Origin of the sequence: Marinobacter sp. Arc7-DN-1 (assembly GCF_003441595.1) — a bacterium.
GTDB classification, from domain to species: Bacteria; Pseudomonadota; Gammaproteobacteria; order Pseudomonadales; family Oleiphilaceae; genus Marinobacter; species Marinobacter metalliresistant.
The window spans coordinates 401,614-459,284 of the sequence record NZ_CP031848.1; the positions used below are offsets into that span (position 1 = coordinate 401,614).

Genomic DNA, 57,671 nt, shown 5'->3' on the forward strand with positions numbered 1-57,671 from the left:
GAACTTTTACGCCCGGCACCAAGCTCCCCTAAAACGGCCTTAATAGCCTGCACCACTTCGTAGAAACCATCCTCTACATGACTAAATTTGGCGACTGGGTGGCCATCTCTAGGAGTTGCCATCAGCTTCCCAAATGGCAAGTCGTGCCAGTCACAGGTTCTCAGGATGACGGGAACTACACGCGCCTCTCCTTTCGCATGCCGCTCGAGGGCATGCTTCACTTCAATGTCGTAGCAATAATTCGAATTGATGAAGTCAGGACTGATCAATAAAAGAATGACATCGGCGTCGTCAAAATGCTGATTTATCTCACCATGCAGCTCAGTTCCAGCAATGATCCGTCGATCATGCCACGTATTAATCAGCCCTAGCCTCTTTAGAGGCATTAGGTGTTTTTCCAACTCATTCCTTAGCTCTTCGTCTACGTGGGAATAGGAAAAAACCAGCTTTGCCATGGGACACCCTTTGAGAAATATTTAAATTAGCGCTCGCAGTCGCTGAAGAAATGCCACTAATTTTCCGCTGTTCACCTCTCCCTCCACCAAGCCAAAGTGCTTCCACAGTGTCAGCACCTCATGCTCCTTTTCGGTAAGCTGCCGGGAACTGGCCCGACCGGACGGGCATGCTCCTGACGAGACTCCAGCGTTTATTTCGGAAGTTTGCACTGATACGTGGACGCACACCTTTTCGCCGGCCTGTTGTCGCCGCCTGATTTGCTCGTGAAGCCAGCTCTCAGAAAGCCCCTCCAGAGACTGCTCTATCCCTGCCACGGTCACGTTAATCACAATTGTGTCTCCTCATATCCGTGAGAACCAATATACGATCATTTTTCGATCACATCAATAAATTTATGTGGTCATAGTTTTTACGCTATCATAAAATATAGGGCATCTGGTAACCTGCGGCGCACCTTGAGAGGAAAACGTTATGAGTAAACAGCGAGAAATTCAGCGCGAAAGACTGTTTTATATAGAGTTTTTGGCTGTATTTTCCGGGCAGGTAACCCGTAAAGACTTAGTTGGAAGGTTTGGCATAAGCGAGCCCGCCGCGACTAAGGATCTAGCGCTATATGTGGATTTGGCTCCAGGCATGCTCGACTATGATTTGCGTAAGAAGTGCTACGTTTATCGCGGAGAGTACAGTCGAGCCCTTTTCGAACACGACGTTTACCAGTCACTGTTTTCGCTCCTCGGAGAACGAGCAATCGCGCTTGATTACGGCCATGCGAAAAGAATAGAGGGGTGGATTAGCTCCAGCATCAAGCGAAAATTGACCGTTCCTTTGGTTTCAACGATCACGCGGTGTATTTTTCAACGAAAAACGCTGAGCGCGAAGTATATGTCCCTGAGCAGCGGCAACAGCATACGTGAGCTGTCTCCTCTCGCGATTGTCCATGACGGGCTACGATGGCATGTTCGGTGTTTTGATCACAATAAAGAGGACTTCCGAGATTTTAATCTGACTCGATTTTTCGAAGCCCAGCAAGGGAGTGAAGGGTCAAATGCTTCACTGAACGATGATAGTCAATGGTGCAAAAAGGTGACGCTGCATCTGGTGCCCCACCCTAAAGCTCTACATCCGGAAACAATTCGCTTGGACTATGACATTGACGATCTAGCTAAATGTGTTGAGCTTCGGGCGTGCTTCGTCGGCTATTTTCTTCGCCAGTGGAATATAGACTTCTCTGACGATGCCAGTGGTAACCCAAAAGCTCAGCATCTGTTTCTTGAGAACAAGACAGAGCTTTACGAACTTGGTGTTCCAGAGTGGGCGCTTTCGGTTTAAAGGATGCTTTATCCCCAAAACCCAGGATGAAATCATGAAGGCTACGCCGGAGCCGCTCGAAATGGATAACAGGGCGGAATCTTTTTTTGTAGACGATAACGTCAATTTCTTTCGCCCCTTAGTTGGACGGTACCGAGAGGTTGTCGTGTCATGCCTACGGGAGCTTTATTACCGGCTCTATAGCTGGGATGCCGATTACAACGTGCACCTTAATCGGGAGGATGTGCTTACCATTTTTCAGGGCGCAATTAGCCGTACTGCATTGCTCGACCGTGACCCCGACGTAGATGCATCCGAGGAAGCCGATGACAACCTGTCGGTTCAGGATCGTGCAGCTCGGGTGCTGAAGAAGCTGATGGAGTGTGGTTGGATTATTGACTACATGGACTCAGTAACGATGCGCAAATCCTACCAGTTGACCCCAACTGGTAGGCGGTTTTGCGCACCCTTCGTCCGAGACTTTGACGAACTGCTACCCCAGACAAAGAACACCCGGACAACTCTCTCTCTGCTCAACAATTTCTATAACTCGGTCCTTGCAGACACCCCCAACCCTCAAGATCTACTATTTGCCGTCCAAAGCTCTAGCAAGGTGGTAGTCGATCTAAACAGCCTGATTGAAGAGCTGGATGACAAAAAGCGATACCTCATTAAGGTTGTGAATAAAGACCTTGAAGAAGCAAAGCAGGCGGGCGATGACATCATGGGATACGTCCGTAATCGTCTTCTTCCTGAGCTTAGAACCCGCATTAAGACCGATTCCATCGAGCGCTACAAGAACGAAATACTGGGCATTATTGACAGGTTACATGCCTTGCCAAAAGAAAAGAAAACCATCATCGAGCGCGCCCTTCGCAATGAGACCTACAGAGAGAGAATTCCTGGGAAGCCTCCATCGATCCTTTTGTGGGCTCTGGACACTATCGACCTGTGTCTGAATAGGGCCTGTGAGTTTAAGGTGCCAGAACTCCGACATCAGGCCGACTCTTTTATGCGACGAATGCAGCTGCTCATCGATCACCTGACGACGATTTCTTTCGGTGAACATGAGCACGAGTCCATCTTCAAGGTCGTCAGTGAACTCAAGACCATGGCTGAAGAAGACTTCAACACTGTCCTTGATGGCAGTCTTAATGACATGGGCCACATTGAGCTTGGATTGATTAATCCTCTTAAGGTCAGCCTGCCCGTGCAACGCGAGAAGCAGGTGATCGACGACACCGTTGCTGAAGAGGTGGAGGAAACTGCCGAGCAGAAACGGAATCGCTATATTGTTAACGCCCTCGAGACCCTGTTCGCGGTGAATACCACCAGAATCCGATCCAGTGCCATCAAGGAACTGGCAAACGGTCGGAGACTTCAGGCCAGTGATGTGTTGATTGGTGACGTTGATTCGTTGCTGTTTGTGCTCAATGGGCCGGTGGTTGGAAGTATCGCCAACGAGAAAAATGACTTTATCGTTCACCCGATTGGTCGAACGTATGAGAACCCCTATCTGATTGCCGATGATTATGAAATTGAATACGTCGGACCTGAGCTGAAAAACTTCGAGGAAAAACATGATTGACTACATCGAGAGAGGATTGAAGCAGGCCAATGCCGACCTGACTGACTTTCGGCGTATCGTCAATCGACTTCTGAACCAACAGGCTCTGTATCGACGCCAGAGCCAGGCGGAGGGCGAAGACTACGATATGTATCTCCGCCTTGAGGGGCTCGTTCAAGACTACCTCGGGGTTCTGGGCTTCACACTGGTTCATCATGAAAGTCAGCGCTACCTGGTTTGTTACCCGCCAGGGGCGGAAATTCCCGGTGTCTACAACGACGACACCGAGCAACAGCATTACCAGCAGACGCTCAAGCGCAACGAAAAGATCATGCTTATTACGGTGCGCTACCTGTTTGAGGAATTGCTCAGGGAGGGCAAAGTGAGTGAGGAAGGGGTGGCTTTTGTTGACCTGGAAAAACTGAGCCACACGTTTGCCATGATCGCCAAGCAGTCCCTGGACAAGGAAAGCGAGCGCGAAGAACTACTGAAATTTCTCAAACGGTTGAGAATTGTCGAGTACAAGGATACTTCGGCACCCGATGCCTATATCGGTATTCGCAGCACAATCCTCTGCTTTACGCTGAACTCGGTACTGGATGAAGTCAATGCAGTATTGGGCCTTGAGGCGGGTGACGAGGAAACCTACAGCACCCCAGGTGATTTTTCCCTTGAGATGAGCGACGAAGAGGATGGCACAGTATGAAACTCGATAAAATCGGACTCATTAACTGGGCCAATCTTCCAAACCGTGAGTATGAATTTGATGCCCGCCTTAACTTGATTACGGGGCATTCTGCGGCGGGAAAAACCACCATCTTGGATGCCGTTCAAACGGTCATGACGGCAGCAAAACGCGGTCTATTCCAATACAACCCAGGTCAGGACGAAACGAAGCAGCACAGCCAGAAAAAGGAAACTCGGTCACTGGCTTCCTATGTGCTCGGTTGTGACGACGGTCGTTATTCCCGACCGGATGGCGCTTACTGCCATTTGATTGCTGTCTTTCGCCCGGATGCGCCTGGTGAACGAACCGAAACCCTGACGGCCATTGTCAGTGTTAGCGCCCGGCTGGAAAAATCCGGCACCAAGATGACCGCAAAAGAAGACGTCCAGCACTTCGCCCTAGTAAAGGGAGACGCTCTCACCTGCGACCACTTCATGGTTGACGAAGGTAGCAGGAAAACGATTGTCCCCCCTGAGCGCGTAAAGGAGCATTTCAAGAAGTATTATCCGGAGATCGGTGTCCAGGTCTGTTCGGGCAAAGAGGACTATCTGGTTCATTTGTACGGCGCGCTCCAAGGCAAGGAAGTATGCAACCGAACGGAGGCCAAGAATTCGGCGAAGCAGATTTCTAAGTTCATGGCCTACAAACCCATGGACACAGGCCTTGATGAGTTCGTGAGAGAGGAGGTTCTGGAAGAGAACGACATGAGCAAGGACGTTCAGCGGGTAGCGGGCATGATGAAGTCGATCTTTGACATGGAGCAGGATGCTCAGTCGATTAATGGCGCTATTACGGATCTAGAGGCCATGCATTCCTCTTCAACTTCGCTGATTAAGCACCGTATCCGGGAGAGCTTGCACCGCTATGAGAGCAAAAAACGCGAAGAGGCTCGGTTACAACGTGAATACCTTGGCCACAACGAGACACGAACAACCAAGCGCCAACAAATGTCCGACGCAAAGAATAAGGCTGATGAATTACGCCGGGCGTCTGAACGACTGACCAACAGACTGATTACTCTTAAAGCTCAGGCCAAAGGCATTGATGTTCTACAAGAAAAAGACCGCCTGGAGCGTCAGATTAATGAGCTACAGTCTCGTATCGCCATACTTGGTGCGGCAGTTATTCAAGCGGATCAGGTTCGGCATCAACAACGGAAAATCGCTGACTCCGGCCTTCAGGCGCTGAGTCTTCCTGAAGCCAAACCACCGTCAGGTAGTCTTGAGCAATGGCAGTCTGTGTTCGCCCATGCCATCGAACAAGATGGATGGGACAGCAATTCGATTCAGCAATGGTTGCAGAATAGCAGCACGGATGACATCTCGCAGGCACGAATAGATGCTCGCCAGACTGATGCCGCCTATGCCGACATGGCTTATCTCTTTCACTCAGCCAAGGATGAAATTGATAAGACGTTCTACGCCATACAGGGGCGAAAAGATAATCTTGATGAGCAAGCACTGGCACTTGGCAAAGAAATCGACAAGCTGGAAAACGCTGGTCAGATTACCCTGCCCCGCCATGTCGAAAGCATGGTTCACCTTATCAATCAGCAATTGCCTCAGGCCAATGCTAGCGTTCTTTGCGACCATATTGAGATCAAAGATCCGGCCTGGCAATTAGCTATCGAAGGCTTTATGGGTGGCAACCGGTTTGTGATCTTGGTCGACGAGGATTATGAGCGGGACGCTCTGGCACTGCTAAAACGAGAGGCTGATGCTCTGGCTCGCCGGAAAATCAGCTCTTCAAACGCTGTTATTCAGGGGCGCAAAGCCCGTCGGGACAGCGAGGGCCGCACTCCTCCCTCGGATTCTGTGTTTCATCTTCTGGAGTTCACTCACCCCACAGCGGAGGCGTACGTTAAAGGCAGTATTGGCAACGTCGTCACAGTCTACGATGACAATGTTCTGACGCAGACGCCCAGAGGTATCACACAAGACGGTAAAGCCTCCGGGGGATACAAGATGTATTCCGTGAAGATGAGTGAAGAGGAACTGGTGTTTGGACAGAACGCACGAGAACTGGCGCTTCTGGCCAAAAAGAACCGGCTGGCCTCCCTGGAAGAGGAACAGACGGAAGTTGATCGTCAGTTCCGCAACGCCGCATTCTGGCGGAAATCCGTAGATGGATGTCGTTCACCGCAGATCGAGGCTGGCCTAAAGGACGTGGAAACCGCGCTGAAAGAAGAAATGCGTTTCAAAGAAGAACTCGACTCACTAGATTTGTCAGATGCCGAAGACCTGGAGCGAAATATCGAGCAAACCAAAACATCAAGCCAAGAGGTCAATCGCCAGTTTGAAGAAGAGTCGAATCGCGTGGCTGTTCTGAAAAGCGAGTGCGAGCAGCTTTCCGGAGTCATCGATCGCCTTAGCAACCAAAAAGACCAGGCTGGTGCTGACGTCGAAGACGAAGAAGTCGGGCTTAGGCGTATGATGAAATACTGGCCTGCTATCGATGTGGACGAGGAGCTGCAAGCCATCGATGCGGCTTCGGATGAAAACACGGCTTCTCTGTTTTATTTCGAGACGCCCTATCTTAAGCGCACCATGACCTCGACACGCACCCTTCAGGAAGCATCCCGCGAATTCAACCTGAAAAAAGTTCGACAGCGTGCGGTTGACGTATCCGGCTATTTCTCGGTCAACACAAATGAGGACGACATTGAGAGCGTCATACACGAATTCACCCTGCTAACCGATTTGTTTCGCCAGGTGGACAACCTGCTCTACCAGTTTCGAAACGACATCCTAGCAAAACACGAGCACGACCTTGCCAACATGTCGAAGGAATTTCAGGACATTTTCGTCAACGAAATTTGCTACAAGATGGTCAACGCCATTCGAGATGGCAAGGATCGACTAGAAATGCTGAATCGCAGGCTACAGCACATCAAGTTTGGTGATGACCGTTACAAGTTCACCTCTGAAATGGTGCCCAAGTATGACGACTACCTGAGGTTTTTTAAGGAAGTGACTGACTCGGATTTCAATGACGTACTTCTGGTGGACAGCGAACTGTCACCAGAGGGCAAACAGATCTTTGAGAGGATTCGGAACCTGCTGATCAGTGAAGATCCGGATCGATCCCTGGTCGAGTTAAACCGGATTACTGATTACCGGAATTATCGTTCCTACGACATTCTTAAGATCGTCGACGACAAGGAAATTTCACTCAAGAGCTACGGTACCGGTTCCGGGGCCCAGATGGAGACGCCTAGCTATGTCATCAAGGCAGCGGCACTCAGCTCTGCGCTGAAGTTCGACCAGCAGGCACAAAGTCTTCGTATGGTCCTGATTGATGAGTCTTTTGCCAAGCTCGATGACTCTCGCTCTAAGAAAGTTCTGGACTACCTGTGCACCAACCTGGGATTACAGGTCATTTTCGTTGCGCCCAACAAGAGTTCATCCATCTACTACGATCAGGTCAACTTGAAATATGACGTGTCCAAGTCTTACGTTCCCGAAAAGGTGGGCGAGCTAAGCACGCGAGTTTACGTTCACACCGCCTGGCTCAAAAAGGACGCCATTAATGGTCTCTATGACCGCGAGAAACAGTTTGTTAGCAACCGGGCCGAAAACGGTGAACTCGACTTTCTGGAGGGACTTGATGCATCGGTATAAGGTCGCAAGCTGTCCGAATCACTTTCAATCGATGAATGCGCATGTCTGACCGACCGCCGTTTCTCAATAATGCATGCGTCCGTCGCACGTTGAACCGGTTTCTCGACAAGCTGGATAATCAAACGTTTGAGGAGCGGTCCAATCGACTGGTGGAAACCATCGACACAAAGCACTTCCCTGAACTTTATTCACCCAAAGAGCCGGGCGAGGATGATGTTACATGGCATCATCTCAGAGAACTGGAAGCCCATGGTGTCATTTCTTTCGAGAGGACCCGTAAGCGTGGTCTGAGCGCTGTTGCTTCCTGGGAGCACACTCGCATCGTGGCGCTTCCGGCGGGAGAAGCCCTAATTCGTGAGTGGCTTGGAAGGCCTGTCGTTGACGAAGAGATGGCTCGCTGGCAGAAGGCTCTGATACCTCACTTAACAGCCTTCAGGGAGCCAGGACTCATTCGCCCAGGAAATCTTGGCAGGCTGGCACAATACGATCCGGGTGCGGTGATTGAGCGGCTTGCCAGCATCCCCAAAGTGTTATCAGAACGCTCTCTCACACTGTACCAGTTAAGCGCTCAATTATTCTGGGGGGATTCAAAGGCCCTGCGAGGCAAAGAAAAACTTATTGATCAGCTGTTCGACATTCAGGTCGCACAATGGCTCGCACGTCCGGTACTGATTGAGGGAACCTACAGACACGGCTGTGATGGAGTGTTAATAGTGGAGAATATGGATACCTTCGTAGCTGCATCGACGGGCCAAATCAAAAGCGCTGAGAATTTAACCATCCTGTATGCACAAGGTTTCAAGGGCACCACCTCACGAATCCGAACTCAAAGCATGGCCCGGTTCTATTGGTCCGATTCGCCCTTCCCTGACCCACAATGGCTATTCCAGTTCCAACAGGCCTGGTTCAGTCGGTCTGAGTTTCCAGTACCAATCTACTATTTTGGTGATCTCGATCCGGCAGGACTCACCATCTACCGTCACATGCGTCAAATATTCCCCGAGATTCAACCTTGGAAAACTGGCTACAACGGACTTGTCGAGGCTCTGAAGCGAGGTGACGGGCATCCGATGAATTTTGCAGATAAAGGCGAGCAGGGCTTACTCCCTGACACAGGATGTTCTTGGATGGATTCGTGTGTAACGCCAGTGATGAAACAGACAAACCTTTGCGTTGATCAGGAGTACTTTCAAGATTAGTTCATAAATGCAACTTAATCCGGAGCCTAATTCGATACCAACTTCAGTTTCGCCCGTTGCGGCTGAGAAAAAACCTAAAATACTGTCCGCGATCATTGAACCACTACAATCCCGTTTTAATCGGGGTTATACGTCGCTGAAAATTTTAACGTATAACTCGCGTCTTAGACGGGCGTGCTAAATGACCTGAGTAATCACGGGGTGGTCCAGGGTATGGGTTTACAATAACGTCAGTAGCTTACGAATAGTGTCTGCACCTATGCTATTGATGGTTGTGTGCACCAGGCTCTTGAGCAACAGATCAAGGGGGACCACCTAAAAAGGGGCCGCAAAGTTGCGACTTCAAAGCGTGGGCTGAAAACCTGCATCCGACGCGTTTCTGCACAGCCAACAAGTCTTAAGAAAGCGACTTAATGTAAGATGCGCGTACGGAATGGCAAGCTAACATAGATCATTGATCTTAAATAACTTTCGGTCCAACCATCTCTCTCGCTCCCCAATATGCTGTCGTTAATTTCAGCCTTCTCGCATTCCGTGTCATGATTTGTAGTAGCAAAACCATATCCCTCAAAATGACATTAGCACATCCGGTGTTTCCAAAAGAAGCATAGCCGTCACAGGGATCGACTCCCTTCGATCCTTGAAAGCCGTAGAGCTGTTCTTGAAAATTGGCCAAGGCTTCCAGTTCCTCCGGGAAATGGCCGCCTGGAGCGCGTTAATCGCCTCCAGCACCTTTGTGCCCCTTTCTCCAGAGCCCTCTGCTCGATAGATACTGCTTTTGTCTGGAAAACCTGGTCCTTCAGTTCATAGAAAACGAATTAGGGGACATTACCAAGCAGTGAGCGGTTCAGCGGTTGGTCAATCCACACACACTGCCTGGGCTATTACGTTCGGCTCAGAAATTGACCTAGATTTGTAGCGCTTTGAGGGATCTTGACGCCAAGAGGACTTCGGAGGCGATCTGATGCGAGGATACAGGCAGAGTTGGCACGACTCCGGACTCTTCCGGCGTTAATGTGCCACCCGCTTTAGCGAATGAAACGTCGTAAGCTGCTAAAACTAATAAACTCTTGGACCAACCATCCCGCACTCTCCCCTGCTCAACGATCCCTTGAGGATACACAAAGAATATCAGGTTTGGGAAGCGTCAGCTCATAGCCCTTGGCATGGCGTCTGTTTGAGTCTGGCGTGGGACACACATTTCTGAGAAAAACCAAGCACCTGTCCTAAAGAGAGATTGCAGCCTATCATCAAGGATCAGTTATGCCTCGAAAGCCAACGCGAATCGGGGCTACCAAGTACTCAAAAGATCAAAATGGAGTGATTATTTGATGGCCAGCCAGTTTTCTTCACTACTCCGCCCCGTCCAACAGACGGTAACGGTTAGCGAGTTTCGTCAAGGCCCCTCTCGATGCTTTCAACAAGGGCCTGTAGCCGTTACAAGGAAGGGGCGCACCGTTGGCTACCTTCTCAGCCCAGAGCTGTTTGAAAACGCTCTAGCGTTACTCGCCGAAACTAAAGATCCGCGTGTGTTAAAGGACGAACTGGGACTCTCCGACTCTTGGCTGCAAAGTTTGGTCTCAAAAGACTAGAGGTTATAAACCAACCAAGGCGATAGTCGGTTAAGCTGCGTTTCATGAAAAATTTGAACGAATCTGAAATTTTCGACCACTCGGACAGTCTTGCCGAAGAGCTGCACGAATTAATCAGCTTGCCACTCTGCGACGATTCTCCAATGGTGACAATCAGCGAAGTTGCCTGCTCACTTTCACTTGAGCATTGGCACTCCGCAAGATTATTGCTCAGGGGAGGCCTTCTTCCATCAGCAACTGTGATTCATCGTGCGCAGTTTGAAGCGCTTACCCGCTCGGTTTGGGTCACGTTTGCCGCTTCTGATGAGCAAATTTCAAAACTTACGGCCGATCTTTCCATAGAATCAGAACAGGCGGCGAAGAACATGCCGCAAATTGCGCAAATGATGCAGGCGCTGGAAAAAAAGGGGCCTGCACATTTACACGATGCCCTAGTCCGCTTTAAAGACAATTCCTGGAAAGCGCTCAATTCCTATGCCCATGCAGGCATACATCCAATCAGGATGCATCACGATGGGTACCCCATCAGATTGCTGCATGACGTATTGCGCAACTCAAATGGTTTGGCCGCTATGTCGTGCATGCAAGCTGTAGTGCTTTCGGGAGAACAGCCGCTACAGCGAGCTGTTCTTGATGTTGCTGGGAAATATCCGTCTTGTATGCCGCCAACACTCTAAAGCCCTGGTCCTACCCACCTTCGGGCCGAATTCAAAGGAAGGAAGCTCCCCTTGATCAATCATTCCATCTTCTGATCGGTGGGGCCTAACGTGATCCCAGGTCAGTTAGAGTCTGCGAATTATTTCTTCAGCTCTGTCAGCGAATATCATTCGTCGGGCGAATAGCCTGAGCTTAAGGACCCAACTGCCTAGACAGGTAAAGAAATTCGCTGTGGGTCCTCTTATGAACGATACACGCTATTTTTTGTTTGGAAGAACTGAGTCTCCAATCGCGCAAAATCCGCTTATCCATCGGCTCGCCAAGGTGGGTGAAGTCCACCAAAAACCATTCTTTGGCGATCGTGTCGAGTTGAATTCCAGATTTCATGACAATTTTCTTTGTTAATTCTTGGAATTTTTCGCTATCTGGTGCAATGCGCTTAGATCAAAAGGTGATATCCAATAATTTTAATATAAATAATGATTGTTAGTGATTTCATAGTTCTACATGAAAAATTTATCAATTGAATTATTATTATAAAATTTAAATATCTGGTTTATAACGTTTTTTATACAAAACCTAGTATGGATGATCATTTTTTTTGGCACTAGTCTTTTCCCAAATTGAGGATTAAGACATGCCCATTAAACACAAAGATAAGTATTCCCGGATTAAACCTGCCATCGAGTTCTACTCAAAGAAAAACCGAGGACAGATGTTCTGTGAAAGCAGGACCGAAGTCGGCGCTTTGTACGAATTAGAATTTGATACAACGATCCGTCGATACCAAACCCAACCGGACACATTCTCTTACCGAAGAAACGGCTGTAAGCGACGGTATACCCCTGACGTCCTTTGTGAAGGCACGGACGGAAAATTCTGGTTTGAGGAAATTAAGAGCTGGAGGGGCGCGAATGCGCCAAGTTTCCAGAACAAACATCATTTTCTGACCGAACTCTTTAATGACGTCCTTGGCGTTCCCTTGAAACTGCGCCTATCAACAGCTCCTTACAACTGCAAATGGCGAGGGAATCTGGCTTTTCTGTACCGATACCTGGGATACCCATTCTGTGACACGGCCTATTCCGCGCTCGGATCGGTTCGCGAACCCATTACAGTTCAAAGTGTTCTAGACCGTTCACCTGGAGTAAAACTCAGTCTAAACACCGTCTACGCTGGCCTTGCTCAAGGGCTGCTCGGTTTCGACGATCGCCAAAAGATTGGTCCATGGACCACCGTATGGGGGGCTGACCATGCATAAGCCAATGTTTGCATCAGGTAGCCGTATTGTCTTGGACGGTAAGAACGCCATTATCGCTAACGAAAATGAAGACTTTTTCATCCTATTTACGGAGGACGGCGGGCAGAAAGAAGTTTCGAAAAAGGTACTTCAGATCGCTTACCAAGAGGGGCGAATGCGTTTTAACCTCGACAGCCCAGACTCAGAAATCGCGCGAAAGCCTTTTTTGACGACGACAGAAGCGAAAGAAGCCGCGCGCTTGCTCGCCTATCTTGAGCCCATGACCCACTACGACAACACCGGCAGCACAAATACCGCCGCAACGGTCATTAAAGACGTAGTGAAAAAGCACGGAGATGCCGTACTGCCTGCGCCTCGTCCGATCACTTTGTATAAGTGGTTTAGAAAGTGGACACAAGCTGGCAAAGATATATTGGTCTTTTTCCCCGCTGGCAGGACTTCGCGGAGAAAGTCTTCGATCGCCCCCGAATACTTGGAGTTGATGACCAACACTATTGATGAGCTGGTACTAACTCGCAACCACTGCACAGTTGCTCGAGCCTACCGCGAATTTCGGTGCCGAGCGGCAGCTCTTGAGTCCAAGAACCGCATTCCATGTCAGCAGGCTTTTTACGACCATTTCCATCGAACCGACCCGCGAATCAAGATCAAAAAGCAGCAGGGTAACTCTGCGCTTGTCGAAGCAACTCGAATTGCTCTGCGCACCTACGAGGTACGACACCCTCTAGAAAGGGTAGAAATTGATGCTGTCCATGTGACGATGGCCTTGGTGGACGAACATCTGAATTTTATTGCCAACCAGTTGGTTATTTATCTTGCGATAGACGTTTACTCCAAAGCCATCGTTGGTTTTGCGATGCAATACGGGTTCAATAAATCGGAGAATGCCGAGGGAGTGACTGAATGCCTAAAGTCGATATTGCGCGATAAGCATCACGACTTTCCGTATCTCACCAAACCCTGGCCAGGCGGAAAGCCAACAACCATCGTCGGTGATCCTGGCACCGCGATTATCTCTGAGTCGTTTACGAATCTCGCTGGGCATTACCAGATTCACCGAGAGGTAACCGAAGCTCGTCAAGGCTGGAAAAAACCCCACATCGAAAGCTACTTCAAAGTTCTAAGGGCAGATTTTCTACAACGACTGCGGGGCTATGTTCCTAAACGATCTCCCGGCTTCAAACTAGATCATAAACTCAAGGACATACGGGGCTTCATGGCCCATGAAGTCGAAAAAATGATGATTACTTATTTGGTCGAGGGTTATAACCACGCGGCTCAACATAAGCTCAATGGTATGACACCTCATGAAAAATGGCTGGAAGGCGTTGAGAAATATGGCGAACCTGAGATGGTAGATGACTTGAGCTTTGCCAACTCATTTGGTGGCAACCTGACTAAACGTGTACTTGACCCGAACAAGGGTATCTTCCAAAACAAACTTCGCTACCACTCTGTTGCACTACAGAATCTCTATTTTGAGTCGGTCAAAAAACACGGTGAAAAATGTAAGGTTGAGGTGCGGTGGTCTTCGCAAGATCTGACGCAAATTATGGTCCTTGATCCTAAATCGAAGACGTACTTGTCCGTCCCCTGCACAAGAGATCTCCCTGAGGGTATGACCTTGGCGAAATTCAAGGCGCAGTCAAAAGTGGTCCAGCAATGGGCACACAACGATACCCTCAAGGATTCCCCTGAATTCGAGAACTCTCAAACTCGTGCGCGGCAGATCGAGCGCGCTAAGCCAAGCCGCAAACAGCCCGAAGCAACTGAAGCACAGTTAATGACCAACCAGCAGCTGGAGGGTTACTTTGCTCAGGGAGAGAAGAACTCAAATTCGACGAATTCTGCTTCAGTGGCTATTCCGGACAATTTCATTGATGCAACCGAATCAGACCTGGAGCGAGCAAATCTGCCGGAAGCGCCCAACGACCGCAAAATGACGGTCAGGAGGCGCAAATCATGAGCCGCATTAACGAAAAACGAGAAGTTTTTCTGGATACGATCATTGAACACCCGGCCTTTGGCCAGGCCCTGGATGCCATTAAGCGAATCCACGCAAATCGGGGGCCGAGGGCGAAAGGAACGATCGTTTACGGTGATTCCGGTGTGGGGAAAACCACGCTAATCGATGAGTACCTCTTGGAAAACCCAAGGGTTGAGGAAAGGGATCGCACGCGCATTCCAGTTGTGAAAATCGAGACTCACAGCGGCCAGACCGACAAGATGATTGTTCAAGAGGTCTTACATGCCCTGAATTGGCCCTACCCCTCAACCGCAACGATGCCCAAGCTGTTTGCTCTTATGAAGAGGGCATTCATAGAACTTGGTGTGGAACTGGTGTTTTTTGATGAATTCCAGGAGGTGTTGCCTCAGAAAACAAAGGAATTCCCGCAAATTGTGCGCTTCATAAAAAGGGCTATGAATGAGACAGGCGTGCCGTGGATACTTGTGGGCACCGATCAAGTTCAGTCTACGCTCGAATTGGGCGGTAACCAGATGCGCCGTCGCTTTAAAGGGGCCTATCACCTCCGGGCGTTTTCAATTCGGTCTCCTGAAGATTACTCGGTTTTTCGAGATTACATTGATCTATTGCAGCAGGCGCTCCCCTTTCACTGCAAGCATTTGACCGAGGAAAACAATCTCCTGCGGCTGTACTGCGCAACCCTCGGGGTACCGGGATTTATCGCCAATCTACTAGATGAGTTGATCGACCTTCATGAGAATGACGAGGTAGTTACTCTTGATCACCTGGCTCAAGCGCACCAAAGAGCATTTGTCGGTTCAGGCGACACTACGGCAGGGGCTTTTCTTTCCCAAAATCCATTTCTTTTGCCGATTGCAAAAGTGAAAGAAATTGCGGGGAGGTTGTGATGCAGCTTCCATATCGCCCGCTACCCCGTCCGGATGAGAGTCTACCGGGATTCAGTGTCAGATTAGCCACAATCTATGGCTTCAGAAGCGCGGACGCGTTCTCTCGCCAAGTCTTCGGTTATTCACTACCCCGTTTCTTGCCGGATAAGTCCGTTTCAATGGATAAATGGCTGGATTCACTTGAGGCCATTTATGGCTGTGATCCTTCGTCCCTTAGCGAGCATTTTGTTCATCTAAGGCAGAAATATCAGTGTGAGGATTCGCGACGGATCATAGCCGACATCACTATTGGTTCACCGAGAATCTGCGAGCATTGTCTTTCAGAAAGCCACTACCATCGCTTTGAATGGCAGGTCGCACACCGGATTGTTTGCGACCTGCACGTAAGTCCAATCCTGGATTCTTGTCCTGAGTGCCAGTGCTCGTTCAAGTGGGACGAAAATATCCTCAGCGGCTGTAAAAACTGTGGTTACATCTGGGGATCAAGGGGCTCGAGCCGTCAGCAATGGCAAGGCTACCTCAAGGCGCAGCAGTCGGTCGCTGATCTAGACAGGCTGTATCGGGGCTACCTCCATTCTGCGTTCAGTAAAGGGCACAGTGTCTGGCCTAAAGCCCAGGTTCCTTACGATCCAAAGTTGCATTCTCAACTGATGCAAAGCGCTTACCGTTTGGTTTGTGATCCAGAGTGGAACGAAGCGTTATCTGGGAAGTATCACTCCCTTCGACCAGAGGATCATTTTGATAACGGTTTAGCTAAGACGCATGCCTTACGAATAAAGAAATTGGCCAGCCCAATTGCAGCGGCACAGGTGTCCTTCGGCGATGATAAACCGTTCTTACCCGACGCTCCTGAATTGGTGATACCGAAGAAACATCAAAAGCATTTGAGATGGGTGCAAGCTGAGGATATCTGTGAGGCCGATACTGTAGCAGCAGTATTAGGACTGTCTATTTCTCAGGTTAACCAACTGGTCTCGAGGGACGTCATTCGGTGCCTATCAACATCACAGATTCTTCGGGACCGCGTATTCAACTTAAGAGAGGTATCCAATGATATTTCGCATCTCTTTGAGAATGCATCTCCCAAACCGGCAAAAAAAATAAGCGTGCTTACTCTCGATGAAGCGGATGGCCTAGTGCAGAGGTTCGGATTCGACCTGGTGGACTGCATCGAATGGCTCCATTCGGGAAGCTTATCTTTCTCACTGACCGATGCTCCAGGGTGTTTAGCAGGGATTAGGATCGAAAGGGAAACACTCATCGACCACTGCGAGTCGTCGTTCATGAGACGAGCCGCTGATGAAGAGTTAGACCGCTTGACCGTAATGAAAATGCTTGGGGTGCCGGAAAACGTACTCGATTTTCTTGGCAAAGAGGGAGTTCTTCAAAGTGAGCGGTGGTACGGTCCTGGTGTTCGCTACGAATTCGGAACCATCAAAGAATTCTTGAGTCGTTACCGCATTGCCAGACGGGAATCATTTATCCAAGGAATCCCAACCTCAGAAATATGGAAGCGACTCAGTCCTTCCAAAGCCGATGTGCTTTTGACAGAACTGCCAGGTGGGCATTTTGTGGGTATTGTTAAACGGGACAAACTGCCAGTGAGCGAGGCGGCGTAAATGACGGACGATGACAGGCAGAAAAGTGGTGTTTCCTCAATGTCAGCTTTTAAGGCCAGAAGAGGTCTTCAACGGTTGCTTGATGAATATTCCTCATCTCTACCTCCGCCATCGTCACGATTTCCCTATCTCATTTTTCTCTATCCAGAAAACCTGGCTGTCGATTCGCGACACCTTCTTTTCGAACAGCTTAATCGGCGTGCCCACAAATTCGGTCAAACCTTGGTCATCACTGACGTCGGTTTTGACCGGGGTGGGTTCTACGTAAACTTTGACGAGATCGGCTCCTCTGAGAAAGATCCGGACTACGACGATCTAATCGATAATTGGAACGCTGCTCTTAAGTGACATCTGCCAACCCCTGCGGCCTATAGGAGCCCTCTCCCTCGCAACCATTCCGAATTGACACTTCCCTAACAGCGATCCTCGCAAAACCAACGTCTTTCAGAGCTATTTGCCATTCGCTTCAGTAATGCTATATTACTTTAAGTGAACGGCATATATTCATGTTTTTAATTATTTTATAGGAAAAGAAATTTACGTTTTAGCTTTATTTTTTCGAAGAACTTACGACTTAGCTTTAAGCGAAAATATACGCTATCTGTACTTTTGTTTTAAGTCGCTGATTTCACGAACGACAGAATTTACGTCAAGTCTCTAATCACCATTTTTTAGTGGACGATTGCACAAAGTGCTGAACAAACGTTGCACAAGTGAGAGGAGCCGCGAATGGAGTTGATAACACCTACTCTTTCGAGGCTAGCAAGGAGACCGAGCCAAAGAATGTTTTCTTCGAGCTCACCAAATCCAGTGGGTTCTTGCGGCGGCCGTGATTCTGATGAAAGCCTTCAAACATCGGCGTAAGGCCGCGTGTTATTCAGTATCGTGAGGGCTCCACCGCTTGGCTAGTGGGCATACCGAACATACCGCCGCATCAGATTGGGCCGGTGCGGCGTGGACAGGCTCAGTACCCTGGCCATCATGTCGTCTTCCTTCTGCTTCCAGGTCTCATCGTCCATGTCTCGCACCCACGACAACATCCGCTCTGCCAACCCTCAACGTGGTGAGTTGGGCTCTACATGGTTTTGATGCATGGTGACTGGGAAATCCGAGCGAAGCGCCCTCACCTCCCAAGGGAAGCCAAGGTTGGAACTATAAACCAGCGCCAGGCGCTCAAAGCGGCGTATTCCGACCCGATTCTTGGCATCAAAAGTCCCATCGCCAACATCGACAATAAGTGCATGTGAATTCGGCGAAATCCGCCGGAATTCAACAACGTCAAAAGCGGAGTGCTCGTTGCACGCTTCGGCCACGTCACGCAATGGTGCCGGCAAATTCGACGTTACCGACTTTCCCAGCGGCTCTCCGTAGTCAATATACTCAGTCGTCACTGCCTGCCCTCGGTGGAGCAGCGGATGCGACTGACGCTGTTGCAGCAGCGGTAACGGCAAGCCTGAAGCCAGACCTGGCGGCATGCAATACGATGGGCTCCGGCTTCTTGCGTGTGGGCTCTTCTCCGGTGCACTTGAAGATGGCAAGCTTTGCGGCACAATGGTGCCCGAAGGGTCCGTCAAATTTACGCGGACGGACGAGGAACTGAGCGCGACGAGAGAGGACTATAATAGGCGCAATAGGTAGTCACCAAATTCAGAACAAACTGAGCCGGGCTAGAACCCGGTTCGGCGAGGTTTTAGTCTGGCTATTCGTCTGGGTCCGTTATGGTCTCGAAGCGGGCTAGCGCCTCTGCAACGACTTGGGGTGGGGCCGATTCTGCAAACTTGGCGTTACGGGCTTTCAGATCCAAAGTTCGCACTTGGCTGACAACGGCTACGCCTTGGATTTTGGTCTCGGAGAGGTGTACCGCAAATCCTTTATCTCTTTCGTAGCCACCGCCTTGCGTAATTGGGGCGACGAGAGCTCTTCCGAGTTGGTTGAATTCTTTGCGAGACAGGACAAGGCAGGGACGGGGATTGCCTTTAATTTCTGATCCTTCGGTTGGGTCCAGGGTTACCCAAATAATGTCACCCTGATCGAACGTGCGTTTCGGTGGCATAAATTCATCCTTCTGTTGTGTTTAGGTCATAGCAGTTCCTCCCCAGCTGTGGGTGCGTTGTCCCAGGCTTGAAGGTCGTCTGCAACTGGTGCGTTCGGGTTGCACTGTGCGACCAAGTCCTGAAGTTTGTACTTCCGGCGAGTCTTTGCAGGCTCGATGACTATGCGCATTCCATCCTCCTTGATGGAGACGTCATCGCCCAACCGGAGATGCAGTTTCTTCAGAAGCTGTGCAGGCAGTATCGCGCCGGCGCTGTTTCCGATTTTTCTGATGCTCGTTTTCATGATTTTGGTGCTCATTCAATAAACAATAATTTTCACTTGAGCGGCGTGTACTATACAGGCAGTGTGGTTGTGTGTCAACAATGTTATAACCTGAGTGCTAACATTGTTCTAACTTTTCTTGGTCATTATTGCGCGCCCTTTGGGCCGGGCTTCTCCGGGTTCGCTATTCGCTCATTCCGCGTTGCAGGACTGACGCCCTCCATATCTCGGACGCTTTCGACCTCAAGTTTTATTGCGATGAAAACCTAAACCGACTCTGGAAATCAATCATTGAGGCTAGCCTGTCAACTGCAAGTTCACATGCCCTTGCAGCTATTCCATTTCCCAAAACTCTGATCTTATGAAATAGCCGAAATCCGCAACGCCACCTAACTCTTTAACACCGCAGAACCCGATGAACTCATCAGCTTCAGCCTCGGCAACATCGAAGCGGGATGGGTTGGCCAGCGTGTCCTCGAACCACGAATCTGCTTCGTCTTCTGTCAGGGCGCGACGAGGTCCCACAAATCTCATAACTTGAGGATCTCGAAGCATACACCGTGTCACCGTTCTCCGATTTTGTCGAGGAAAGACCATTTTTGACGGGAAAAGGACCGCTTTTATCAATTAGCGGCGATCTAAATTCGTCCGGCGTCTGAAGCGCTTTCATGATGTGATTCCGCAGCCCCGTAGTAGGTTCATGAGTTTTCGTAAAACGTCACGTAATGAACCATTTCATGAAACTCAAGGCCTTTCAAGCATTCAAAAACAACGTCTTACACCAAAGTCTAAGATCCATGAACTACTGCACCGCGCATAAGTTAAATTATCAGTGCTATTCGGCTAGTCCAGGGGCATCGTGGCGAGTGCCCGTCGCTAATCGCTGGCCTGCTGATCTGTACCCGGTCAATCTGGTCGGGGTGACGACATTGCGATGCGCAAACAACGTTTCAGGAATCAGAGCGCAGTCGATCATCAAATTGGAAGGTTACCTCAACGGCCTCTTCGATAACCGCTTCTGCGTCGGGGTGTTCCGGATTAAGGATGAGGTTATATTCTTGTGGCACAACACACGAACGGACCGCCAATGCGAGCGCTTCGCCGTCGATGAGGAAGTCGGTTCCGAGCTCTTGAGTGCCTGCTGACACTCTTGTTCCGTTCCAGTCTCTTGGGTAAGCGTCGTCGGCCAGGATCATAACCTGACTGTCGGGCACCTCGATTTGGAAAAGCAGATAATTCTGTAGACTGTCTTCCTCACCCAGATTCACCAGAATTTCTAACTGAGCAAGGGCAATACTCTCGGATAGATACACTGCCGGGTGATTAGGCAGATTCCAGCGACCCCCATATTGGCGCGCACCAAACCCAGAAAACGCAGTGTCCCTGTGTTTTCGTTTTGTGATTCGGTACGCCTTCATGCGTACACGCCGTGCTCAAGCTGCCCGATCAGGTCCCGTACCATGCGAATGCCAGCCTCGGTATCCAGCAGATCAATAGGGCACTGGTGCTCCAAGGCTCGCGCCGGACGCTTAAGCCACCGCCGTGCCTTTTCTCGGTCACCTTCAAACAATTCCACGGCGTCACGCATCACCAGGTGCAAAGTGGCTACCCGATCCAGCTCTGCCTTGTTCACGGTGCCGTCTTCACGTCGGCGTACCAGGGTGCGCGGGGAAATGTCCAACAGTGTGCACAAAATAGCGTCGTCGATGTCGTATAGGGCCTTCAGGGCATCCAGTTCCCTGGCCTTTCCGCCGCGGCGGATCTTTTTCACGCCCTGGACACCGGCAAACACGTACTTTCCTGTGGTGGTTCTGCGATGAGCTTTCACAGCACCACGCCCCTCGTACACGGCTCTAACGTTTGCCTTACCAGGTCCAAAATGCGCTTTAGGGCTTTGCTTTTTCTCGGTGATCGCTGACATAAAACCTCCCGCCATTTGGCAAAAATAGTTTACCACAATGGCGCCGGAATTTCTTGCAGGCTTATTCGACTCTCTGTGACCCCATCGCGACGAATAAGCAGCTTCCCTTTCGTTGCTCCAACAAAAACCGTCCGGGAATAAATTACTCCCCGAAGACGCCCTAAGCGGTAGAGATAGTTTCCGACGGATCTGTCGTTGCCGCGCCGTTGCCGGCACAGGTGTCCAGTCGGGATTCATTCATCGTTTGGGGCTTTTAACATGCAACAAAAAATAAGGCGTTTCATGAAATCGTTCGGCGCAGTCGCCGGAATCGCGCTCAGTGTCAGTTTGCCAGCGACAGCAACTGAAACATCTCGCTCAGCCCCCGGGCTTAGTCTGGAAAAGGCGATCAGCGATCCCCTGTATATCGCGGTCCAGAACAGCGGCATGGTGAAGGTATTACCGTCGAAACAGGCCTGGCCTGGCGTGGCAGGCGCTCACTACGATGCTCTCAACACGGACGCAACCCGGCTCATGGTGTCGGGCTTTAAAACCGGTAAGGTTTACGTATTGAATACCGCCAACGGGAAGGTGTTGGCCAGCATACCGATTGGTGAGGTGGCCCAGGGCGTTAAAATTTCACCAGATGGTCGTTATGGTCTCGCCGTCGCCCCCTCCCAGGGCGATGTCGCTGTTATTGACCTTAACACTCTCGAGTTGGTTAAAAAAATTCCGGTTGGGAAAGTACCTCACAATCTCATTTTCAGTGCCGACGGAAAACGTGCTTACGTCACGCTTCAGGGGGCAGGCGCCATTGCCGTGGTTGATATGCAGACCCTGGAAAAGCAGCACGAGATCCCGACGCCAGGGCTGGAAACGCCCCACAATATCGACATCAGTGCCGATGGACAGCGGTTGTGGTTGCGTGATTTCACGGGCAATGTTGGCGTTCTGGACCTGGCGAGCGAGAAAATCATCAAGACCTTGAAAGTGGCCAGTGGACATGGCGGTATCGACGTGGTGCCTGGCGGGCGCTACGTAGCAACCGGTGCTATCTCTGCATCCGTCGTTACCGTGATCGACCCCGATAGCCTCACCATTGTGAAAACCGTTGAGGTCGGAACCGGTCCTCACGGAGTGCGGGCAAGCCGCGACGGAAGGTTTATTTATGCGTCGGTCACCGCGGACAATCACATTGCCGTCATTGATGCCCAATCCCTGCAGGTAGTCCGCCGGGAGCCTGTCGAGGGCAAATTTCCCTTCTGGATCGCGGTACCCGGTAATCCATGACAAAAATCAACGGGATGGGGAGTAACAAGTGATGATCTCAAATTCAGTGAACATCAACTCGTAACGGGCAGCCAATGCGCAGCGCTGGAAGCAGGCAGCAATTCGATACCCTGGTACGCCCCTGGCGTTACCGGCTGTACGGTATTGCGCTGCGGCAGGCCCCGTCGCCTGAGATGGCGGAGGACTGGACTCAGGAGACCCTGCTAAGGGCCTGGCGGGATTTTGACCAACTGGGCGATCATGTGGCTGTTTATGCCTGGCTGCTTAAAATTCTCAATCGTGTGGTAGCCGATTGCTATCGCCGAGACGGACGTCGCCACCAACTGGCTCCGGTGCTCACAACCGAGGATCCTGTGTTAAATGAGCATCCCTGCGCCGCACCGGGCCCGTTCGATCAGGCCCTGAAAAGTCAGACTGATGCGCACGTGATGGCGGCCATTCAGGCCTTACCGGATACCTTCCGGCAGGTCATTCTGTTGAGGGACTTTGAGGATTTCAGCTATCAGGACATTGGACAGATTCTGGACCTGGCACCAGGAACGGTGATGAGCCGTTTATCAAGGGGGCGCCGCCTGCTCGCCGAACGACTGATCAAGGCGGCACCCGAAGCCCCTGTTGCCAGTAATGCAAAGCACGCATCGGTGAAGCCACATGAGTGACAGCAACAAAACAGAAACCCATGGATTTTCTGACCTGCATGTCCGAATACAGGACTGGTTGGCCGGCTACGCCGATGGTCAGTTGGATGAGCATCATACCGACCTTGTCGAAGCCCATCTCGCTGGGTGTGAGGCCTGCCGTAACGATGTCGTTCGCCAACAGGCCCTGTCCGCCCGGCTACAGCTCATACCCACTCCCCGATTTGCTGCAAGTTTTGATAAACGGCTTGATGACGCGCTAGCAGAAGCCCCGGTGACTGGCAGGCACAAATCAGGTCATCAGCGGGTAGTGAACATAAAGCACTGGCTGAGCCGTCTACACCCGTTGGTTCTTGTTGGCGGTGGGGGTTGGGCTGTTGCCCTGGTACTTGCGGCGGTGCTCCTGATGCCTAACCTGACGCCGGGCAACATTAACCAGATTCCCATGGTCAGTGATGTGCTGATTGATTATCAGCGTGTCGCTCGGGAAGACCTGCCCTCGCAGTCCGGTGGCTCAGGCGTGCCTCCGCCGATGCAGTGGGCAAACAGTCGGGTCCTGGCAACCTGGATGACCAGTGTGGGAGGTGACCCCGCCCAGGCCTACGCCATGCGCCGGGGCAACAGTCTGATCATTCAATACCGCATCTCGGAGCGCGTGTTCTTCCGGAATCCGGACGTCCGGCAAGCAGTCGCTCGTGCTGGAGACTTTCGTACCCGTGACGATCAACTGGAAGTGCTCGGGATACCGATGGAGGAGTCCGGGTTATTGGTTGTCGCGCCCGCAGGGAATCTACCGGCGATTGGCGAGTTCACAACGGAGGCTTCCTGATCCGGGGTTGGTGGTGATTATTTGACCACCGTCTACACTAGACCGACACCGGGTTTGCCTCAAACCAAGGGGTGCGCGGATGCAGCCCAACAAGCAAATGATTCCGGGGCTTTCGTTTCTATTTGTAACCAGACCGACTATGTTGATAGGTGGGATGCACGTGACCCGCTATATCCCGCCGGGTGAAAAATTCACGAACTTAAGTGTCTCACCTCGCCCCGGAGTCACTCAATCCCCTATAAACGACACTGCCTGAAGGCTCCGTTTACCTGGTGCGCTCCAATATCTGCGCAGTTTGTCTGGGTTAACCAGCAAGGAGAACATCGAATGTCGATAACATCAGAAAAGCAATTACCCGAAGCGATAGAAGCCTGGCTCGATCCGGGCATGGATTCGGTTAAAGGAACTGAAACCCCCAAGGATCCGAACAAAGGCTACATCGCCCTGCTTGGCTGGAGCGTCAATGCGATCAAGGCGGCGCAAAAGTTTGACCGTCGCTACATAGTCGTTGCTCCGGAGTGGGCTGCGGATTTCTGTACCGCAAACAAGATACCTTTCATCCCGTGGGATTTTATCCGGTTGAATGATCGGTCCCTGGAGATTGCCGAAAAGCTGAAGGCGGAAGGCGTCGATGTCGCCATACCGTTATTCGAGGAAACCGTCGAGTGGTCAGGGGCGATTAACTCTGTCCTCCTTAACAACCCTCGCATGTACGGGCAGTCCATTCTGTTTCGTGACAAGGCTCTGATGAAGCGCCGTGCCCAGCTTGGCGGTATTCGCGTCGGGATTTTCGAAGAGGCGCACGAGAAAGAAGACATCGTCCGCTTCATGAAGCGTGTCAACCAGACCCTGCTCAAACTTGATGGTGACCCGGATGACCCGATTCACGTCAAGGCCTTCGACAAGGCCGGTTGTCTCGGTCATAGAATGATCCGCAAGATAGAGGAAATTGACACCATTCCGGCGGAAGAATATCCCCTGCTGATGGAAAGTCACCTGGATGGCTGGGAATTTGCCGTTGAGGCCTGGATCCACGGTGGCAAGATCAAGTTTCTCAACATTTCGGAGTACGTAACGCTGGGCTACTCGGTATTTGTACCCGCTACCGAGCAACTCGAGAGCTGGCGTAACGCGATCACCAAACAGATCGAGTTACTGATCAAAACGTTCGACATACAGTTTGGCCTGATTCATCCGGAGTACTTCGTCACTGCCGACGGCGAAATGTACTTTGGGGAAGTTGCCTATCGTCCGCCCGGGTTCAAGGCTTTCGAGCTTATCGAGCGGGCGTACGGGTTCAATGCCTACCAGGCTTCAATGCTGGTATTCGATCCAAAAAGCACCAAAGAGGAAGTGGATAACTTCTTCCCCCGCGAAGTGGTCGATGCGAAGGGCTACGCAGGTTGCTTCGGTGTGTATCCAAGGCGCCGAGTGGTCAGCAAGCTGGAAATGCCCAAAGAAACGATTGAGCATCCCTACTTCGAGTCACACGAATTGCATGAACCGACAGAAGAGACCGTTCCCGACCGGTCGGCCTTCGGTACTCATTGGGGTCTCATCTTCTTCTTTGGTGATGACCCCATCAGGATGCGGGATCTGCTGAAAGCTCAGGAGGATCTGGACTTCTACGTCTAGAGGCCCGCTGAAGAGTCCAGTTCACTATGGGCGCATCTGTCAGGATCAGAAATACCCAAACTCCAGATCCTGATAGACGTGCCCCGCATTCTGTAAGGGATGAGGTCGGGCTGGCAAAGGTCATGGCGGCATACAAATTTCGGGGGCCACTTCAGTCTCTGTTGGCGCCGTAGTCTAAACTTAAGCTTAATCACAGCTTGAGGCACTGCCGATTATGAGGCGCGGATGGTTCTTCGTATTTCTGATTGTGCTTTTTTCCACGGTGCTGCACATTCCGATAACCCGAAGCACGGAAACTGTTCGTATTACGACCGGACACTGGCCCCCATACCTGGATAAAGATCTTCCGGGCGGCGGATTTCTTGCGCGGATCATTCGGGAGTCTTTTGCGCTTGAAGGAATTGAAGTCAGGTTTTCTTACTTCCCCTGGTCCAGAGCGCTGGCCTTGGTTCACTCACCAGATTATGAAGCATCTGCTGTGTGGTCTTGCACTGAAGATAGAAGCCGGGAGTTCGTGTTCTCCGCTGCCCTGATTCCTTACGGATGGTATTTTTATTACCGGGCCGGGCAGCCTTTCGACTGGGAAACCTTGACGGACCTTCAAGGTATGACCGTCGGACTTACTCAGGATTACAGCTATGGGGAGACATTGGCCGACGTCATCAAAAGCGGGCTCGTTTACGGTGATGTGACAACCTCCGACCTTGCCAATTTAAAGAAACTACTCCTGGGAAGAATCGATCTGTTCCCGATGGACCCTGTGGTAGGCGAAGTCATGATAGTTCAGCAGTTGGGGCCTGTTGCGGCATCCCGGCTCACTTTTCACCCGAAGCCCGTCAGAACGTCGTTCTTTCGCTTGCCATTCTCAAGGAACGACGAAAAATCCGCCCGTCTGATTCAGGCGTTCAACAAGGGCTTGGCGTCACTACGAGAGAGTGGCCGATACAAAGCCATCATTGATGAGGCTCTGGAGGCATACCGTTCGCCCAAGGCAGAAGCTATCCTTCGGGAAAGGCTCGCGAACTGGGAAGAGGAACCCGGTCCCTGCTCTTGATAACACAGAATTATTTCTCAAGCACTTTTGCCTGATGCTTTTCGGCCAGTTCTTTCAGCGTCATGTACTCGCACTCCCGTTTGGCAAGAAATGCGTCGGCGGAGTCCACCAGAATGTTGTCATCGCGCATGAAGCGCCGGCCCAGGAGTACCGGGTAGGAGAACTTGCCCCGGTCCGTCAGTGAAAACTGTGTTTCATGGGTGGTGCCTGCGATGCAGAATTCCATACGTACCACGTATCGCCTCTGTGAAGGCGCGCCTTTGCGTTTGATGAGGACCGTTCGCTCTACCGGCCGTTCAAGCTCCAGAGTGACATTCTCATGGTCCAGTTCGCCTTCGGTTGGCTGGTCTTCGTGATCGCCCAGTGGAATCTGAAAACTCACCCATTCCTTGCCGTCTTTATCGAACGGTTCGACGTTAACAGCATGGAGAGACGAGGTTTTGGCACCGGTATCCAGGCGGGCTTTAAGGCGAAGGCTGGTATCCTGCATCACCACCCATTCCACAAAGCCAAGGGTTTCCGGTGAGCGTTTTTCACTGTTTGAATCTGACTCAGCTGAAACAACAATCGTCGAGAGGAAAAACAGTGCGGCAGCCGCTCCCGCCTTACTCACAAACTTCATTCAATATCTCCTGCAAATTCCTGTAAATCGGGAAAAAATGAAAGGAACTTCTGCTCCAGTTCAGCTTCGTTTTCCCGGATCTCTATGATGATGCCAGTGAAGTTGTTCGGGAACCGGATTCGTCCCGCAACCCGGTCCAGGGCATAGCCCACATTCTGCAGATCTCTATAGGCCCCAAACCAGTCATGCCAGACCATTCTGCGAGTTACCCGGGCCATGGGTGAAGGCATCAGATGCTCGTATTCCTGCAACTCCTGGTATATCCGGTGAATAAAGAACTCACGTTCAACATCGCTGAATCGGTTCCAGTGTTTAAGTAGGAAATGATCATAAAGGATATCAAGGGCAACACCGGCGAAGCGCCTGCGCTGCCGGGAGAAAACCCGTTTGCTGGCAAGTACGTCCGGATGCTGATCGGTAAAACGGTCGACAGCCCGGTGGTGGCGAACGCCCTGCCTCACCGCGTCCGGGAGTGCCGAGAGATCGACACCCCGGGAAAAATCGCCGAGGATGCTGCCCACCCGGGCTTCGGGTGAATCAGGCGCAAGAAATACGTGAGCCAGATGGTTCAAGCGGTCTCCCCGGTGGTCTGGTCTCAGAAGTTGAACTGAATGCCGACGCCCAGGCCATCGATTTCGGTATCGTTGTCTTCATAGTAACGCATATATTCGAGGTTTCCGGACAGATTCGGTGCGAACTCCATATTCATCCCGATGCCGTAGGAAACGTCGGTTTCATCCTCGGTTGCAGTGCCAAGGAAAGAATCCGCTTCGATTTCGACCCGGGTGAAGCCGAGAACGGCATAAGGCGTAATCGGAGACTCGTTGACCAGGTTGAACGTGGCATAGCCGCCGAAGAAGTTGTCCAGCGAAAAATCTGCTCCGCCAATCCGGTCATCATCCACACCGAAACCACCCCGGGCTTCGATACCCAGAAATGGCGTGGCCATCACGCCGACCTTGGCTGAAAGCGTGCCCACATCGGCATCGGCGCTACCGCTTTCAAGGTTGATAAAGGTGTAATTCAGGCCGGTATAGAGGCCGCCAACGCCGGATTTGTACATATCCTGGGCGCTTACAGTGCCGGCAGCCGCCAGACCAGTCGCAAAAAATACGGCGAGTGAACGTGTGTGTTTCATTATGGTTTCTCCTTAACCGAAAAATTCGGTGTAGCAACACTGAACTTGCATCAGACTCACGACATTTGCCATCAGAAAGATCCGCATTTACCCGATATTTACAGTGATTTAATTCGCCGGTAATTCCGGGTTCGGCCCTTTGTTACCTTGCGGAAGGCTGTACCCACAGGTATTCTGACGCCGTCTCCCGGTATCAGCTGGCTCGAGCATCCATTGAGAAATCTTTACCCCGTTATTTTTATAGTCAGCGTCATGTTTGTGCTTCTCAGCATTTTCATGACATTGCCTGTCATTTTGCTTGCGGGCTCCGAAACGCCAAACGCCATGGCGTTTGCGGAATCGGCGGCTATTGCCTGTGGCGTGGGGATTCTGGGTATGGGCCTCACCTACCGGAAACCACGGGAGCTGAAGCCGAGGTACATGTTCGTGCTTACGGTTTCGTCCTGGTTCATTATTGCGCTGCTTTCCTCTCTGCCTTTTTACCTGAGTGACCTGAAAATTTCCGCCGCCGATGCATTTTTTGAGGGCACGTCAGGTATTACCACTACGGGTGCAACCGTGCTCAGTGATCTGGATACAATGGATAAGGATCTGCTGATCTGGCGTTCGATCCTGCAGTGGATAGGCGGAATCGGGATCATCGGCATGTTCGTTGCGGTCCTGCCGTTTCTCCGTGTAGGCGGTATGCGTCTGTTTGCCACGGAGTCTTCGGAGTGGACGGATAAGGCCTTGCCTAGAATGAAGACACTGAGCCGGGGCCTTCTTTTCGTGTATGTGGCGTTCTCGATTATTGCTGTGGTGACTTACCGGTTTTCCGGCATGACACTGTTCGATGCCTTCAACCATGGGCTTACCAGCATTGCAACGGGCGGTTTCTCTACCTCCGACATGTCCATGGGCAAGTTCAGTGATCTGATCCTGATGGAGGCCACCTTTTTCATGATCATTGGCAGTCTGCCTTTCTTCCTGTTTGTGCGGGAGATGCACGGGCAGCACGGTGTGCTTTTCCGGGATCAGCAGGTTCGTCTGTTTCTGACGATTCTCTTCGTCGTTCCTTTACTGCTGACCCTGTACCGCTGGATGGTCTCTCCTGTGCCGTTCCATCCGGTCCACAACTATGCAGCCACTCTGTTTAACGTAACTTCGGTCGTAACAACCACCGGCTACGCCTCTGAGGATTATTCGGCCTGGGGTCCACTGACGTTTGTGCTGTTTTTCTTCCTGATGTTCGTGGGCGGCTGCTCCGGTTCCACGGCCGGTGGCATGAAGATCTTCCGGTTCCAGCTGTCGCTGATCATTCTCCGTGAGCAGCTGATGCGCCTGCTGCACCCCCGCGCGGTGCTTACCCGGAAGTACAATGGCCGCTCGGTGAGTGATGAAATCATCTCTTCGATGATCGCTTACACCTTTATTTTCCTGCTTTGCCTGCTGCTGATAACGGTTGCCCTGGCAGCCATGCAACTGGACTTCGTCACAGCCCTGTCTGGCGCCCTCACAGCATTGACCAATGTGGGGCCAGGTCTCGGAGATATTATTGGTCCGGCAGGGAATTTCGGGCCGCTGCCAGATGCCGCAAAATGGGTGCTATCGGCCGGTATGCTGATGGGCCGCCTGGAAATCCTGAGTGTTGTGATTATGCTTGCGCCGGCGTTCTGGCGCACCTGAGGGTTATTTCAGCCAGAGTATTGCCGGGTTCTCAAGGGGCAGGTTCAGGCGTTCGTCATGCACCCGCAAACGCGGGGTGTAGTGCCCCTCGGGGCGTGACGGCACCATACATTCGTACCGGTAGCTATGAGCGGATCCGCTCAACGGGTGCTGCATCGCCATCGCGGTAACCGTTCTTGGCCCGTATTCAGAGGCCTCTGCCACCAGCTCAACAGCAATTCTCTGTTCATCGATACCATCAAGGTATACTTCTACCGTGTAAGTCTGGCTGGCACCCGATTCGGCAACATTGAATGCGCTGAAGCGCAGCCGTGGCCAGTGCTTCCTGATTTGCCGTTGCTCATCCAGAATTTCGGCCGCCGTCTCCGGGCTCCGCAGCTTCCCTTGTTCCGTCATTGGCAAATAGAATCGTTCCACGTATTCGCGAACCATACGGTTGGCCGAATAAGCGGCAGTGAGCTGGTCCATGCTGGCCCGAATCTGTTGCAGCCATTTTCTGGGCAGGCCCTGCTCGTCCACATCGTAGAAACCGGGAATCACCTCGTGTTCCAGCAAATCGAAGAGTTCCCGGGCGTCCGAAAGGTCATGCTCGCTCGTACTGCGCAGCTCCTCGAAGGTGGCACCGGGGCGGATAGCCCAGCCCACATCGGCGTTCCAGGCTTCTGCCCACCAGCCATCATACTGGGACAGGTTCAGGCCACCATTGACCAGTACCTTCATGCCGCTGGTGCCGCAGGCTTCCCAGGGATGCCGGGGGCAGTTAAGCCATACATCCACGCCCTGGATCAACTGGTTGGCAACGCCCAGATCGTAGTCTTCGATGAAAACCACTTTGCCTTCCACATCTGGTCGTCTTGAAAAGGCCTTCCATCGCCGGATGATCTCCTTACCCCGGTGGTCATAGGGGTGGGCTTTACCTGCAAGCACAATCTGTAACGGCCGGTCCCGGCTTGCCAGTAGCCTGAGCAAACGTTCCTGGTCCTTCAGAAGCAGATCGGGCCGTTTGTATTCGGTGAAGCGTCGGGCGAAGCCAAGCGTAAGGGTTTCATGATCCAGCAACAGCCCGCACGCGGCAGCGTGGTTGTTGGCCGGGTTCTGCTCGCAATGCTGGCTTGAAAGCCGTCGACGGAGGTAACCAATCAGCCGGTTGCGCTGAAGCCGCCTCATCTCCCATAACTCTTCATCCGTGATTGCTGTCATCGGGCAGGACATCGGCAGCGGGCGGCACCATCGGTCCTGGCCACAGGCCCGTGTCCAGATGGCATCGGATTCCGGTGAATCCCAGCTGGGCGTGTGTACGCCATTGGTCACAAAGTCTGCCGGAATATCCTCAATCGGCCAGCGTCGGAAAAACGGCTGGAAGAGAGTCTGCGAAACCTTCTGATGGATGCGGCTGACCCCGTTTATCCGGCCGCTCATATTTAACGCAAGCAAAGCCATATTCAGGCGCTGGTCGGCGGAGTCCGCCCCGGTCATGGCACGCTCGCTGCCCAGTTCCAGAAGTTGATCCGCGTTCAGATCCCGGCCTTCCAGCCAGGGAGCCAGGTAAAGCCGGAGCAGAGATCCGGAAAAGTGGTCAAAGCCGGCGGCCACCGAGGTGTGGGTAGTGAACAGGTTGGTTGCCCTGGTGGCTGTGCGGGCTGTCTGAAAGTCGCTCTGGTGATCCTCCTGCCAGCCGAAGGCTCGCTCAATCAGGGCCAGGGCACAGTGCCCCTCGTTAAGGTGACATAAGCCGGGCTGTCGGCCCAGTTGTCTTAACAAGCGCCAGCCGCCGATCCCCAAAACCATTTCCTGTTGTAAGCGCTTTTCCGGGTCACCGGTATAAAGCTCACTGGTAATCCCCCGGTCGCCGGGCTCATTGCGGGGGTCATTGCTGTCAAGCAGCAATAATTCGCAGCGGCCCACCTGAGCTTTCCAGGCTCGCAAACGCACATTCCGGCCGGGAAAGGGTACAACCACCCTCACCCACTGATCGTCTTCATCCCTGAGTGGCGAGACAGGAAGCATGGTAGGGTCGTTGTAGGGATAGAACTCCATCTGCTCGCCATCGGTGCTGATGGCCTGGCGGAAGTAACCCTGCTGGAAAAGTAATCCCACCGCGGTTACGGGCAGGCCCAGATCGCTGGCTGCCTTGAGATAATCGCCAGCAAGAACCCCCAACCCGCCGCTATAAAGTGGCAGGGATTCACTGATCCCGTATTCCATGCAGAAATAGGCAATGCCTGGCCCCAGATCGCCTGCACAGTCTTCCGAATACTAGGTGTTGGCGTTAACGAATTTGTGGTGGGCCGCCAGCTGTTCGAGATAGCGTTGCTGGAATAAAGGATCCTGCTCGAGTTCTTCGAGCCTTTCACCAGACACACTGTTCAGAACCAGCCAGGCATTGTGGGTGGAATCCCAGGTTTCTTCATCAAGGGCGCGCCACAACTCGTCACTGCCGTGGTGCCAGGTCCACCGCAGGTCCAGTGCCAGACGAAACAAACCGTTCAGGAATTCCGGTAAGGACCGCGGTGTATAGGCTAGGGTCAAGGCTGACGTCCTGTCAGATCAGAGATAACATCAATGAGTGGTGTAACCGCCATCAATAATCACCAGTTCATTACCTTCGAGTCGTGCCATGAAAATCCTCCTTGATGATTTCAGTAGGCTTGCCGGCGAACCGGAAAATAGTTCATCGGCATAGGATGTTTTTTCAGCCAGCAGATTAACGAGGAGACGGTAAAGCTGTCGTTCTCAACGCCTTCGAAATCCACGCCAAGCCCTTTGTCTGATTTGCGGACAACATGGGCTTTCAGCCTTCGGCACTGCTTTTCCTGTTTGCCGGGAAAACGAAATTCGAGTTCGACGGTCTGGTTTAACTGCACATCGGTGTAATCTGTCGCAATGAAGAGGCCCCGCTTTGAGGCGTCCCGGATCTGACCGGTTGCTACGGGCATTCCGCGTTTATACACCAGCAGGCGAAGCTTTCCGTGAACGCGTTTACTGAGTCTGTGTTCCATGTACCCTCCCCCGGTGACTCATCAAGAACGCCAATTGTTGAAGCTGTCTGTGTCTTATATCGGACTCTTGAGGACGCTTCTTTGATGCTGATCAAAAACCAGTCAGCACCACGACAGGCGACCATGTTGTCGCACTGATTCGGTGATTCTGTCTGACAGCTCTTTCTGGCAAAGATTCCAGTCCAGTTGCCATATCCAGTTATTCTCCACGGTTCCCGGTGTGTTGAACCGGGCCTCTGTTCCAAGCCCAAAAAAGTCCTGCATGGGAACGATGGCCAGCGAGCACACCGACCGGAAAGCCGCCTCAATAAGGGGCCACGGCATGCCCTCCCCTGTGGTTCCCAGGTACTCGTTAACGTACCGCCGTGTGTGGTCGTCAAGGTTTTGGTACCACCCAAGGGTGGTGTCGTTATCGTGGGTCCCCGTGTACACAAGATCCCGTGCATGATGGTTGTGTAGCAGGTGCGGATTATCCGGGCTGCCGTCAAAGCCGAATTGCATCACCGTCATCCCTGGTAATCGGAACCGTTTGCGCAGCTCTTCCACATCGTCGCTGATAATGCCCAGGTTTTCGGCCACAAGGGGCAAGTCGGGGAACCGGGTGAAGCAGGCTTCGAGAAAATGGTCGCCGGGGCCGGATACCCAGTAGCCATACCTGGGTTCTGGTGTCGCTGCCGGAATCTCCCAATAGGCGTGCAGGCCACGGAAGTGATCAATTCGGATCAGGTCAAACAGGTGGCGTTGGCTTTCCAGCCGCTTCAGCCACCATTGGTACCCATCGGCCGCCATGGCCTCCCAGTTGTAGAGCGGGTTGCCCCAGTGCTGACCTTCAGACGAAAAATAATCCGGCGGTACGCCGGCAACCACCGTGGATTCACCCCGTTCATCAAGCTTGAACAGATGTCGGTTGGCCCAGACATCGGCACTGTCATGGGCAACGAAGATGGGGATGTCACCAAACAGTAAAACCCCCTTGCTCCGGGCATAGTCGCGCAACGCCTGCCATTGGTGATGGAACAGAAACTGCTCGAACCGGATCCGTGCGAGCCGGGAGCGGTTCTGGTCAATAAAGTCACGCAAGGCTCCGCTATCCCGGTCTCTCAGAGAGTCCGGCCATTGCAGCCAGTCCGATGAATCCTGAACCTCCCGAATCGCCCAGAACAGGCAGAAATCATCCAGCCAGTAGTCGTTGGTTGCCCGGAAGCGTTGATAGGCTGCCCTGTCGAGTCCGTTCAGGCCGCCACCATCGCTGATGAAAAAGCGTTTCGCAGCCAGGGTCAGCAGTTGGTGGCGCACTTCGGGCGCGGGCTGCGACAGTTCCCGGTCTGACAGAAGACCCGCCTCGACAAGTTCATGCAAGTCTATGAAGTCCGGATTGCCGGCATGGGAACTCAATGACTGGTAGGGCGAGAGGTCCCGATGAGTTGGCCCGATGGGCAGTGTTTGCCAGATGCTCAGGCTGCAGTCCGCCAGGAAATCGGCAAAGGTGCGGGCGCTCGCGCCAAGAACACCCCAGGATCCTGGCAGGCAGGTTGGGTGGAGCAAAACACCGGCCCGCCGGGTACTGAACAGATCATCGGGGTTGCTTGAAGTCATACCGGCTTATCCGCTTCGTGCCCTGGCCGCATGGTGCCTCCCCGTGCCGGTTCCCCACTGCCCTGGCTTAACTGCTGGAATACGGAGGGTGGGGCCGGATAACCGATCATCTCGTACAGGTTCACCAGGTGCCGGCGGTACAGGTGTTCAAAGTCACTGACGATCTGGGCCGGGTTATAATCTCCGAACCACCAGAACCAGTCGGAGCCCTCGCAGATCGCCAACTGTTCTTTCGCGGATTCTTTTTGCTCTGCATTGAGGCTGCCGTTATCCATCACCCGGTCGTAATGGATTTTCGCCTCACAGAGCAGATCCCAGGCGCGGTTTTTGTCCGGGTCGCCTATCCAGGTGGAAAAGGTGCCGTAAATCCAGCTTCCGGCCACAAGGTGCGGCAGGCGAATGGGTTCAGCGACCGGGTGCGCGACCAGTTCGCTGTAGGTGGTCAGTTTCAGTTTTGGGTGATGCGCAAGTACCCGGTAGAGCTCATCCAGAAAATGAAAGCCATTCTCAGGGTAGTATTCCCATGCATTCTCTCCATCCATGATGACGGAAATAACCGGCCGGGACTTGCCCCGGGCTTGCCCGGCGATGTTTTCCATGTGATAGACCAGGTCTCCAACGGCATCCTTGGCGTGCCAGTCGGCGTAGGTGAAGCCGATCAGATCGGACAGGCCATCGTCCCGGAAGAAAACGGTTACCGGGGAGTCCCCGAAGGTGTACGGCTGGTGAATGCCGGAGTCCGGCAGCTCCGGATTCTCTTCCCGTGCCCGGTTGAGGCTGTTGTGAGCCACCGAATCGCCGCTGGCGGTCCAGTGGAATCCCGCGTCATCCAGCAGGCCCAGTGTGGTCTGGCTGAGGCCGCCTTCGGACGCCCAGCAGCCTGCGGGCTCAATGCCAAAAAAGCGCTGGAAAACGGTTTTCGCCTTCTCCAGTTGCCAGCCGGCCCGCTCTTCACCACCCGGATAGTGGCTGTGGTTGGGTAAAGTGATCTCCGGCATGGCCTCCCTGGCGGATTCCAGTTCCAGCAGCAACGGCAGCATGGCGTGGGTATAAGGGCTGACAGACAGTTCAACCTGCCCTTTCTGGGCCAGGTGCCGGTATCTCGGCCCGATACCAGATAACACATCGAATATCACATTCAGCAGGGCCCGGCGGTCATCCATTGAGAAATGTTGGCCCTTTTCCTGAAGGCTCCGAATGCAATGGTTTTCACGGCGTATGGTTTCACCCATCCAGCCCAGGTGATACCAGACCAGAAGATCCGACAGGAACCGGCCTGAGATATATCGCTGCAGTTCCGGCTTCTTGCGATAGACATCGGCCAGCTCAGCCAGCCGCGCATACGCTGGGTAGCGTCTGATAATACGATCCGGATTGGCCCGCAGGGATTTCTCCATCAGGCCCAGAAACGCCGGTGTGCCGGTTTCGGGCAGTTCCTCCGCTACCAGCGCCGCGAGCAGTGGGTCGCCGATCTCCCCGGCGCCATGGTGCCATCGCTCAATCTGAATGAGGTAGGTTTCAATCTGCTCAAGCAGAACCGGGGCGAAGTTGACCACGGCTTTTGCCTCAGGCTCGCGCTCCAGGTGGGCTGCCATGTCACTGTAATCCTTGATGGTGTGCAGATACACCCAGGGAAACAGGAACTGGCCTGTGCGCATGTCCTGATAGGAAGGCTGGTGCATGTGCCAGCAAAGCACCACCGGAGTTTTGGTGTCAGAGGCCATGGGGGTAATCCTGCCCAAGCATTTCGGGCGTGATCAGCACAATACCTTTGGAAGAAACATGAAACCGCTTGCGGTCCTCTACTTCATCAAAACCGATGCGTGAGCCTTCCGGAATGCGGCAGCCACGGTCAATCAGGGCATTGCGGATGTGGCAGTGGCGGCCAATCTCTACGTCCGGATAGATGACCGAGTCTGAGATATCACTGTAAGAATGCACCCTAACCTGCGAAAATAGCAGCGAATGTCTCACCATCGCGCCTGAGACAATACAGCCCCCCGCAACCATGGAATCCACCGCCGCCCCCCGGCGGTCCTCATCATCGAAGATGAACTTCGCCGGCGGCAATTGCTCCTGGTACGTCCATATCGGCCAGTGGGAATCGTAGAGGTTCAGTTCAGGACTGATGCCAATCAGTTCCAGGTTGGCCTGCCAGAGGGCATCAATGGTGCCGACATCCCGCCAGTAAGCGGGCTTGTTGTTTACCGGATCCCGGAACGGAAAAGCCACCACCCGCAGGCGCTTGATCACAGACGGAATAATATCCTTGCCGAAATCGTGGGATGACTCACCGTTCATCTTGTGATCGCGCATCAGCTCATCGAACAGTACCTGGGTTCTGAACACATAGATGCCCATGGACGCCAGTGCCTTACCAGGCTGGCCGGGCATGGATTTGGGTTGTTCCGGCTTCTCTACGAATTCAGTGACTCTGAGCCCATCGTCTACCGACATCACGCCGAATGCCGAGGCTTCATCAATAGGCACCTCGATACAACCCACGGTGATATCGGCGTCATTCTCAACATGGGCGGCCAGCATGGTGCCATAGTCCATCTTGTAGACATGGTCGCCAGCCAGGATCAGCACGTATTCCGGGGTGTGGCTGCGAATGATGTCGAGGTTTTGCAGAACGGCATCCGCTGTGCCTTCATACCAGGAAGTCTCGATGCGCTGCTGGGCAGGCAGCAGCTCAACGAATTCGTCCAGTTCACCTCGAAGGAACCCCCAGCCCCGCTGGATATGCCGGATCAGGGAGTGAGATTTGTACTGCGTGATGACACCAACCTGGCCGATGCCTGAGTTGATGCAGTTCGACAGTGGGAAATCGATGATGCGGAACTTTCCACCAAAGGGAACCGCTGGTTTGGCCCGCCAGTTGGTGAGGTCATGGAGGCGGGAGCCCCGACCTCCGGCAAGAACCAGCGCGAGAGTTTGACGAGTAAGGCGACTGACGAAACGCTTGGCCGTTTGCATAGTTGCTTCCCTGAAGAAAAATTTCCCTGTAACCGGTCGTTCAACCGCAAGGGGTTGCTACGTTTTTGACGTCTGTAATCATATTAGAACACTATCATGGAATTATGACGTAAACTTGTTTGGGGTCATTTTTTTAAACAGGCTCAATAACGTCAAATGGAAGCTCCACCTGGTTAGGAAAAACACGGTCTATGGATAGTCCAACGCTCAGCGAATTCGACCTTCATCTCTTTGCCGAAGGCAGGCATTGGCACATTTACAACGTACTGGGCGCTCACGTCTGCAAAAGCCGGGGCGTTGAGGGAGTCCGGTTTGCGGTGTGGGCTCCCCAGGCCAAAGCGGTCAGCGTTGTCGGAGATTTCAATCACTGGGATACCAGCACCCACGGCATGAGTCTGCATGAAGGCATGGGGGTTTGGTCGTGCTTTATCGCGGGTATCGGCACCGGAACCCTCTACAAGTTCGCCATAACCACCGATAAGGGTGGTCAGCTGCTGAAAACCGACCCCTATGGCCAGGCCTTTGAGCTGAGACCCGCCACCGCCGCCGTGGTGACTGAGCGCGGCCACTTTGGCTGGGGAGATGGAGACTGGATCGCCCGGCGCGTTCGCTGGAACTGGCAGGACTCACCGATTTCAATCTACGAGGTACATGCCGCTTCCTGGCGCCACCACGGCTCCGGGCGTTGGCTGACCTACCGCGAGCTCGCCGACCAGTTGATTCCTTACGTGCTGGAACTGGGCTTTACCCACATTGAGCTGCTGCCGGTTACCGAGCACCCATTGGACGAGTCCTGGGGCTACCAGACCACCGGCTACTACGCTCCGACCAGCCGGTTCGGCACCCCAGACGACCTGCGCTATCTGGTGGACCAGTGCCATCGTCACAACATCGGCGTTATTCTGGACTGGGTGCCCGGCCACTTTCCCACCGACGAGCATGCCCTCGCCCGTTTTGATGGCAGCGCGCTCTACGAGCACGAAGATCCCCGCAAGGGCCAGCACCAGGACTGGGGCACCCTGATCTACAATTACGGCCGGCATGAGGTCCGGAACTTCCTGATTGGCAGCGCCCTGTTCTGGCTCGACGCCTTCCATATCGACGGTTTGCGCGTGGATGCCGTAGCTTCGATGCTGTATCTGAACTATTCCCGCAAGGAAGGCGAATGGTTGCCGAACGTCCATGGTGGCCATGAGAACCTGGAAGCCATCGAGTTTCTGAGGGAACTGAACCGCGTTTGCCAGAGCCGTTTCCCGGGAACCCTGGTCTGTGCCGAGGAATCCACTTCCTGGCCACGGGTTACCCGCCCGCCGGAAATCGGCGGCCTCGGCTTCAACCTGAAATGGAACATGGGCTGGATGCACGACACCCTGGATTACCTTCAGCAGGACCCTGTTTACCGCCAGTACCACCACGACAAACTGACCTTCGGCCTGCTCTACGCGTTCACCGAGAATTTCCTGCTGCCACTGTCCCACGATGAGGTGGTCCATGGTAAAGGCAGCCTGATCAACAAGATGACGGGAGACGATTGGCAGCAGCGCGCCTCGTTGCGATTGCTGCTCACCTACATGTACGGTTATCCCGGTGCCAAGCTGCTGTTTATGGGCGGCGAATTCGGCCAGCGCCGGGAGTGGAGTGAATCACGGGAGCTGGACTGGTCGCTGCTGGCCTATCCGGAGCACCAGGGCCTCAAACGTCTGGTACAGGATCTCAACGGCCTCTATCGCCGGGAAGTATCGCTGCACGGTGAGTGTTTCAGGCCCGAAGGCTTTGAATGGATTGACTGCCACGACTCTCCCCAATCCGTGATCAGCTTTTTGCGCACAGCCAAAGGTGAAACGTCAGTCATTGTGGTCAATTTCACGCCCATGCCCCGGCACCACTACCGCATCGGACTACCCCAGGGCGGCATCTGGCGGGAAATCTTCAATTCGGATTCCGAATATTATGGTGGCAGTAACCTGGGCAATCCCTACCCCATGCCTGCGGACGAACAACCCTGGATGAACCGCAACTGGTCACTGGAACTGACTCTGCCGCCACTGGGCGCGATTGTCCTGAGGCCGGCCTTATGATCCGGGTTCTGTTCGCCACCAGTGAGGTCTACCCGCTGGTGAAAACCGGCGGTCTTGCCGATGTCTCAGCCAGCCTGCCAGAGGCACTCTGCCGGCTCGAATACGATGTCCAGATTCTGTTGCCGGGGTATCCGGATGCCCTGAAAGCAGCCAGAAAAGCCGGTTCCCGGAGAAAGTCCCGGTTCCAGATCGGGCAATACAGTGTCAGTCTCTGGCAGACCCGGCTCCCTGGCACGGCGGTAACGCTCTGGCTGGTGGATTGTCCGCCGCTGTTTGACCGGCCCGGAGACCCTTACAGAAACGATGAGGGAAAAGACTGGTGGGATAACGCCCATCGATTCGCGCTGTTTGCCAGAGTCGGTGCGATGATGGCCACGGGCGATGCCGGGGTAACCTGGAAACCGGATCTGGTCCACTGCAATGACTGGCAGACCGGGCTTATTCCGGTCTTTATGGAATCCTGTCAGGACCGGCCGGGCACCGTTTTCACGATCCACAATCTCGCCTACCAGGGTATTTTCTCTCACGAAACCTTCCGGGCCCTGGGGTTGCCGGATTCACTCTGGCGGCTGGACCAACTGGAATTCTACGGCCAGTTGTCCTTTATCAAGGGCGGCCTGGTGTTCAGTGATCGCATTACCACCGTCAGCCCCGGTTATGCCCGTGAAATCCAGACCCCGGAATTTGGCTGTGGCCTCGATGGCCTGCTCCGGCATCGGCAGGCGGCGTTAACGGGAATTCTCAACGGCATTGATACCCGGGTATGGAATCCGGGGGAAGATCCCGAGCTTGCCTTTCACTACGGGCGAGAACACCTTAAGAACAAAGCCCAGTGCCAGGCCCTGCTTCAGCAGGAACTGGGCCTTAAGGTCAACGGTGGCCCGCTGCTGGGATTCATTGGCCGGCTGGTGGAGCAAAAAGGCGTGGACTGGCTGATTGCGGTGATGCCCGAATTGCTGGAAAAGGGCTGCCAGTTTGTGATTCTCGGGTCCGGTGAGACCCGCTACGAGGAACCCCTGAAACTGCTGGCGAGGCAATGGCCTGAGCAGATGTCCCTGACCCTCGGTTACGACGAGGGGCTGTCTCACCGAATCACCGGCGGTTGCGATCTGTTCCTGATGCCATCCCGGTTTGAGCCTTGCGGCCTCAACCAGATGTACAGCCTGCGCTACGGCACGGTGCCGGTGGTGCACGGGGTTGGCGGGTTATCAGACACCGTAAACGACCCGCAGGACGTCGGCATCGACCGGGCCAACGGCTTCCGGTTCGGCGAGGCCAGCGCCCCGGCACTTCTGGGAGCAGTCAACCGTGCACTGGAATATTTCAGGCAGCGCAAACAGTGGCGCCGGCTTCAGCAAAACGGCATGGCGACGGACTATTCCTGGAAGCGGCGGGCCCTCAATTATGGTGACCTCTACCGGAACATTCTGAAAGAACGTCAACATCAACCGCAGGATTAGTGGGAGCGTGTACCCGCCTGGAGACAATCAACATGCATAAAGCGACGGAATTCCGACTTGAGGCCCATCCCATTATTCCCGAGGCGCTGGAGCGTCTTGATGAGCTGGCCAACGATTTGTTTTACAGCTGGGATCACGGCGTTCGCAGCCTGCTCGCCCGGATCGACCTTCGGCTTTGGCTGAAAGTTGAGCATAACCCCAAGCTGTTTCTGCGCCGTGTGGCCCAGGACCGGCTTGATGAGGCTTCGGAAGACCGGGCTTTCCTGGCCGAATACCGCCGGGTACTGAGCAGTTATGATGCCTACCTGGAGGCAGGTCCCGGGCCGGAAGTCACCGAAAAGCTGGATCCGGAAAAGACGTTGGTGGCCTACTTCTGTGCCGAGTTTGGCTTCCATGAGAGCTTTCCCATTTACTCCGGAGGCCTCGGCATTCTCGCGGGCGATCATTGCAAGGCCGCCAGTGATCTGGCGTTGCCCTTTGTCGCCGTTGGCCTGCTGTACCAGCAGGGATATTTCATCCAGAGTATCGACGCTCTGGGCCAGCAGATCGCCAGGTACCAGTCCCATTCCAGCGATGAACTGCCGATAACGCCCGTGGAAAAAGACGGCGAAGTGCTCAAGGTTTCCGTGCCCTTCCCCGGCCGCGACGTGGTAGCGCGGGTCTGGGAAGCACGGGTCGGTCATATCCGCTTGTACCTGCTGGACAGCCACACAGAGGAAAACAGCGCGGAAGACCAGGAACTGACCTTACAGCTGTATGGTGGCGACGAGTCCACCCGGATCAGCCAGGAGATGCTGCTGGGCATCGGCGGCACCCGGGTACTGGAGGCCCTGGATCTGAAACCGACGGTCTGGCACATCAACGAGGGCCATGCGGCGTTCCAGATCCTCGAACGTTGCCGGCACACCATGGCCTCCGGGCTGAATTTTGAAGCCGCACTGGAAGCCGTCGCTGGCGCCACCCTGTTTACCACCCACACGCCTGTCGCAGCCGGCCACGACATCTTCCCCAGGGATCTGGTTTACCACGCTCTCGGTCGTTACCTGGAGGAATCCGGGCTGGACTTCGAAACAGTGTTTGCTCTCGGGGCCAAAGCGGGCGGTGACACCTTTAACATGACAAGCCTGGGCCTGCGGGGCTCGCGTTTCCACAACGGTGTCAGCCGCATCCACGGTGGCGTGGCCTCTCAGATGGAGGGGGATATCTGGCCCCAGGTCCCGGCGGAAGAAAACCCTCTTGGCTACATCACCAACGGCGTGCATGTTCCCACCTTTCTGGCGCCGGAATGGTCCAGCCTGTTCGATATCCAGGCGCCGACCTGGAAGAGTGAGATGAGAAACCAGCAGTTCTGGGAATTTATCGATCAGATTCCGGATTATCACTACTGGAGCGTGCATAAAGCCCTCAAGCAACAGATGGGCGAGTATATTGTTCGGCGCCTGAGCCGCCAGCACAAACGCAACGGAACCGGCCATTCGGTTACCGACAGGATGACCCGGCAGTTGATTTCCTCGGAAAAAGACACCCTGGTGATCGGCTTTGCCCGGCGGTTTGCCACCTACAAACGCGCCACTCTGATCTTCTCCGATCTTGACCGGCTGGAGCGCATTCTCACCGATCCGGATCGCCCGGTCGTTCTGGTTTTCGCCGGCAAGGCCCACCCCCGGGACAAACCCGGCCAGCGCCTGATCAAGGTAATTCACGATCTTTCCATGCATCCCTCGCTCATGGGGCATCTGATCCTGCTGGAGGATTACGACCAGGCCATGGCGAGACGCCTGCTCAGTGGCGTGGATGTCTGGCTGAACACGCCGGAATACCCGAAGGAGGCCAGCGGAACCTCCGGTGAAAAGGCCGCTCTCAACGGTGCACTGAATCTCAGCGTGCTTGATGGCTGGTGGGGTGAAGGCTACGACGGCAAGAACGGCTGGGCGATTCCGCCCAGGGACACGGAGCTGGATGCCGAATTCCGTAACGAAGAGGAAGCCCGGGATCTGCTGGATCTACTGGAGTTTGAAGTGGTTCCGCTCTATTACGAGCGGGTCTCCCAGGGCTTCTCGAGGGGCTGGGTAAAACGCTCGAAAGCCTCCATGAAAACGATTACACCCCGATTCAACAGCCAGCGTATGGTGATGGATTACGTCACCAACTATTATCAGCCGGCCTCAAGCCAGGGAGCCCTGCTGATGGCCGATGGTGGCAAGGTGGCCACCGGGCTGGCGGACTGGAAAGCGAAGGTACGGGAGGCGTGGCCGGGTGTTGAATTACACGTGGTGGGTTGTGTTGAGGCTCGCTGCCCCCACAACGACACCGTTGAGCTCCGGGTGGAGGCATTACTCAATGGCTTGAGCGCGGACGATGTGCGGGTCGAGTGCCTGGTCAGCCCGGAGTGCACGGGAACCCACGAGAGCCCGGGGCCAGACAGTTTCTTTCTAGAAAAAGAAAGTGAAGCGGATGGCCGAACGGTATTTGCCTCCCGGGTCCAGCCTCCCTACCCCGGACTCCAGACCCTCAGGTTGCGGATGTATCCACATCACGAGGCGTTAACCCATCCGCTGGAAATGGGCGCCATGCTCTGGGTCTGAGTCCGTGCATGGCCGGTCTTACAGAACGTACCGGCGGATGAAACGGCCAATATCCAGCACTTCCTCAAGGCACACGCTGTGCTCCATGGGGAAGGTCTGGTACGTGGGCTCGTAACCCATGTCTTTCAGGGTTTCGACACTGCGCACACCCAGTGATTCCGGGACAATCGGGTCAAAGGTGCCGTGGTAAACGCTGATGGGAACCTCGGCGTTTGCTTCGGAGCGCTGAACGGAATCCGCCGTGGCGAAATAGGTCGATAACGCCAGAATGCCACCCAGGCGTTCCGGGTAGCTAAGGCCCAACTCATAGGCAACCGCCCCGCCCTGGGAGAAACCGGCGATGATAATCCGGCGGGCGGGAATGCCCTTTTCGCTTTCCCGTTCCACCAGCTTGCCGACAGCCTTGGCCGACGTCATCAGCTGTTCGGTGTCCACCACCCGGTCGATGTCCATCGCCTTGATGTCATACCAGGCCGGCATGGTCATCCCGCCGTTGATGGTGACCGGCAGGTTGGGGGCGTGAGGGAAAATAAATCGCACCGCCGCATCCTCCGGCAGGCCAAGCTCAGGCACAACCGGTTCAAAATCGTGGCCGCTGGCGCCAAGGCCATGGAGCCATATAACGGCCGCAGTCGGGTTTTCCCCGGTCTCGAGTTCAATATACTGAAGATCTTGCACTGGGCTACCTCTTGTCAGAAAAAATGTAAGGCCGGGTCATTCGGAACCGTTGGCCTTCCCGGTGTTGGCTTCAAGGGCCGTCACCACCGGATTGGCATACATATCCAGCAGGTAGGGTCGAATCGCCGGGTCGCAGGCACCCAGACGTCGCTCCATTTCCGCCTCGGCCGCCTCCATTTCCGCTGGTGACCAAGTTTCCGCGGTTACCACGGCATCGCTCACGGTATCGGGTGTGGCGTGGGCCCCGGGGTGGAGTCCTCGCTGCTGATAAGCCACCAGGTTTGAGGCATGAAGGTGATAATTGGCGTGCATTTCCCGGTCTATCCGGGCAGCAAGGTCCTTTGGATTCTCCGGTGAATCATGGATGGGAGCTCCAAAATGCACGTGCACATGGCCCTTGAAGCCGGTCAGGCCCCTCATGATCTGTTCGGTATCCTCACCTTCCCGCTTGATGTATCCGCCGGTGCGGGCCCGGGCTTCCAGTTCCTGAGCCTTGTCGGCATCGCAGGGGTCGTATTCGTAGGCAATAGAGACAGGCACAATGTGCAGCCGGTTCATGGCCTCCGCGAAACCGAGTCCGCTTTTCTTGCGGCTCATGTAGAACATTTTGACGATGGCCGGATCGGTGTAATCAAGTCCATCCTTGGCACGGCCTTCACGTTGTGCAATCCAGATGCTGTGATTAGTATCGATGCTATGGTTGATGAAACTGGAGAGGGTGATGTAGGCGTCCCGCATTTCCCGCGGGCTGGTCATATTACGGCGCACCACAAAACTCTTGTTCAGCCGCATCATTTCCGCAAATACCGGGTTTGCCAACAGGTTGTCGCCAATGGCGATCCGTGTGGTGCGGAAACCATTCTGGAACAACAGATAGTTCACCACCATCGGGTCAAATACAATGTCCCGGTGGTTTGAAATGAACAGGTGGGCGCTGTGTTTGCTGAGATTTTCCAGACCACTGGTGGTCACCCGTGTGGTGGTGTTGTCCACCAGTTCACCGACGTAGCTGGAGAGCCCTGCCTGCAAGTCGTCGATTCGACTGTAATATCCGAAATGGCTGGCCAGCCAGCGACGGGTAAACACCCGCAATATGGCAGGCGCCCAGCGGGCAAGTGTCGGTGACTTGAAGCGACCGACCATATCCAGAAATTCCTGATCGTTGACCAGGCGGTTAATCGCAGCGCCGGTTTCTTCGTCCGAATAGGGACGGATGGCATCAAATTCCTGCATGGAAGCCCTGTTATTATCAGTGTCTGTCACAGTATGGCGTGAACCGGTGGTTCAAAAGCGCGGTATTGTAGCGTTTCTTCCGCTACTTTGCCTCCATCCGGACACCTGGTTTGCTGGCCAATCGCCAGGGTTATTCTGGTATCATTGGCCACCGCGCGCCGAACAGGGCATTTTACCTGCACCCAAACACCGGCTCCTTGCCGGCTTAACCGGTTACCCTATGTATCTTGATCAGAACTTCGAACAGCTTTCCACCGAGCGCCCCACCTCCTCAGGCCGGGATCCGGAACAGGTTCTGCACGAAGTCTTTGGTTATGAAACCTTCCGGCCGCTGCAGGGTGACATTATCCGGGAAGTTTCGGAAGGCCGGGATGCGCTGGTACTGATGCCTACCGGGGGCGGTAAATCCCTGTGCTATCAGGTGCCGGCCCTGGTACGGTCGGGAACGGCCATCGTCATCTCGCCGCTGATCGCACTGATGCAGGACCAGGTCGCGGCCCTGAAGGAATTGGGCGTAAAAGCCGCATTCCTCAACTCCACCATGGATTTCGAGCAGGCCCGCGCCACCGAATACGCGCTGATGACCGGCGAACTGGATCTGCTTTACTGCGCCCCGGAACGGCTGATTCAGCCACGCACCATCGAGCTGCTGCACAATGCCTCCATCGCCCTGTTTGCCATTGACGAAGCCCACTGTGTTTCCCAGTGGGGCCACGATTTCCGCTCCGATTACCTGCAGCTGAGCCTGCTGGCGGAGGCTTTTCCCGGCATACCACGGATCGCGCTGACAGCAACCGCCGATGAGCGCACCCGCAGGGAGATTGCAGAACGGCTGTCGCTCACCACGGCAAAGCACTTCGTCAGTGGTTTCGATCGCCCGAATATTCAATATCGTATCGCACCAAAGACGAACGCCAACAAACAGTTACTGGATTTTATTAAAGCAGAACACGAAGGGGACTGCGGCATCGTCTACTGCCTTTCCCGCAACAAGGTGGATGCCACGGCAAAAACCCTCGCCCAGAAAGGCTACACCGCTCTGCCCTACCACGCCGGGCTTTCAGGTGAGCAGCGGGCCCATCACCAGGAACGGTTCCTGCGGGAAGACGGTGTCATTATTGTCGCCACCATTGCCTTTGGCATGGGCATTGACAAACCCGACGTACGCTTTGTAGCCCACCTGGACCTGCCGAAAAGCCTGGAGGCTTATTACCAGGAAACCGGCCGGGCCGGACGCGACGGCAAGCCCTCCACCGCCTGGATGGTCTACGGCCTGCAGGATGTGATCAAGTTGCGGCAGATGCTTGAGGGTTCCCAAGGCAACGACCAGTTCAAGCGGGTAGAACGCCAGAAGCTGGACGCCATGCTGGGCCTTTGCGAGGTCACCAGTTGCCGCCGGCAGGTGCTTCTCCGCTACTTCGGCGACCAGCTTGATGAACCTTGCGGTAACTGCGATACCTGCCTGAATCCCCCGGAAACCTGGGACGGAACCGTTGCCGTGCAGAAGGCGCTGTCCTGCGTATTCCGCACTGGCCAGCGGTTTGGTGTGACCTATCTCATCGACGTACTGCGAGGCTCTGAAAACGAGCGCATCCTGCAATCCGGGCACCATCAGGTATCGACCTATGGGATCGGAACCGAGCTCAGTGTTAACGAATGGAAATCGGTATTCAGGCAGTTGGTGGCAAACGGTTACCTGCGGGCAGATCCGGACGGCTACGGCGCGTTGCAGCTAACTGAACAGTGCCGGCCCTTGCTGAAGGGTAAGCAGGCCATCGAATTGCGTAAAGACCCGGTGGTTAAAAAGACCTCAAGCCGCTCCGCAGGTAGCCGTGCCAGTGCACCGATAAAAGACCAGATCACCGACCAGGCCGGCTGGGAAGCCCTGCGAGCCTGCCGCAAGGCCCTCGCGGACAGGCAGGGCGTGCCTCCCTATGTGATCTTCCACGACACCACCCTGCTCGGCATGCTCGAGCGCAAACCACGCACGCTCGAAGAACTTGCGGAAGTCAGTGGTGTCGGTGCCGCAAAGCTCGGGAAATACGGCGAGATTTTCCTGGAAACAATCGCAGGTCTGGATCAGGCCTGAGTTTCAGGCCTCGGCTTTAAAGCCCTTCTTCCTCACCCGGTAGTGCGCCATCGAAGTGGCTACGTGGTTGCCTTCCTGATCCACCAGCGTTCCTTCCAGGGTGAATTTCGCCCGGCCGGTTTCATCGGCATCGGCGAGAATCGCTGCCACCGTTTCCGGGGCCAGCGAGAACTCCACCGTTACATCGGAATTGGCAGGTTGCAGGAACTGCAGGGTCATTTCCTTGAGAATCGGTGTATAGGAGGGCCCCAGATCAAACAGCGTCAGCACACCACCGGGAATCTCCGCGACCAGGAAATAGGCGCCGGCATAGAGACTGCCAAAGTGGTTCTTGTTCCCTTTCAGTCGAATTCTTGCCCGCACATAGCCTGGCCGTACCTCCTCTACGCTGAAACCGTTTCGCGGTGCAAAAGGAATGGAAAACCCGATAATCCTGTTAACCGCCGCATAGCCGCCGGTTTTTTTGAGCCAGGCCAGAGGGCTGGCCAGGGTGGCTTTTGGGTCCGTGCGGGAAACCCACTGGCCGGTCGCACCAATAAGGTTGTCGATAAGCGCCATAATCATACTCCGCTATTGGGTTGAAGGTGATGTCAGACCCGGAAGCGGGACACGTTCTTATTCAGCGTTGTTCCAATGCTCTCAATCTGGCCGCTGTAAACATCGTTCTCACTGGCAGCGGCAGCGGCTTCCTGGCCCTGGTCAGCAATACGGGTGACCGAGGAGTTCAGCTCTTCCGTCACCGAGGTCTGCTGCTCAGAGGCGGTGGCGATCTGGGACGTCATCTGGCTGATGGATGTAATGGCCTCGGCAATTCGATTCAGTGCCTCCATTGCGTCCTGGGCTTTTTCCATACTGACGTTGGAAACCGCGGTTGATGCCTTCATGACCTCCACGGCATCGTTGGCACCCTTCTGCAGGCGCTCGATCATGTTACTGATTTCCTCGGTGCTGGTCTGGGTGCGCTGGGCCAGGTTACGAACTTCATCGGCAACCACCGCAAAACCGCGCCCGGCCTCACCGGCCCGGGCCGCCTCAATGGCTGCGTTCAGGGCCAGCAGGTTGGTTTGCGCGGCAATGCCCTGAATCACGTCCAGCACCGTAGTGATGGAGCTCACATCCTTGCCAAGGGTATCGATAACCTCCGCAGCGGTGTTGATTTCTTTCGACAGCTTCTGAACGGCGTTCCGGGAGGCCGCGACTGTCTCCAGCGACGCACGGCTGTCACTGTCGGCGGTGTTTGCGGCGTCTGCGGTCTGTTGGGCGTTCCGGGCAATTTCTCCGGCCGCAGCGGACATTTCATTGATTGCGGTTGCCACCATATCAATCTCGGCCTGTTGGCTGTCAACGCTGGCGCGGCTGGCGCTGGCAGTGTCTCTCAGAGACCTGACATTGCCGCCAAGCTCGGCACTGCCCTTCTGAACATCCCGGACCACGGTCTGGATGTTCTCAACGAACCGGTTAAAGCTTTTCGCTAACTGGCCAAACTCGTCTTTGGCACTGTCGTCCAGACGCTGGGTCAGGTCCGCATCGCCGCTGCCGATATCCGCCATGGCATTATTCAGGCGGCGAACCGGAGCCATAAGAACCTTGATACCAAGGTGCAGAACGACCAGAGAGACGATCAGGCCAATAGCAGCCATGACCAGGCCTGTCATCCGGGCACTCTGTACCGGCGCATTGATCTTGTCGTCATTGACAAAGGTACCCAGGTACCAGTTCACGCCCCGGGCTTCACTGATGGGGTGGAAGCTGGCGTTCCAGGTGCCTTCGTCATTCTCATAAACAACGGCATTGCCGCCCAGGTCCGGTTTGCCACCAATCAATCCACTGATATTTTGGCCGACCAGTTCCTGGCGGGGATGGAACAGAACCGTGCCCTGTTCGTTGATCACCGCAGCGTAGCCGGTGTCTGCCAGGGTAACCGTAGACAGCGTTTTGGCGATCGCTCCCAGGCCAATATCCGCACCGGCCACGCCTTCATACTCTCCACGTTTAACCGGCGCGAGCGTTGAAATGATCATGTCGCCGGTTCCCGCGTCCTGGTATGGCTTGGTAAAAGAAGCTCTGCCAAGACTCACGGCTTTCTTAAACCAGGGCCGCTGCCTTGGATCGAAATCCGCCGGCAGGGTCGCGTCGGCTTCAGGCGTTTGCATAAGCATGTAGCCGTCTGTCCGGCCCACGTAAGCATCCCTGAACCCGCCACCGCTCCTGATCATCTGCAGAACAAGCCGGGCCTGATCATCATCCTGAACACTTTCCAGCGCTTTTGCCGTGGCTTCGGTCATCGTCAGGCGGGTATTGAGCCACTCGGCAATACTCGACGTACTCTGCTTTACCGTGTCGTCGATCAATGCGTCGACATAGGTTTCCGTGGTGCTCTGCAGTCGTACATCGCCTGAGAGCGTGAACGCTGCCATGACCAGCAGCAGCAAAACACCGAAAGCCGTCAGGAGCTTCTGTTCGAAAGTCAGTTGCACATTCACTTCCTCGGTCAAAAAGGTGGGGGTTTGGAAAAGCGCCGGATACTACACCCGGCAGAAATTTATATCCGTTAAATCTTGTTTCGGCCCACCATGCGAAGTCTTTAACGGCTTCTGATAAACTTTCACAGTATTGACGGGTTCCAGCCCTTTGTCCTTTTTTTCAAATTAAACGGGAGCCGAACTGAATGGCCCATGAAGAACTGCATCTTAACCTCCGGAATCTGAAGCTTGAGGACTATGGCCAGCTCCAGCAACTGATGGACCGGGTCTACGATGACATCGGGGGCGCCTGGCCCAAGGAAACCATCAAGGCACTGGTAGAGCAGTTCCCGGATGGGCAGATCTGCATTGAGGAAAGCGGGCAGCTGGTGGCGGTAGCGCTGACTGTACTCGTGAAGTACGAACGGTTCAGTAACCCCCACACCTACGACGACCTGATCCTCCGGAACGAAAAAATCTGGCATAACGCTAATGGCGATTCGCTGTACGGGCTGGATGTGTTCATCCACCCGGAATACCGCGGTTATCGCCTGGGCCGTCGGCTCTACGAAGCCCGCAAAGAACTCTGCCGCTCCATGAACCTGCGGGCGATTCTCGCAGGCGGACGTATACCGAACTATTTCAAGTACGCCGAGCAGTACTCACCGGAAGAATACATTCAGCGGGTGGACCGCAAGGAAATCTACGATCCGATCCTGAGCTTTCAGCTCTCGAACGATTTCCAGGTTACCCGGCTGATGCACAAATACCTGCCGGAGGACGAAAAATCCCTCGGCTACGCCACGCTGCTGGAATGGCGGAATATTCTCTACACCCCGCCCTCGTCGATTCTGAACGTTAAAAAGACCCAGGTTCGCCTGGGCGCCGTTCAGTGGCAGATGCGTGAATTCACCTCCGTGGAGGAAGTGCTGAAACAGGTGGAGTACTTCGTTGACGCGCTGTCTGATTACAAGAGCGACTTCGCCCTGTTCCCGGAATTTTTTAACGCGCCGCTGATGGGCCTGACTGACCAGATGGACCAGACCCGGGCCATTCGTTTCCTGGCCGGGTTTACCCAGCAGTTCCGGGAAGAAATGTCTGAAATGGCAGTGAGTTACAACATAAACATCGTCACCGGCTCTATGCCGCTGATTGAAAATGACCGGGTGTATAACGTCTCATACCTGTGCCACCGTGATGGCCGGGTAGACGAGCAGCGCAAGATCCACATCACGCCCCACGAGCGCCGTGACTGGGTCATCGAGGGTGGCAACGAGTTCAAGGTGTTCGAAACCGACGCTGGCCGGGTCGCCATCATGATCTGCTACGACATCGAGTTCCCGGAGCTTGGCCGCATGGCAGCCGCCCAGGATGTGGACATTATCCTCGTGCCCTTCTGGACGGATACCAAGAACGGTTATCTGCGCGTTCGTCACTGTGCCCAGGCCCGGGCAATCGAAAACGAGTGTTATGTCGTAATCACCGGCAGCGTCGGTAACTTGCCGAAAGTTGAGAACCTGGACGTCCAGTATGCCCAGTCCTCCGTATTCTCGCCGTCTGACTTTGCCTTCCCCCACGATGCGGTGATGGCGGAGACAACGCCGAATACCGAGATGATCATGTTCTCTGACATGGATCTGGAAAAGCTGATGCTGGTGCGTAACGAGGGGTCCGTCACCAACCTGAAAGATCGCCGTGTTGATATGTACGAACAGAAAAACAAGTGATTTGGCCCGGGCAGCCAGGCCAGGCTGTTGAAAAACTGCCTTAGGGGGCCATCGTATGGCACTGATGGCGTTGCAAAACCAAAAGTCAGTGTCTATTGTTTAATCAATATCCGATCTGCCTCCCAATGAGGCAGGTCGCCGTGGATACGGAAATCACCAGAGAACCTGAATTCATGAATGAAGCATTGCCGGATCTTGTCGCCCGTTTCAAAGTCAGGCAGGGCCTTTTCAAAAAGGAACTTGTCGAAGCCTCCCTGTATGAACTGGACGGCTACGGGTGTGTTATGAAAACCGACAGGGTATTCAACCCGGGCGATACCCTGGTGCTGGATCTGGTTATGGATATGCCTTTTGACAAGATCCGTGCCGAAGGAATGTCTGGTCTGGTGACCGAGCGCAGAAAGCATTGCAGCAATTTCTTTTATTCCATCGATTTCGTGGAATTCGACTCCAACGGAAACTCTTCCCCGGCTGAGAAACTTCGCAGGATCCGGGAAGTGCTTTCCAAAAAGCAGTCGCTCAGATCACGTCGTTCCTCAGGCTCCGTACCCGGTTTCCGGCAAATGGCCTGATTCAGATTGTTTGTTGAAACCCGTCCAGAAGGAGACATTTCATGGCGAAAAAAGCCAAACAGAACGTTGATAAAATCGTCAAGAAAGTGAATAAGGAGTTCGAAAAAACTTCTTCCCAGATCGAAGGCCTTGTTAACGATGCGTTGAAGCAGTTCGACAGCCTGCAGAATCAGGTTCAGGAGCCGGTGCGCAAACTGCTCAAGGAAATCGACGAGCTGCGTGACCGAGAGATGAAGCGGTTCCATGAGGAGTTCGAGCGTCGCCTGAACGAATTCCACGAGCTGCAGAGCAGCATTCTGGAGCGGCTCGGTGTCGCCTCTAAAGAGGCGGGCGCCGAGGTGAAGAAGCTGACCGATGAAGTCAGCAGGGAAGCCAGCACCGCAGCCAAGAAAGCCGCGCCGAAGAAAGCCACCAAGGCACCTGCCAAGAAGCCCGCTGACAAGAAACCTGCTGCCAGAAAAGCACCTGCCGCCAGGGCCGCGAAGCCGGTGGACAGGAGCGATCTCACCCAGGTCAAAGGCATCGGGCCGGCAACCGCGAAAAAGATGAAGGATGCGGGCATCACTTCCATCGATCAGATTGCCAATCCTTCGGAGGCAGATCAGGAAAAGCTGAAGGCCTTCTCAAACATCAAGGGATACAGCCAGCTGACCGCTGAAGCCAAAAAAGTTAACTGATGCGAACGCCTGACCAGCCTGTTTTACGGGACATAGTCCTGATTGGCGGCGGGCACAGCCACGTCGGGGTACTGAAGCGGTTCGCCATGAACCCGGTCCCCGGCGTGCGTCTTACGCTCATCTGCCGGGATACCCACACACCCTACTCCGGCATGCTGCCCGGTTACGTAGCGGGCCATTACAGCTATGACGATGTCCACATCGACCTGAGTCGACTGGCGGAATACGCGGGAGCCCGTTTCTACCGGGCCGAGGCCATCGGCATCAACCGTGATCGAAAGCGGGTTATCTGCCGCGGCCGCCCGGATGTGCCTTACGACATTCTCTCCATCAATATCGGTTCGTCTCCCCGGGTCAATGACGTGGAAGGTGCTTCAGACCATGCGGTTCCGGTGAAGCCGATTACCGGTTTCAACAACCGCTGGCTCGCCCTGCTCTGCCGCATTGAAAACCACGAAGGGCCGCTTACCGTGGCCGTGGTTGGTGCCGGTGCCGGCGGTGTTGAACTGACTCTGGCCATGCAGTTCCGCCTCGAGAACGAGCTGAAACAGCGGGGCAAGGACCCAGCGCAACTGCATTTTCACCTCTTTGATGCTGCTGACGAGATACTTCCCACCCACAACGCAAAGGTTTGTGAGGTTTTCAGGAAGTCACTGTCTGAGCGTGGCGTGAAGGTTCATCTCGGAGCGCCGGTGAGCAAGGTTCAGCAAGGCCTGCTGATAACGGAATCCGGTGAAACCCTGCAAACCGACGAGGTACTCTGGGTGACCCGGGCCGGAGGTCCGGAGTGGCTGAAGGAAACGGGCCTGGCCCTGGACGACGGCCTTTTCCTCCGGGTTCGAGACACCCTGCAGGTCGAGAACGACGACAGCATTTTTGCCGCTGGCGATATCGCCAACGTAACCAACCATCCCCGGGAGAAAGCGGGTGTGTTTGCGGTGCGGCAAGGGCCCCCCCTGGCGGACAACCTCAAACGGCTGGCAACCGGCAAAGACCCGAGGGACTTCTACCCGCAGCAGAAGTGGCTGGCACTGATCAGCACCGGTAACAAGTATGCGGTGGCATCCCGTGGCGATATGCGGTTTGATGGCCGCTGGGTTTGGCGCTGGAAAGACTGGATCGACCGCCGGTTCATGAAGAAATTCAACGACTTGCCTCCCATGGAGGATGAATCGAAACTACCGGATACGGCTGCCGCCCAAAACTCTGAGGAAGCCTCCCAGGCCATTTCTGCCGTGGCCATGCGCTGTGGCGGTTGTGGCGCCAAGGTAGGTAGTACCGTTCTTTCCCGGGCCCTGGGCGAACTCAGGCCCATCGAACGGGACGACATCCTTATCGGCCTTCACGCCCCGGATGATGCGGCGGTTCTGAAGGTACCGCCGGGTAAAGCGGTGGTTCATACCGTGGACTTCTTCCGCGCCTTTATTGACGACCCCTACGTATTTGGCAAGGTTGCCGCCAACCACAGCCTCGGCGATGTCTTTGCCATGGGCGCAGAAGCCCAGAGTGCCACGGCAGTGGCCACCGTGCCTTACGGTATTGAATCCAAGGTTGAAGACGTGGTGTACCAGATGATGTCTGGTGCGGTGGAAGTGCTGAACGAAGCCGGCTGTGCCCTGGTTGGCGGCCACACCGGCGAAGGCAGGGAATTGGCACTGGGCTTTGCGGTAAACGGCCTGATCGACCCGGAAGACGTGATGAGCAAAGGGGGTTTGAAAGCCGGAGACGCGCTGATTCTCACCAAACCCATCGGCACCGGAACGCTCTTTGCCGCCCACGCCAGGCTGGCTGCCAAAGGCCGCTGGATCGACTCTGCCCTCGCCTCCATGGTTCAGTCCAGCAAGGCCGCGGCGGATTGCCTGAGGAAGTTCGGTTCCAAGGCCTGCACGGATGTGACCGGATTTGGTTTGCTCGGGCATCTGGTGGAGATGACCAGACCGTCCGGAGTAGATGCGGAGCTGGACCTGTCCGCCATTCCGGTATTGCCGGGTGCCGAGGAAACCGCAGCCGCGGGCATTCTGAGTTCGCTGCAGCCGGCCAATATCCGGTTGCGGCGCGGTATCCGGGATCAGGAGACGTGGGTAAATCATCCCCGCTATCCGCTGATTTTCGATCCCCAGACGGCCGGCGGCCTGCTCGCCGGCGTCGCTGCCGACAAGGCAGAGGAATGTGTCCGGGAGCTGAAAACGTTGGGCTATCCCCACGCCGCCATCATTGGCCGCGTCACGGCTCAGGACGAAACCGGTCCCATAGAGCCTGTCTCCCTTCGGGATTAAGCCCTCTCTGAGCAGCGCTGCACCGCCAGGGTCAGCGCCTGCTCCAGAGATGCCTGCTCGTTTTCCGGTACAAAATGCCCGGCCAGTTGGCTGACCTGCACTTTCAGGGCCGCCAGGAATTCCGGATGCTGTTCTGCACGGTAAAGCAGGCCTGCCAGGGCCCGCTCATCCTTCACGGGAAAATAGCCAGGATAATCTTTTCCAAGCAATCCAATATTCCCGGGGATGCTTGAGGCAATCACCGGCAGGCCGGCCCTGCAGGCTTCTGAGACAACATTGGCGCCGCCCTCCATCACTGAACTGATCACCATTAACTGACTGTTTGCCATCAGTTGCCGGATTTCATCCTGCTCCAGTTCGCCCAGCCAGCGGAAGCGTGGGTTCTGCTCCATTTCCCGCTCGGCCATCCTCTGCCACTCCCCGTTGTGGGGCTTACCAGCGCAGAGAACCCGGATCGATGAATCGTCTGGCAGCAACCTCGCTGCATACGCAGCCCGTAGTGAGTCCTTTTCCTCTCTCAGGTGGCCAATTACACACACGCCGAACCCTGCATTCGCCTGGGCTGGCTGCGGTGAAGGAAGGCTTTCAGGCCCCTCCGCTGACTGGTAGAGGGTGACCAGTTTGGTGGCGAACCCAGCGGGGATGTCGTTTGCCACCAGCTCATGCAGCCCGATCAGCGCATCTGCTTCCGTTATGGAGTACAGCGTGTCCTGCGGAAACTCATGCTGGTGCCGGTAGATATCGGTTCCGGTAAGCGCGACGATCAGGGGCTTTCCCGGGCGGGTTTCCCGAAACTGGCGAATCGCCCGAACGCTACGCCAGGCGTGCAAAGCCACGAAGGCATCACAGGGTTCCCCCCGGTATTCCGTAACCACAGAGACCCTGTGCCCGGCATTTCCCAGCAGGGATTTCCAGCGCTCTGCCGTGGCCCGGTTGCCCGCTTTTGATCCAGGTTCTGCTGGAGTAATTATGACTATCTTCATGGCACACGCTTGCGATTGAATAAGTGAAAAATAAGGCACCGGCCCCTGAGCCAATTAAACCCGGAAATCGTATAGCTGTTCAGAGTTAACGTAAATCAAGGTATCCTGCCGGACACCGGGGAACGTTGATTTCACTCGCCGCAAATCCAAACTGTCCAGCAAAACACTGTCTGGCAAAATAAGGGGGCCCAATGGCTCTTAATCTTATACGGAAATTGATGATTTCCAGCCTTTTCTGTTTCACCGCAGCATCGGCGGCCGCTGAAACCTTTGTGTTTACAGCCATACCCGATGAGGATGAAACCAAACTGGTAGAGCGCTTCAAAGGTGTTGCGGATTACCTCTCCGGTGAACTGGATGTTGAGGTCCGCTACATCCCGGTTAAATCTTACGCCGCCGCAGTTTCCGCGTTCCGCAATAATCAGGTTCAACTGGCCTGGTTTGGCGGGCTGTCCGGTGTTCAGGCGCGTCGCCTGGTGCCGGGCTCCGAGGCGATTGCCCAGGGCGTGGAAGATGAAGCGTTTGAAACCTACTTCATTGCCAACACCAGCACCGGTATAGAGCCTGCGGATGAGCTTTCCGCGCTGGAAGATGAACTCCGGGGTAAAACCTTCACCTTTGGTTCCAAGGGCTCTACATCCGGCCGCCTGATGCCTGAATTCTATATCCGTGACGTGTTTGGCGCCCGGCCGGCAGACTTCTTCTCCCGCGTTGGCTTCAGCGGCAACCACACCCGTACCCTGCGTCTTGTGGAAGCCGGTACCTACGAAGTGGGCGCCCTGAACTTTCAGGTTTGGGAAAAAGAACTGGCCGACGGCAACATCGACACCGACGCGGTTAAGGTCATCTGGACCACGCCTGCCTACCCGGACTATCAGTGGACCATTCGCGGTGACGTCGACGAGCGTTTCGGCGACGGTTTCAAGCAGCGCGTCACCGAAGCTCTTCTCAACCTGGACGATCACAAACTGCTTGAGAGCTTTCCCCGCTCCGGTTTTATTCCTGCATCGAACGACGATTACGAGCCTGTTCGCAAGACTGCGGAAGAGATTGGGATCCTCGATTGATGTCAGGCTTTGACCTAACGGGCCTCACGGCCTCTTTCGGTGGTGAGCGGGTTATTGGCCCGCTCTCACTGAGGGTTCAACAGGGTGAAAAGGTCGCTCTGGTTGGCAAGAGCGGTGCCGGTAAGTCCACACTCATGCGCTTGATTCACGAACGGGTTGATCGCGAGTCCTCCCTGGTACCCCAGGATCTGGGCCTGGTGAATGCACTGCCGGTATTCCATAACGTGTTTATGGGCCAGCTCG

At 54.4% G+C, this 57,671-nt stretch carries 48 protein-coding genes (2 of these 48 only partly in view); 27 read left to right on the forward strand and 21 right to left on the reverse strand.

Annotated features, from left to right (window positions below):
* Positions 1-455, reverse strand: the beginning of a protein-coding gene (locus D0851_RS01920; RefSeq protein WP_117617102.1) for a toll/interleukin-1 receptor domain-containing protein. 508 nt of this gene lie to the left of the window's left edge; the window shows 455 of its 963 coding nt (coding positions 1-455); it begins with the start codon at positions 453-455; the stop codon falls past the left edge of the window.
* 472 nt (positions 456-927) lie between these two features.
* Here D0851_RS01920 and D0851_RS01930 point away from each other — a divergent pair, with 472 nt between their 5' ends.
* The 11 genes from D0851_RS01930 to D0851_RS01985 all read left to right on the forward strand — a co-directional run bounded on the left by D0851_RS01930 (position 928) and on the right by D0851_RS01985 (position 17,228).
* Positions 928-1,785: a WYL domain-containing protein gene (locus D0851_RS01930; protein ID WP_117617104.1), complete on the forward strand. Its 858-nt coding sequence runs from the start codon at positions 928-930 to the stop codon at positions 1,783-1,785.
* A 34-nt stretch (positions 1,786-1,819) separates the two neighbouring features.
* A complete protein-coding gene (locus tag D0851_RS01935) occupies positions 1,820-3,352 on the forward strand; it encodes a Wadjet anti-phage system protein JetA family protein (protein WP_117617105.1) in 1,533 nt (510 codons plus the stop codon).
* Positions 3,345-4,037 (forward strand): DUF4194 domain-containing protein, encoded by a 693-nt coding sequence (locus D0851_RS01940; RefSeq protein WP_117617106.1) that lies wholly within the window; start codon positions 3,345-3,347, stop codon positions 4,035-4,037. The genes D0851_RS01935 and D0851_RS01940 overlap by 8 nt, the downstream gene beginning before the upstream one ends.
* The gene (locus D0851_RS01945; RefSeq protein ID WP_117617107.1) at positions 4,034-7,678 is read left to right on the forward strand and encodes an SbcC/MukB-like Walker B domain-containing protein; all 3,645 of its coding nucleotides are present in this window, start codon (positions 4,034-4,036) and stop codon (positions 7,676-7,678) included. Before D0851_RS01940 ends, D0851_RS01945 begins: the two co-directional genes overlap by 4 nt.
* 41 nt (positions 7,679-7,719) lie before the next feature.
* A complete protein-coding gene (locus D0851_RS01950) occupies positions 7,720-8,877 on the forward strand; it encodes a hypothetical protein (RefSeq protein ID WP_117617108.1) in 1,158 nt (385 codons plus the stop codon).
* A gap of 1,636 nt (positions 8,878-10,513) precedes the next feature.
* Positions 10,514-11,146: a DUF6988 family protein gene (locus D0851_RS01955; protein ID WP_117617109.1), complete on the forward strand. Its 633-nt coding sequence runs from the start codon at positions 10,514-10,516 to the stop codon at positions 11,144-11,146.
* Between the two features lie 617 nt (positions 11,147-11,763).
* Positions 11,764-12,387, forward strand: coding sequence for a hypothetical protein (locus tag D0851_RS01965; protein ID WP_117617111.1), 624 nt, complete (start codon positions 11,764-11,766; stop codon positions 12,385-12,387).
* Positions 12,380-14,353 carry an integrase catalytic domain-containing protein gene (locus D0851_RS01970; protein WP_117617112.1) on the forward strand — a complete coding sequence of 658 codons (1,974 nt, stop codon included), beginning with the start codon at positions 12,380-12,382 and terminating at the stop codon, positions 14,351-14,353. Before D0851_RS01965 ends, D0851_RS01970 begins: the two co-directional genes overlap by 8 nt.
* Positions 14,350-15,261 carry a TniB family NTP-binding protein gene (locus D0851_RS01975; RefSeq protein WP_117617113.1) on the forward strand — a complete coding sequence of 304 codons (912 nt, stop codon included), beginning with the start codon at positions 14,350-14,352 and terminating at the stop codon, positions 15,259-15,261. Before D0851_RS01970 ends, D0851_RS01975 begins: the two co-directional genes overlap by 4 nt.
* Complete coding sequence (locus D0851_RS01980) at positions 15,261-16,880, forward strand: TniQ family protein (protein WP_117617114.1); 1,620 nt, start codon at positions 15,261-15,263, stop codon at positions 16,878-16,880. The genes D0851_RS01975 and D0851_RS01980 overlap by 1 nt, the downstream gene beginning before the upstream one ends.
* The gene (locus D0851_RS01985) at positions 16,881-17,228 is read left to right on the forward strand and encodes a hypothetical protein (protein WP_117617115.1); all 348 of its coding nucleotides are present in this window, start codon (positions 16,881-16,883) and stop codon (positions 17,226-17,228) included.
* Between the two features lie 707 nt (positions 17,229-17,935).
* Here the strand turns inward: D0851_RS01985 and D0851_RS01990 are convergent.
* The 6 genes from D0851_RS01990 to D0851_RS20140 form a co-directional block, all read right to left on the reverse strand.
* Entirely contained in the window at positions 17,936-18,355 is a 420-nt protein-coding gene (locus D0851_RS01990; RefSeq protein ID WP_117617116.1) for a hypothetical protein, read from the reverse strand.
* 224 nt (positions 18,356-18,579) lie between these two features.
* Entirely contained in the window at positions 18,580-18,933 is a 354-nt protein-coding gene (locus tag D0851_RS02000; protein ID WP_117617117.1) for a type II toxin-antitoxin system PemK/MazF family toxin, read from the reverse strand.
* Positions 18,934-18,959: 26 nt separating this feature from the next.
* On the reverse strand, positions 18,960-19,217 hold the full coding sequence (locus tag D0851_RS02005; protein ID WP_117617118.1) for an AbrB/MazE/SpoVT family DNA-binding domain-containing protein: 258 nt from the start codon (positions 19,215-19,217) through the stop codon (positions 18,960-18,962).
* Between the two features lie 312 nt (positions 19,218-19,529).
* Positions 19,530-19,751, reverse strand: a complete 222-nt coding sequence (locus D0851_RS20410; protein WP_227539409.1) for a GNAT family N-acetyltransferase — start codon at positions 19,749-19,751, stop codon at positions 19,530-19,532.
* 395 nt (positions 19,752-20,146) lie between these two features.
* On the reverse strand, positions 20,147-20,614 hold the full coding sequence (locus D0851_RS02015) for an RES family NAD+ phosphorylase (RefSeq protein ID WP_117617119.1): 468 nt from the start codon (positions 20,612-20,614) through the stop codon (positions 20,147-20,149).
* Positions 20,611-21,024, reverse strand: coding sequence for an antitoxin Xre/MbcA/ParS toxin-binding domain-containing protein (locus D0851_RS20140; RefSeq protein ID WP_162893667.1), 414 nt, complete (start codon positions 21,022-21,024; stop codon positions 20,611-20,613). The genes D0851_RS02015 and D0851_RS20140 overlap by 4 nt, the downstream gene beginning before the upstream one ends.
* 375 nt (positions 21,025-21,399) lie before the next feature.
* On the opposite strand from D0851_RS20140, the gene D0851_RS02025 reads away from it, so the two are divergent.
* The 5 genes from D0851_RS02025 (at position 21,400) to D0851_RS02045 (ending at position 26,542) form a co-directional block, all read left to right on the forward strand.
* Entirely contained in the window at positions 21,400-22,386 is a 987-nt protein-coding gene (locus tag D0851_RS02025; protein WP_117617121.1) for a YncE family protein, read from the forward strand.
* A 74-nt stretch (positions 22,387-22,460) separates the two neighbouring features.
* A complete protein-coding gene (locus D0851_RS02030) occupies positions 22,461-23,045 on the forward strand; it encodes an RNA polymerase sigma factor (protein WP_117617122.1) in 585 nt (194 codons plus the stop codon).
* On the forward strand, positions 23,038-23,853 hold the full coding sequence (locus D0851_RS02035; protein ID WP_117617123.1) for an anti-sigma factor family protein: 816 nt from the start codon (positions 23,038-23,040) through the stop codon (positions 23,851-23,853). The genes D0851_RS02030 and D0851_RS02035 overlap by 8 nt, the downstream gene beginning before the upstream one ends.
* A gap of 327 nt (positions 23,854-24,180) precedes the next feature.
* A complete protein-coding gene (locus tag D0851_RS02040; protein ID WP_117617124.1) occupies positions 24,181-25,488 on the forward strand; it encodes an ATP-grasp domain-containing protein in 1,308 nt (435 codons plus the stop codon).
* Between the two features lie 214 nt (positions 25,489-25,702).
* On the forward strand, positions 25,703-26,542 hold the full coding sequence (locus D0851_RS02045) for a substrate-binding periplasmic protein (RefSeq protein ID WP_117617125.1): 840 nt from the start codon (positions 25,703-25,705) through the stop codon (positions 26,540-26,542).
* Positions 26,543-26,552: 10 nt separating this feature from the next.
* Here D0851_RS02045 and D0851_RS02050 read toward each other — a convergent pair whose 3' ends face one another.
* The 3 genes from D0851_RS02050 to D0851_RS02060 are packed head-to-tail and all read right to left on the reverse strand — an operon-like array spanning position 26,553 to position 28,302.
* A complete protein-coding gene (locus D0851_RS02050; RefSeq protein ID WP_117617126.1) occupies positions 26,553-27,164 on the reverse strand; it encodes an ATP-dependent zinc protease in 612 nt (203 codons plus the stop codon).
* Positions 27,161-27,736, reverse strand: a complete 576-nt coding sequence (locus D0851_RS02055) for an ACP phosphodiesterase (RefSeq protein WP_117617127.1) — start codon at positions 27,734-27,736, stop codon at positions 27,161-27,163. Before D0851_RS02055 ends, D0851_RS02050 begins: the two co-directional genes overlap by 4 nt.
* 23 nt (positions 27,737-27,759) lie before the next feature.
* Complete coding sequence (locus D0851_RS02060) at positions 27,760-28,302, reverse strand: porin family protein (protein WP_117617128.1); 543 nt, start codon at positions 28,300-28,302, stop codon at positions 27,760-27,762.
* A 252-nt stretch (positions 28,303-28,554) separates the two neighbouring features.
* Between D0851_RS02060 and D0851_RS02065 the strand changes: the two genes are divergently transcribed.
* The gene (locus D0851_RS02065; RefSeq protein WP_205422311.1) at positions 28,555-29,967 is read left to right on the forward strand and encodes a TrkH family potassium uptake protein; all 1,413 of its coding nucleotides are present in this window, start codon (positions 28,555-28,557) and stop codon (positions 29,965-29,967) included.
* A 3-nt stretch (positions 29,968-29,970) separates the two neighbouring features.
* On the opposite strand, the gene glgP (D0851_RS02070) is transcribed toward D0851_RS02065, so the two are convergent.
* From glgP (D0851_RS02070) to glgC, 6 genes are all read right to left on the reverse strand, one after another.
* Complete coding sequence (gene glgP / locus D0851_RS02070; RefSeq protein ID WP_319922346.1) at positions 29,971-32,199, reverse strand: alpha-glucan family phosphorylase; 2,229 nt, start codon at positions 32,197-32,199, stop codon at positions 29,971-29,973.
* Positions 32,200-32,223: 24 nt separating this feature from the next.
* Positions 32,224-32,496 (reverse strand): DUF3417 domain-containing protein, encoded by a 273-nt coding sequence (locus D0851_RS20415; RefSeq protein ID WP_227539412.1) that lies wholly within the window; start codon positions 32,494-32,496, stop codon positions 32,224-32,226.
* A gap of 110 nt (positions 32,497-32,606) precedes the next feature.
* On the reverse strand, positions 32,607-32,966 hold the full coding sequence (locus tag D0851_RS02075) for a PilZ domain-containing protein (protein ID WP_117617130.1): 360 nt from the start codon (positions 32,964-32,966) through the stop codon (positions 32,607-32,609).
* A gap of 102 nt (positions 32,967-33,068) precedes the next feature.
* Positions 33,069-34,562 (reverse strand): 4-alpha-glucanotransferase, encoded by a 1,494-nt coding sequence (gene malQ, locus D0851_RS02080; RefSeq protein ID WP_117617131.1) that lies wholly within the window; start codon positions 34,560-34,562, stop codon positions 33,069-33,071.
* Positions 34,559-36,286, reverse strand: a complete 1,728-nt coding sequence (locus D0851_RS02085) for a glycoside hydrolase family 57 protein (RefSeq protein ID WP_117617132.1) — start codon at positions 36,284-36,286, stop codon at positions 34,559-34,561. Before D0851_RS02085 ends, malQ begins: the two co-directional genes overlap by 4 nt.
* Positions 36,276-37,541: a glucose-1-phosphate adenylyltransferase gene (gene glgC / locus D0851_RS02090; protein ID WP_117617133.1), complete on the reverse strand. Its 1,266-nt coding sequence runs from the start codon at positions 37,539-37,541 to the stop codon at positions 36,276-36,278. The genes D0851_RS02085 and glgC overlap by 11 nt, the downstream gene beginning before the upstream one ends.
* 191 nt (positions 37,542-37,732) lie before the next feature.
* Between glgC and glgB the strand changes: the two genes are divergently transcribed.
* The 3 genes from glgB to glgP (D0851_RS02105) are packed head-to-tail and all read left to right on the forward strand — an operon-like array spanning position 37,733 to position 43,664.
* A complete protein-coding gene (gene glgB / locus D0851_RS02095) occupies positions 37,733-39,619 on the forward strand; it encodes a 1,4-alpha-glucan branching protein GlgB (protein WP_117617134.1) in 1,887 nt (628 codons plus the stop codon).
* A complete protein-coding gene (glgA, locus tag D0851_RS02100) occupies positions 39,616-41,079 on the forward strand; it encodes a glycogen synthase GlgA (protein ID WP_117617135.1) in 1,464 nt (487 codons plus the stop codon). Before glgB ends, glgA begins: the two co-directional genes overlap by 4 nt.
* Before the next feature lie 32 nt (positions 41,080-41,111).
* Positions 41,112-43,664 carry an alpha-glucan family phosphorylase gene (gene glgP, locus D0851_RS02105; protein WP_205422254.1) on the forward strand — a complete coding sequence of 851 codons (2,553 nt, stop codon included), beginning with the start codon at positions 41,112-41,114 and terminating at the stop codon, positions 43,662-43,664.
* Between the two features lie 18 nt (positions 43,665-43,682).
* Here glgP (D0851_RS02105) and D0851_RS02110 read toward each other — a convergent pair whose 3' ends face one another.
* Both D0851_RS02110 and D0851_RS02115 read right to left on the reverse strand, forming a co-directional pair.
* Entirely contained in the window at positions 43,683-44,342 is a 660-nt protein-coding gene (locus D0851_RS02110) for an alpha/beta hydrolase (protein ID WP_117617137.1), read from the reverse strand.
* A gap of 36 nt (positions 44,343-44,378) precedes the next feature.
* Positions 44,379-45,575, reverse strand: a complete 1,197-nt coding sequence (locus D0851_RS02115; RefSeq protein ID WP_117617138.1) for a lysophospholipid acyltransferase family protein — start codon at positions 45,573-45,575, stop codon at positions 44,379-44,381.
* Between the two features lie 220 nt (positions 45,576-45,795).
* Between D0851_RS02115 and recQ the strand changes: the two genes are divergently transcribed.
* On the forward strand, positions 45,796-47,664 hold the full coding sequence (gene recQ, locus D0851_RS02120) for a DNA helicase RecQ (protein WP_117617139.1): 1,869 nt from the start codon (positions 45,796-45,798) through the stop codon (positions 47,662-47,664).
* Positions 47,665-47,667: 3 nt separating this feature from the next.
* Here the strand turns inward: recQ and D0851_RS02125 are convergent, their stop codons facing one another.
* Together D0851_RS02125 and D0851_RS02130 are read right to left on the reverse strand one after the other, a co-directional pair.
* Entirely contained in the window at positions 47,668-48,222 is a 555-nt protein-coding gene (locus D0851_RS02125; protein WP_117617140.1) for a PaaI family thioesterase, read from the reverse strand.
* 32 nt (positions 48,223-48,254) lie between these two features.
* A complete protein-coding gene (locus D0851_RS02130) occupies positions 48,255-50,141 on the reverse strand; it encodes a methyl-accepting chemotaxis protein (protein WP_117620241.1) in 1,887 nt (628 codons plus the stop codon).
* A 191-nt stretch (positions 50,142-50,332) separates the two neighbouring features.
* Between D0851_RS02130 and D0851_RS02135 the strand changes: the two genes are divergently transcribed.
* The 4 genes from D0851_RS02135 (at position 50,333) to selD (ending at position 55,378) form a co-directional block, all read left to right on the forward strand.
* Positions 50,333-51,853 carry a bifunctional GNAT family N-acetyltransferase/carbon-nitrogen hydrolase family protein gene (locus tag D0851_RS02135; RefSeq protein WP_117617141.1) on the forward strand — a complete coding sequence of 507 codons (1,521 nt, stop codon included), beginning with the start codon at positions 50,333-50,335 and terminating at the stop codon, positions 51,851-51,853.
* Between the two features lie 173 nt (positions 51,854-52,026).
* Positions 52,027-52,425: a hypothetical protein gene (locus tag D0851_RS02140; protein WP_117620242.1), complete on the forward strand. Its 399-nt coding sequence runs from the start codon at positions 52,027-52,029 to the stop codon at positions 52,423-52,425.
* A 41-nt stretch (positions 52,426-52,466) separates the two neighbouring features.
* The gene (locus tag D0851_RS02145) at positions 52,467-53,102 is read left to right on the forward strand and encodes a helix-hairpin-helix domain-containing protein (RefSeq protein ID WP_117617142.1); all 636 of its coding nucleotides are present in this window, start codon (positions 52,467-52,469) and stop codon (positions 53,100-53,102) included.
* Positions 53,102-55,378 carry a selenide, water dikinase SelD gene (selD, locus tag D0851_RS02150; protein ID WP_117617143.1) on the forward strand — a complete coding sequence of 759 codons (2,277 nt, stop codon included), beginning with the start codon at positions 53,102-53,104 and terminating at the stop codon, positions 55,376-55,378. Before D0851_RS02145 ends, selD begins: the two co-directional genes overlap by 1 nt.
* Here selD and senB read toward each other — a convergent pair.
* Positions 55,375-56,361: a selenoneine biosynthesis selenosugar synthase SenB gene (gene senB / locus D0851_RS02155; protein ID WP_117617144.1), complete on the reverse strand. Its 987-nt coding sequence runs from the start codon at positions 56,359-56,361 to the stop codon at positions 55,375-55,377. The two genes, selD and senB, sit on opposite strands and share 4 nt — an antisense overlap.
* Before the next feature lie 191 nt (positions 56,362-56,552).
* Between senB and D0851_RS02160 the strand changes: the two genes are divergently transcribed.
* Both D0851_RS02160 and D0851_RS02165 read left to right on the forward strand, forming a co-directional pair.
* On the forward strand, positions 56,553-57,428 hold the full coding sequence (locus D0851_RS02160) for a putative selenate ABC transporter substrate-binding protein (protein ID WP_205422255.1): 876 nt from the start codon (positions 56,553-56,555) through the stop codon (positions 57,426-57,428).
* A protein-coding gene (locus D0851_RS02165; protein ID WP_117617146.1) for a phosphonate ABC transporter ATP-binding protein crosses the window boundary here: on the forward strand, positions 57,428-57,671 show its beginning. It continues 407 nt past the right edge of the window; the window shows 244 of its 651 coding nt (coding positions 1-244); its start codon is at positions 57,428-57,430; its stop codon lies off the right edge, out of view. Before D0851_RS02160 ends, D0851_RS02165 begins: the two co-directional genes overlap by 1 nt.

Coding starts and splice junctions, on each gene's coding strand:
- D0851_RS01930 (WP_117617104.1), top strand. CDS start 928: ATGAGTAAACAGCGAGAAATTCAGCGCGAAAGACTGTTTTATATAGAG.
- D0851_RS01935 (WP_117617105.1), top strand. CDS start 1,820: ATGAAGGCTACGCCGGAGCCGCTCGAAATGGATAACAGGGCGGAATCT.
- D0851_RS01940 (WP_117617106.1), top strand. CDS start 3,345: ATGATTGACTACATCGAGAGAGGATTGAAGCAGGCCAATGCCGACCTG.
- D0851_RS01945 (WP_117617107.1), top strand. CDS start 4,034: ATGAAACTCGATAAAATCGGACTCATTAACTGGGCCAATCTTCCAAAC.
- D0851_RS01950 (WP_117617108.1), top strand. CDS start 7,720: ATGTCTGACCGACCGCCGTTTCTCAATAATGCATGCGTCCGTCGCACG.
- D0851_RS01955 (WP_117617109.1), top strand. CDS start 10,514: ATGAAAAATTTGAACGAATCTGAAATTTTCGACCACTCGGACAGTCTT.
- D0851_RS01965 (WP_117617111.1), top strand. CDS start 11,764: ATGCCCATTAAACACAAAGATAAGTATTCCCGGATTAAACCTGCCATC.
- D0851_RS01970 (WP_117617112.1), top strand. CDS start 12,380: ATGCATAAGCCAATGTTTGCATCAGGTAGCCGTATTGTCTTGGACGGT.
- D0851_RS01975 (WP_117617113.1), top strand. CDS start 14,350: ATGAGCCGCATTAACGAAAAACGAGAAGTTTTTCTGGATACGATCATT.
- D0851_RS01980 (WP_117617114.1), top strand. CDS start 15,261: ATGCAGCTTCCATATCGCCCGCTACCCCGTCCGGATGAGAGTCTACCG.
- D0851_RS01985 (WP_117617115.1), top strand. CDS start 16,881: ATGACGGACGATGACAGGCAGAAAAGTGGTGTTTCCTCAATGTCAGCT.
- D0851_RS01990 (WP_117617116.1), bottom strand. CDS start 18,355: ATGCCGCCAGGTCTGGCTTCAGGCTTGCCGTTACCGCTGCTGCAACAG.
- D0851_RS02000 (WP_117617117.1), bottom strand. CDS start 18,933: ATGCCACCGAAACGCACGTTCGATCAGGGTGACATTATTTGGGTAACC.
- D0851_RS02005 (WP_117617118.1), bottom strand. CDS start 19,217: ATGAAAACGAGCATCAGAAAAATCGGAAACAGCGCCGGCGCGATACTG.
- D0851_RS20410 (WP_227539409.1), bottom strand. CDS start 19,751: ATGCTTCGAGATCCTCAAGTTATGAGATTTGTGGGACCTCGTCGCGCC.
- D0851_RS02015 (WP_117617119.1), bottom strand. CDS start 20,614: ATGAAGGCGTACCGAATCACAAAACGAAAACACAGGGACACTGCGTTT.
- D0851_RS02025 (WP_117617121.1), top strand. CDS start 21,400: ATGAAATCGTTCGGCGCAGTCGCCGGAATCGCGCTCAGTGTCAGTTTG.
- D0851_RS02030 (WP_117617122.1), top strand. CDS start 22,461: ATGCGCAGCGCTGGAAGCAGGCAGCAATTCGATACCCTGGTACGCCCC.
- D0851_RS02035 (WP_117617123.1), top strand. CDS start 23,038: ATGAGTGACAGCAACAAAACAGAAACCCATGGATTTTCTGACCTGCAT.
- D0851_RS02040 (WP_117617124.1), top strand. CDS start 24,181: ATGTCGATAACATCAGAAAAGCAATTACCCGAAGCGATAGAAGCCTGG.
- D0851_RS02045 (WP_117617125.1), top strand. CDS start 25,703: ATGAGGCGCGGATGGTTCTTCGTATTTCTGATTGTGCTTTTTTCCACG.
- D0851_RS02050 (WP_117617126.1), bottom strand. CDS start 27,164: ATGAAGTTTGTGAGTAAGGCGGGAGCGGCTGCCGCACTGTTTTTCCTC.
- D0851_RS02060 (WP_117617128.1), bottom strand. CDS start 28,302: ATGAAACACACACGTTCACTCGCCGTATTTTTTGCGACTGGTCTGGCG.
- D0851_RS02065 (WP_205422311.1), top strand. CDS start 28,555: ATGTTTGTGCTTCTCAGCATTTTCATGACATTGCCTGTCATTTTGCTT.
- D0851_RS02075 (WP_117617130.1), bottom strand. CDS start 32,966: ATGGAACACAGACTCAGTAAACGCGTTCACGGAAAGCTTCGCCTGCTG.
- malQ (WP_117617131.1), bottom strand. CDS start 34,562: ATGACTTCAAGCAACCCCGATGATCTGTTCAGTACCCGGCGGGCCGGT.
- D0851_RS02085 (WP_117617132.1), bottom strand. CDS start 36,286: ATGGCCTCTGACACCAAAACTCCGGTGGTGCTTTGCTGGCACATGCAC.
- glgC (WP_117617133.1), bottom strand. CDS start 37,541: ATGCAAACGGCCAAGCGTTTCGTCAGTCGCCTTACTCGTCAAACTCTC.
- glgB (WP_117617134.1), top strand. CDS start 37,733: ATGGATAGTCCAACGCTCAGCGAATTCGACCTTCATCTCTTTGCCGAA.
- glgA (WP_117617135.1), top strand. CDS start 39,616: ATGATCCGGGTTCTGTTCGCCACCAGTGAGGTCTACCCGCTGGTGAAA.
- glgP (WP_205422254.1), top strand. CDS start 41,112: ATGCATAAAGCGACGGAATTCCGACTTGAGGCCCATCCCATTATTCCC.
- D0851_RS02115 (WP_117617138.1), bottom strand. CDS start 45,575: ATGCAGGAATTTGATGCCATCCGTCCCTATTCGGACGAAGAAACCGGC.
- recQ (WP_117617139.1), top strand. CDS start 45,796: ATGTATCTTGATCAGAACTTCGAACAGCTTTCCACCGAGCGCCCCACC.
- D0851_RS02125 (WP_117617140.1), bottom strand. CDS start 48,222: ATGGCGCTTATCGACAACCTTATTGGTGCGACCGGCCAGTGGGTTTCC.
- D0851_RS02135 (WP_117617141.1), top strand. CDS start 50,333: ATGGCCCATGAAGAACTGCATCTTAACCTCCGGAATCTGAAGCTTGAG.
- D0851_RS02140 (WP_117620242.1), top strand. CDS start 52,027: ATGAATGAAGCATTGCCGGATCTTGTCGCCCGTTTCAAAGTCAGGCAG.
- D0851_RS02145 (WP_117617142.1), top strand. CDS start 52,467: ATGGCGAAAAAAGCCAAACAGAACGTTGATAAAATCGTCAAGAAAGTG.
- selD (WP_117617143.1), top strand. CDS start 53,102: ATGCGAACGCCTGACCAGCCTGTTTTACGGGACATAGTCCTGATTGGC.
- senB (WP_117617144.1), bottom strand. CDS start 56,361: ATGAAGATAGTCATAATTACTCCAGCAGAACCTGGATCAAAAGCGGGC.
- D0851_RS02160 (WP_205422255.1), top strand. CDS start 56,553: ATGGCTCTTAATCTTATACGGAAATTGATGATTTCCAGCCTTTTCTGT.